This is a genomic window from Brevibacterium picturae (assembly GCF_030453725.1).
Classification (GTDB): Bacteria; Actinomycetota; Actinomycetes; order Actinomycetales; family Brevibacteriaceae; genus Brevibacterium; species Brevibacterium sandarakinum_A.
Genome location: NZ_JAKDJU010000007.1, coordinates 1 through 40,510 on the forward strand (window position 1 = coordinate 1; position 40,510 = coordinate 40,510).

General features: G+C 61.6%; 52 protein-coding genes. 11 read left to right on the forward strand and 41 right to left on the reverse strand.

The genetic code is table 11. From position 1 onward, the window contains the following. Positions 1–364: 364 nt before the first annotated feature. Positions 365–1,039 (reverse strand): SOS response-associated peptidase, encoded by a 675-nt coding sequence (locus L0G76_RS01610; RefSeq protein WP_487246976.1) that lies wholly within the window; start codon positions 1,037–1,039, stop codon positions 365–367. Positions 1,040–1,091: 52 nt separating this feature from the next. Between L0G76_RS01610 and L0G76_RS01615 the strand changes: the two genes are divergently transcribed. From L0G76_RS01615 to L0G76_RS01635, 5 genes are all read left to right on the forward strand, one after another. Continuing rightward, entirely contained in the window at positions 1,092–1,607 is a 516-nt protein-coding gene (locus tag L0G76_RS01615; protein ID WP_304355681.1) for a MarR family winged helix-turn-helix transcriptional regulator, read from the forward strand. 189 nt (positions 1,608–1,796) lie between these two features. Further along, positions 1,797–2,963: an acyl-CoA dehydrogenase family protein gene (locus L0G76_RS01620; RefSeq protein ID WP_304355682.1), complete on the forward strand. Its 1,167-nt coding sequence runs from the start codon at positions 1,797–1,799 to the stop codon at positions 2,961–2,963. 1 nt (position 2,964) lies between these two features. Further along, positions 2,965–4,023, forward strand: coding sequence for an enoyl-CoA hydratase/isomerase family protein (locus tag L0G76_RS01625; RefSeq protein WP_304355683.1), 1,059 nt, complete (start codon positions 2,965–2,967; stop codon positions 4,021–4,023). After that, positions 4,020–4,796 (forward strand): enoyl-CoA hydratase, encoded by a 777-nt coding sequence (locus L0G76_RS01630; RefSeq protein WP_304355684.1) that lies wholly within the window; start codon positions 4,020–4,022, stop codon positions 4,794–4,796. Before L0G76_RS01625 ends, L0G76_RS01630 begins: the two co-directional genes overlap by 4 nt. Positions 4,797–4,936: 140 nt before the next feature. Further along, complete coding sequence (locus L0G76_RS01635) at positions 4,937–5,926, forward strand: NAD(P)H-dependent flavin oxidoreductase (RefSeq protein ID WP_304355685.1); 990 nt, start codon at positions 4,937–4,939, stop codon at positions 5,924–5,926. 14 nt (positions 5,927–5,940) lie between these two features. Here the strand turns inward: L0G76_RS01635 and L0G76_RS01640 are convergent, their stop codons facing one another. Then, positions 5,941–6,990: an App1 family protein phosphatidate phosphatase gene (locus L0G76_RS01640; RefSeq protein WP_304355686.1), complete on the reverse strand. Its 1,050-nt coding sequence runs from the start codon at positions 6,988–6,990 to the stop codon at positions 5,941–5,943. A 52-nt stretch (positions 6,991–7,042) separates the two neighbouring features. Next, complete coding sequence (trpS, locus tag L0G76_RS01645; protein ID WP_304355687.1) at positions 7,043–8,041, reverse strand: tryptophan--tRNA ligase; 999 nt, start codon at positions 8,039–8,041, stop codon at positions 7,043–7,045. A 194-nt stretch (positions 8,042–8,235) separates the two neighbouring features. On the opposite strand from trpS, the gene L0G76_RS01650 reads away from it, so the two are divergent. Both L0G76_RS01650 and L0G76_RS01655 read left to right on the forward strand, forming a co-directional pair. Next, entirely contained in the window at positions 8,236–8,613 is a 378-nt protein-coding gene (locus L0G76_RS01650; RefSeq protein ID WP_304355688.1) for a DMT family transporter, read from the forward strand. After that, a complete protein-coding gene (locus tag L0G76_RS01655; RefSeq protein ID WP_487246977.1) occupies positions 8,610–8,942 on the forward strand; it encodes a DMT family transporter in 333 nt (110 codons plus the stop codon). The genes L0G76_RS01650 and L0G76_RS01655 overlap by 4 nt, the downstream gene beginning before the upstream one ends. A 156-nt stretch (positions 8,943–9,098) precedes the next feature. On the opposite strand, the gene L0G76_RS01660 is transcribed toward L0G76_RS01655, so the two are convergent. Next, a complete protein-coding gene (locus tag L0G76_RS01660; RefSeq protein WP_304355689.1) occupies positions 9,099–9,911 on the reverse strand; it encodes an exodeoxyribonuclease III in 813 nt (270 codons plus the stop codon). Between the two features lie 84 nt (positions 9,912–9,995). Here L0G76_RS01660 and L0G76_RS01665 point away from each other — a divergent pair, with 84 nt between their 5' ends. Further along, positions 9,996–10,484 carry a GNAT family N-acetyltransferase gene (locus tag L0G76_RS01665; protein WP_304355690.1) on the forward strand — a complete coding sequence of 163 codons (489 nt, stop codon included), beginning with the start codon at positions 9,996–9,998 and terminating at the stop codon, positions 10,482–10,484. A gap of 122 nt (positions 10,485–10,606) precedes the next feature. On the opposite strand, the gene L0G76_RS01670 is transcribed toward L0G76_RS01665, so the two are convergent. Beyond that, positions 10,607–11,494: a bifunctional methylenetetrahydrofolate dehydrogenase/methenyltetrahydrofolate cyclohydrolase gene (locus tag L0G76_RS01670; RefSeq protein WP_304355691.1), complete on the reverse strand. Its 888-nt coding sequence runs from the start codon at positions 11,492–11,494 to the stop codon at positions 10,607–10,609. Continuing rightward, positions 11,494–12,768 carry a serine hydroxymethyltransferase gene (gene glyA / locus L0G76_RS01675; RefSeq protein WP_304355692.1) on the reverse strand — a complete coding sequence of 425 codons (1,275 nt, stop codon included), beginning with the start codon at positions 12,766–12,768 and terminating at the stop codon, positions 11,494–11,496. Before glyA ends, L0G76_RS01670 begins: the two co-directional genes overlap by 1 nt. 167 nt (positions 12,769–12,935) lie before the next feature. Between glyA and purU the strand changes: the two genes are divergently transcribed. Together purU and putP are read left to right on the forward strand one after the other, a co-directional pair. Further along, positions 12,936–13,787: a formyltetrahydrofolate deformylase gene (gene purU, locus L0G76_RS01680; RefSeq protein WP_304355693.1), complete on the forward strand. Its 852-nt coding sequence runs from the start codon at positions 12,936–12,938 to the stop codon at positions 13,785–13,787. Between the two features lie 274 nt (positions 13,788–14,061). Next, positions 14,062–15,582: a sodium/proline symporter PutP gene (putP, locus tag L0G76_RS01685; protein WP_304355694.1), complete on the forward strand. Its 1,521-nt coding sequence runs from the start codon at positions 14,062–14,064 to the stop codon at positions 15,580–15,582. Between the two features lie 466 nt (positions 15,583–16,048). Here putP and rplQ read toward each other — a convergent pair whose 3' ends face one another. The 7 genes from rplQ to L0G76_RS01720 form a co-directional block, all read right to left on the reverse strand. After that, on the reverse strand, positions 16,049–16,591 hold the full coding sequence (gene rplQ / locus L0G76_RS01690; protein ID WP_304355695.1) for a 50S ribosomal protein L17: 543 nt from the start codon (positions 16,589–16,591) through the stop codon (positions 16,049–16,051). 23 nt (positions 16,592–16,614) lie between these two features. Beyond that, positions 16,615–17,613: a DNA-directed RNA polymerase subunit alpha gene (locus L0G76_RS01695; protein ID WP_143921942.1), complete on the reverse strand. Its 999-nt coding sequence runs from the start codon at positions 17,611–17,613 to the stop codon at positions 16,615–16,617. Between the two features lie 152 nt (positions 17,614–17,765). Continuing rightward, positions 17,766–18,170 carry a 30S ribosomal protein S11 gene (gene rpsK / locus L0G76_RS01700; RefSeq protein WP_009884958.1) on the reverse strand — a complete coding sequence of 135 codons (405 nt, stop codon included), beginning with the start codon at positions 18,168–18,170 and terminating at the stop codon, positions 17,766–17,768. Between the two features lie 51 nt (positions 18,171–18,221). After that, on the reverse strand, positions 18,222–18,590 hold the full coding sequence (gene rpsM, locus L0G76_RS01705; RefSeq protein ID WP_092102951.1) for a 30S ribosomal protein S13: 369 nt from the start codon (positions 18,588–18,590) through the stop codon (positions 18,222–18,224). A gap of 188 nt (positions 18,591–18,778) precedes the next feature. Continuing rightward, positions 18,779–18,892 (reverse strand): 50S ribosomal protein L36, encoded by a 114-nt coding sequence (gene rpmJ, locus L0G76_RS01710; protein ID WP_009884960.1) that lies wholly within the window; start codon positions 18,890–18,892, stop codon positions 18,779–18,781. Between the two features lie 61 nt (positions 18,893–18,953). After that, entirely contained in the window at positions 18,954–19,175 is a 222-nt protein-coding gene (gene infA, locus L0G76_RS01715) for a translation initiation factor IF-1 (RefSeq protein ID WP_304355696.1), read from the reverse strand. A gap of 275 nt (positions 19,176–19,450) precedes the next feature. Continuing rightward, complete coding sequence (locus tag L0G76_RS01720; protein WP_304355697.1) at positions 19,451–20,674, reverse strand: MFS transporter; 1,224 nt, start codon at positions 20,672–20,674, stop codon at positions 19,451–19,453. A gap of 226 nt (positions 20,675–20,900) precedes the next feature. On the opposite strand from L0G76_RS01720, the gene L0G76_RS01725 reads away from it, so the two are divergent. Further along, positions 20,901–22,046, forward strand: a complete 1,146-nt coding sequence (locus tag L0G76_RS01725; protein ID WP_304355698.1) for a MalY/PatB family protein — start codon at positions 20,901–20,903, stop codon at positions 22,044–22,046. 180 nt (positions 22,047–22,226) lie between these two features. Here L0G76_RS01725 and L0G76_RS01730 read toward each other — a convergent pair whose 3' ends face one another. The 28 genes from L0G76_RS01730 to rpsL form a co-directional block, all read right to left on the reverse strand. Beyond that, positions 22,227–22,694 (reverse strand): hypothetical protein, encoded by a 468-nt coding sequence (locus L0G76_RS01730; RefSeq protein ID WP_304355699.1) that lies wholly within the window; start codon positions 22,692–22,694, stop codon positions 22,227–22,229. A gap of 64 nt (positions 22,695–22,758) precedes the next feature. Further along, complete coding sequence (map, locus tag L0G76_RS01735; RefSeq protein ID WP_304355700.1) at positions 22,759–23,595, reverse strand: type I methionyl aminopeptidase; 837 nt, start codon at positions 23,593–23,595, stop codon at positions 22,759–22,761. Beyond that, complete coding sequence (locus L0G76_RS01740) at positions 23,592–24,158, reverse strand: adenylate kinase (RefSeq protein ID WP_304355701.1); 567 nt, start codon at positions 24,156–24,158, stop codon at positions 23,592–23,594. The genes map and L0G76_RS01740 overlap by 4 nt, the downstream gene beginning before the upstream one ends. 40 nt (positions 24,159–24,198) lie before the next feature. Then, positions 24,199–25,500 carry a preprotein translocase subunit SecY gene (gene secY / locus L0G76_RS01745; protein ID WP_304355702.1) on the reverse strand — a complete coding sequence of 434 codons (1,302 nt, stop codon included), beginning with the start codon at positions 25,498–25,500 and terminating at the stop codon, positions 24,199–24,201. A 287-nt stretch (positions 25,501–25,787) separates the two neighbouring features. Further along, positions 25,788–26,240, reverse strand: coding sequence for a 50S ribosomal protein L15 (rplO, locus tag L0G76_RS01750; RefSeq protein WP_092102971.1), 453 nt, complete (start codon positions 26,238–26,240; stop codon positions 25,788–25,790). Between the two features lies 1 nt (position 26,241). After that, the gene (gene rpmD, locus L0G76_RS01755) at positions 26,242–26,424 is read right to left on the reverse strand and encodes a 50S ribosomal protein L30 (RefSeq protein WP_304355703.1); all 183 of its coding nucleotides are present in this window, start codon (positions 26,422–26,424) and stop codon (positions 26,242–26,244) included. After that, complete coding sequence (rpsE, locus tag L0G76_RS01760; protein ID WP_240372748.1) at positions 26,424–27,116, reverse strand: 30S ribosomal protein S5; 693 nt, start codon at positions 27,114–27,116, stop codon at positions 26,424–26,426. Before rpsE ends, rpmD begins: the two co-directional genes overlap by 1 nt. After that, complete coding sequence (rplR, locus tag L0G76_RS01765; RefSeq protein ID WP_304355704.1) at positions 27,113–27,493, reverse strand: 50S ribosomal protein L18; 381 nt, start codon at positions 27,491–27,493, stop codon at positions 27,113–27,115. Before rplR ends, rpsE begins: the two co-directional genes overlap by 4 nt. A gap of 2 nt (positions 27,494–27,495) precedes the next feature. Beyond that, entirely contained in the window at positions 27,496–28,032 is a 537-nt protein-coding gene (gene rplF / locus L0G76_RS01770; protein WP_304355705.1) for a 50S ribosomal protein L6, read from the reverse strand. Between the two features lie 16 nt (positions 28,033–28,048). Beyond that, a complete protein-coding gene (gene rpsH / locus L0G76_RS01775; protein ID WP_304355706.1) occupies positions 28,049–28,447 on the reverse strand; it encodes a 30S ribosomal protein S8 in 399 nt (132 codons plus the stop codon). Between the two features lie 69 nt (positions 28,448–28,516). Beyond that, entirely contained in the window at positions 28,517–29,086 is a 570-nt protein-coding gene (gene rplE, locus L0G76_RS01780) for a 50S ribosomal protein L5 (protein WP_092102985.1), read from the reverse strand. Next, on the reverse strand, positions 29,086–29,454 hold the full coding sequence (gene rplX, locus L0G76_RS01785; protein ID WP_304355707.1) for a 50S ribosomal protein L24: 369 nt from the start codon (positions 29,452–29,454) through the stop codon (positions 29,086–29,088). Before rplX ends, rplE begins: the two co-directional genes overlap by 1 nt. A 2-nt stretch (positions 29,455–29,456) precedes the next feature. Continuing rightward, positions 29,457–29,825, reverse strand: a complete 369-nt coding sequence (rplN, locus tag L0G76_RS01790; protein ID WP_009883559.1) for a 50S ribosomal protein L14 — start codon at positions 29,823–29,825, stop codon at positions 29,457–29,459. 144 nt (positions 29,826–29,969) lie between these two features. Then, positions 29,970–30,257, reverse strand: a complete 288-nt coding sequence (gene rpsQ / locus L0G76_RS01795; RefSeq protein WP_304355708.1) for a 30S ribosomal protein S17 — start codon at positions 30,255–30,257, stop codon at positions 29,970–29,972. Then, positions 30,257–30,508 (reverse strand): 50S ribosomal protein L29, encoded by a 252-nt coding sequence (gene rpmC, locus L0G76_RS01800; RefSeq protein WP_009883561.1) that lies wholly within the window; start codon positions 30,506–30,508, stop codon positions 30,257–30,259. The genes rpsQ and rpmC overlap by 1 nt, the downstream gene beginning before the upstream one ends. A gap of 2 nt (positions 30,509–30,510) precedes the next feature. Beyond that, a complete protein-coding gene (gene rplP, locus L0G76_RS01805; RefSeq protein ID WP_092102994.1) occupies positions 30,511–30,927 on the reverse strand; it encodes a 50S ribosomal protein L16 in 417 nt (138 codons plus the stop codon). Positions 30,928–30,930: 3 nt separating this feature from the next. Next, on the reverse strand, positions 30,931–31,746 hold the full coding sequence (gene rpsC / locus L0G76_RS01810) for a 30S ribosomal protein S3 (RefSeq protein WP_304355709.1): 816 nt from the start codon (positions 31,744–31,746) through the stop codon (positions 30,931–30,933). After that, positions 31,746–32,132 (reverse strand): 50S ribosomal protein L22, encoded by a 387-nt coding sequence (gene rplV, locus L0G76_RS01815; RefSeq protein WP_092102999.1) that lies wholly within the window; start codon positions 32,130–32,132, stop codon positions 31,746–31,748. Before rplV ends, rpsC begins: the two co-directional genes overlap by 1 nt. 42 nt (positions 32,133–32,174) lie before the next feature. Further along, the gene (gene rpsS, locus L0G76_RS01820) at positions 32,175–32,456 is read right to left on the reverse strand and encodes a 30S ribosomal protein S19 (RefSeq protein ID WP_092103002.1); all 282 of its coding nucleotides are present in this window, start codon (positions 32,454–32,456) and stop codon (positions 32,175–32,177) included. A 15-nt stretch (positions 32,457–32,471) separates the two neighbouring features. After that, on the reverse strand, positions 32,472–33,308 hold the full coding sequence (gene rplB, locus L0G76_RS01825; RefSeq protein ID WP_304355710.1) for a 50S ribosomal protein L2: 837 nt from the start codon (positions 33,306–33,308) through the stop codon (positions 32,472–32,474). 30 nt (positions 33,309–33,338) lie between these two features. Continuing rightward, positions 33,339–33,638 carry a 50S ribosomal protein L23 gene (gene rplW, locus L0G76_RS01830; protein WP_092103008.1) on the reverse strand — a complete coding sequence of 100 codons (300 nt, stop codon included), beginning with the start codon at positions 33,636–33,638 and terminating at the stop codon, positions 33,339–33,341. Continuing rightward, positions 33,635–34,288: a 50S ribosomal protein L4 gene (gene rplD, locus L0G76_RS01835; RefSeq protein ID WP_304355711.1), complete on the reverse strand. Its 654-nt coding sequence runs from the start codon at positions 34,286–34,288 to the stop codon at positions 33,635–33,637. Before rplD ends, rplW begins: the two co-directional genes overlap by 4 nt. Before the next feature lie 5 nt (positions 34,289–34,293). Beyond that, the gene (gene rplC / locus L0G76_RS01840; protein ID WP_092103014.1) at positions 34,294–34,968 is read right to left on the reverse strand and encodes a 50S ribosomal protein L3; all 675 of its coding nucleotides are present in this window, start codon (positions 34,966–34,968) and stop codon (positions 34,294–34,296) included. 11 nt (positions 34,969–34,979) lie between these two features. After that, positions 34,980–35,288: a 30S ribosomal protein S10 gene (rpsJ, locus tag L0G76_RS01845; RefSeq protein WP_009379191.1), complete on the reverse strand. Its 309-nt coding sequence runs from the start codon at positions 35,286–35,288 to the stop codon at positions 34,980–34,982. Between the two features lie 498 nt (positions 35,289–35,786). Then, complete coding sequence (gene tuf / locus L0G76_RS01850; protein ID WP_304355712.1) at positions 35,787–36,980, reverse strand: elongation factor Tu; 1,194 nt, start codon at positions 36,978–36,980, stop codon at positions 35,787–35,789. Positions 36,981–37,095: 115 nt separating this feature from the next. Then, positions 37,096–39,201, reverse strand: a complete 2,106-nt coding sequence (gene fusA / locus L0G76_RS01855; protein WP_304355713.1) for an elongation factor G — start codon at positions 39,199–39,201, stop codon at positions 37,096–37,098. A gap of 97 nt (positions 39,202–39,298) precedes the next feature. Further along, entirely contained in the window at positions 39,299–39,769 is a 471-nt protein-coding gene (gene rpsG, locus L0G76_RS01860) for a 30S ribosomal protein S7 (RefSeq protein ID WP_092103022.1), read from the reverse strand. Beyond that, positions 39,769–40,143, reverse strand: coding sequence for a 30S ribosomal protein S12 (gene rpsL / locus L0G76_RS01865; RefSeq protein WP_092015674.1), 375 nt, complete (start codon positions 40,141–40,143; stop codon positions 39,769–39,771). The genes rpsG and rpsL overlap by 1 nt, the downstream gene beginning before the upstream one ends. Positions 40,144–40,510 lie beyond the last annotated feature (367 nt).

A 40,510-nucleotide genomic window follows, 5' to 3' on the forward strand; every position in this document is an offset into this window, starting at 1 on the left:
TCACCCGTCACCACACCAAAACACAGTGCGTTCACCAGGGGTGTCAGTTTCAATTGTGTACTTTCTGCCTTACGGCTCGCCGTACCAGCGGATATCTACTCTACAGTGTTGTTTCGACCTTCGCAACTTGAAGTTCATCTTCAATTCGCTGGGATCAAACCTGATCAGAGTGACCGTTGCCGTTCCTTGCGGGCTGGCAACTCGGTACACACTACACACATGCGAGACCGTGTGCAAAATCGGCTGATTCGGCCCTTGCCAGCACAGAAGGAGCAGCGGTCGGCAATGCTCTTCGGCACCCCTGTGCAGTCCCGGGTCTCGCCCTGCGCAGCCAACAGTTCCACCTTCCCCTGCAGAGGTGCGCTCAGGCCACCGGTGCAGTCAGCTCTGGGCCGTCGTTGCGCACGTTTCCCACGCTCTTGCCGACCTTGTGTCGAGTCACACTCGCTGGGTCCACCTGCGACAGGGTCGATTCCACCAATGGGGGAACGTTGCCGCTCGGCACCGCGGGATCGATCCATTCATCGACGGCGCTGCGGTTGAGGAAGACCGGCATCCGATGGTGCACATCCTGCAGATGCCCTGCCGCTTCCATCGTCAGAATCGTCGTCGACACCATCCAGGACTGGTCTGGCCGCTTCCAGAACTCGAAGAGGCCGGCCATGAAGAGCGGATCGCCACCTGCTGCGGACATCATCCACGGCTGTTTGCCGTCTTCCGTGGTCTCCCACTCGTAGTAGCCGGGGACCGGAACTGCGCAGCGGCGCCTCTTGATGGACTGCCGGAACATCGGCTTCTCGAGGACAGTCTCCGACCGAGCGTTGAATGCTTTGAACCCGATCTTCGTGTCCTTCGCCCATCCCGGCACCAGTCCCCAGGAAGCAGTCTCCAGTCGCCGCGTCAGCTGTCCTTCATCATCCAAGCGCTCGACGACGATAGGCACGAAGGAGCCTGGTGGCACGTTGTACCTGGGCGTGTAGTCGTAGGAGACGACGTCAAGGCGAAGCTCATCGGCGAGATCTGCCGGATCGAGAGACATATTGAGTCGACCGCACATGCGCTTATCTTCTCACTTCACTACACTGTCGACAATGGCGGCGGAAAAGACATCAGCGAGCAGACTCGACCCGATCGAGGAGTCCAGGAAGCAGTGGCTCGCCCACGGGTGGAACGATTCCACCGATGGCATGACGACCGTGATCTCAGTGATGAGAGTCCATCAGCTGTTTCTCGCCAAGGTCGATGCCGCGCTCAAACCATTCGCGCTGACGTTCTCGCGATACGAGGTCCTCACACTTCTGTCCTTCACCAAATCGGGGACATTGCCGATGTCGAAGATCTCGGCCCGCCTCCAGGTTCACGCCACGTCGACGACGAATTCGGTCGATCGGCTCGAGAAGGCCGGCCTCGTGAAGAGACGCAGCCACCCCGACGACCGTCGCACCACACTCGTCGAGCTCACCGAGACCGGCCGTGCGCTGTCCTCACGCGCCACGGCCGCCCTCAATGACGAGGTATTCAGCTCACCTGCACTCGCCGGGGCCGACCTGGGCGGACTCCTGCCCCATCTCGAATCTCTGCGATCCGAGCTCGAAGGCCGCGACTGACGCCCCTCTCCCGACTGTGGGCCCTGCCTTTCCGCTGCGGGCCCTGCACTTCTCCCCTATCGGCGAACCCTGCGACGAGGCAGCTGCCCTGAATTAGTTGGACGTCCAAGTATTTTCTCCGTATCGTGGTGAACGTCATCACGTATGCGACAAGCCTCAATCGTGAATAGCCCTATCCGTGGAGGAACAATGTCCCGCAGCACAGCAGCTGCCCTGCCGTTCGGTCTCACCGAAGAACAACAGACGATCTCCGGCATGGTGCGCGAATTCGCCGATTCCGAGATCGCTCCGCACGCTCTGGAGTGGGACGCCGAGCACCACTTCCCTGTCGACGTGATCAAAAAGTCCGCCGACTTGGGCATGGGCGGAATCTACGTCAGCGAAGAGGCCGGGGGCACCGGGATGGGCCGCATGGATGCCGCCCTCATCTTCGAAGCGATGTCGACGGCCTGCCCCTCGGTCGCCGCGTACATCTCCATCCACAACATGGTGGCCTGGATGATCGACAAGTACGGCAGTGCCGAACTGAAGGAGAAGTACCTCGGGCCCCTCGTATCGATGGACAACCTCGGCAGCTATTGCCTGACCGAACCGAATGCAGGCTCCGATGCCGCCGCTCTGCGCACCTCGGCGAGGGAAGACGGTGACTCCTACGTCCTCAACGGCGTCAAACAGTTCATCTCCGGAGCCGGCGCCAGCGAAACGTACCTGGTGATGGCACGCTCCGGTCAGGATGGCTCCCGCGGCATCTCCGCTTTCATCCTCGAAAAGGGCATGGAGGGTCTCTCCTTCGGTCCCAACGAACAGAAGATGGGGTGGAGTGCACAACCGACCCGCCAAGTCATTATGGAAAACGTGCGCGTACCCAAGGAGAACCTCCTCGGCGAACCTGGTCAGGGTTTCAAGATCGCCATGTCCGGACTCGACGGAGGCCGGCTCAACATCGGCGCGTGTTCCTTGGGCGGTGGACAGTCAGCGCTCGAGAAGACCATCGCCTACATGGGCGAACGACAGGCCTTCGGCACGGAACTCGCCGGCTTCCAGGCACTGCGCTTCGACGTCGCAGAGATGCAGACGAAGCTCGAAGCCGCTCGTTCCCTCCTGTGGCGAGCCGCCGGTGCCTATGACGCGGGCGATCCGAACACCTCGCTGCTCTCCGCGATGGCGAAGCTCACAGCCACGGACTCGGGCTTCGAAGTCGCCAACCGAGCACTCCAATTGCACGGCGGCTATGGCTATCTGACAGAGTATGGAATTGAGAAGCTGGTGCGTGACCTGCGCGTCCACCAGATTCTGGAAGGCAGTAACGAAATCATGCGCGTGATCATTTCGCGCAAGAGCACAGGAGTGGGCTGATATGACAACTGAAGCTGCGGCACCGCCAAGCGAAACCTCCGTCATCACCTCGAGCCACAACGGGGTGGGACGCATCGAACTCAACAAACCGAAACTGATCAATGCATTGGGCCAGGACATGGTGGGCGCCATCGACGACGCTCTCAAGACCTGGCGCAACGATGACTCGATCACAGCAGTCCTGGTCACAGGACGGGGCGAACGTGGGCTGTGCGCCGGCGGAGACATCAAGGCCGTCTACAACGACATCGTGGCCGGCACCGATGAGAATGCCCGGTTCTGGAATCGCGAATACAAGATGAACCATGCGATCTCCGAATTCCCCAAGCCCTATGTCGTGATCATGAATGGCATCACGATGGGCGGCGGGGTCGGAATATCGGGACACGGTTCACACCGCATCGTCACCGACTCCACGAAGATCGGAATGCCGGAGACCGGAATCGGTCTGTTCCCCGACGTCGGCGGCACACACCTGCTGGCCAATGCACCGGGCGAACTCGGCACCCACCTCGCCCTGACCGGTCTGCCGGTCGGTGCAGGGGCCGCGCTGGCCATGGGCCTTGCCGACCACTACGTTCCCGACGCGGATGTTCCCGGACTCATCGCCGACCTCGAAGCCGGCGGCGACGTTGCAGCGCTGATCGAGCGCTACGCCGCCGACGCTCCCGAGAACGAACTCGCCGAGGCTGCAAGCTGGATCGACGAATGCTACGCCCGAGACCGGGCAGAGGACATCGTCGCGGCTCTGGCCGCACATGCGAATCCCGATGCCAATGCCGCAGCGAAGCTGATCGGGACCAAGGCCCCCACCTCGGTGAAGGTGACCCTGGCCGCCCTGCGCAACGCCGGGAACATGTCCTTGGCCGAGGTCCTCGAGCAGGATTACCGGGCGGCCGTCGCGCTGACTCGGCGTCCGGACCTGAAGGAGGGCATCCGCGCTCAGGTCATCGACAAGGATCGCAACCCGCAATGGTCGCCTGCCACGCTCGACGAGGTCAGCGACGAAACAGTCCACGACATTCTCACCACCGACCACGAAGAGAAGGTGTTCGCATGAGCAACTACGAAACAATCCTCACATCCGTCGACCAGGGTGTTGCCACCATCACGATCGACCGCCCGAAGGCCCTCAACGCGCTGAATATGCAGGTGCTCACCGACGTCACCGACGCTGCCACCGCATTCGACGCCGACGATGACATCAAGGCGATCATCATCACGGGCAGCGGCAAGGCCTTCGCCGCCGGTGCCGACATCAAGGAGATGTCCGACCTCGACTTCGCGACCGCGTTCAAGGCCGACTGGTTCGCCGGCTGGACCCGCCTCACCGACGTTCGCAAACCGGTCATCACCGCAGTCAACGGATTCGCCCTCGGCGGCGGCTGCGAACTGGCGATGATGGGTGACATCCTCATCGCGTCGACGAAGGCGAAGTTCGGCCAGCCCGAGATCAACCTCGGCGTCCTTCCCGGCATGGGCGGATCTCAGCGTCTGACTCGCGCGATCGGCAAGGCGAAGTCCATGGACATGTGCCTGACCGGCCGGATGATGGACGCCGAGGAGGCCGAACGCTCCGGTCTCGTCGCACGCCTCGTCGAGCCCGAGGAACTGCTTCCCACAGCCAACGAGATCGCGCAGACGATCGCGTCCAAGTCCCGTATCGCCTCGGCGATGGTCAAGGAAGCGGTCAACACCGCGTTCGAAACGACGCTCGAGCAGGGACTGCGCTACGAACGTCGCCTGTTCCACTCCACGCTGGCCACGAACGACCAGTCCGAGGGCATGGCCGCATTCGTCGAGAAGCGGGATGCGAACTTCACGGATTCCTGACCGCCGCGAAACGCGTGCGGGTGCACCGATGGCGCAGACGAGTCGATCTCGTCTGCGCCATCGGTGTTTCTGCCCACATGATCACTTTTAACAATCGTTCAGTTAGAGTGGAAAACGACTATCCACCCACAGGAGGCACTATGAATTCTTTCGCCAATCTTCTCCCCCAGCTGCGGCTCCCGGTGCTCGGCTCCCCCATGTTCATCGCATCGGGCCCCGAGCTGGTCAAGGCCCAGTGCCAATCCGGCATCATCGGCTCCTTCCCCACCCTCAATGCGCGCCCGGCCTCGATGCTCACCGATTGGTTGGACGAGATCCGTGAATCCAACACCGCGTTCACCGCAGCGAATCCGGCTCGGCCAGCGGCGCCGTTCTCCGTGAACCTCATCGTTCACCGTTCGAACAACCGTTTGGAGTCTGACCTCGCCGAGGTGGTCCGGCAACAGGTGCCCATCGTGATCACCTCGCTGGGCGCACGAGAAGAGGTCAATGAGGCCGTGCACTCCTACGGCGGCATCGTCCTCCACGACGTGATCAACGACAAATTCGCGCACAAGGCCGTGGAGAAGGGTGCCGACGGTGTCATCGCCGTGGCCGCAGGTGCCGGCGGACATGCCGGGGCACTGTCACCGTTCGCCTTGGTCCAAGAGATTCGGTCCTGGTTCGACGGTCCGCTGCTGCTCTCGGGAGCGATTGCCCACGGCCGTTCGATCCTCGCGGCTCTGGCCGCCGGCGCGGACTGCGCCTATGTGGGCTCGGCATTCCTCTCGACGTCAGAGGCCAATGTCACCGAAGACTACAAGCAGATGATCGTCGACTCAGCGGCCGAGGACGTCGTCTACTCGAGCTACTTCACCGGGGTCAAGGGCAACTACCTGCGCGGGTCGATCACAGCCTCGGGTCTCGATCCCGACAACCTTCCCGACGCCGACCCGACGAAAATGGACTTCGGCACGAAGGAGGGCTCGGACTCGAAGGCGTGGAAGGACATCTGGGGCTCGGGCCAAGGCATCGGCGTCCTCGACTCCAAGCGCACCACTGCCGAACTCGTCGAGGACCTGGCAACTCAGTTCGAGGCCGCGAAGAAGGAGCTCGACGCTCGCCTGAATACGGCTGTCGGTGTCGGCTGAACCGCACTGAACTCTCAGATCGTGGAGATGATGCCCCGTTCGGTCAGGCGCGATGACAGTCCTGCACCGTCCGGGGCATAGATCCACGGCACGCCCTGGCCGCGACCATGGCGCTTCGAACGACCACCAGCCCAGACGGCTTCACCGACGGTGAGCTGGCGGATGGCAACAGCGGCGACATTGTCAGGGTGGTTGTCCACGAATTCGCCGTAGACCTCTTCGTCCTTCTGCCCGTCGTCGCCGATGAGCAGCCATTTCATCCACGGGAACTCTCGCGACAACCGCTCCAGGGAATTGCGTTTGTGCTCCTTGCCGGAACGGAACACCCGAGTTGTCGTCGGCCCCCAATCGGTGAGCAGCAGGGGCCCCATCGGGTAGAGATTGCGGGACAGGAACCGTTTGATCGTCAGAGCCGAGTTCCAGGCCCCCGTCGACAGGTAGACCATCGGAGAGTTGGGACGCATATAGGTGATCCGGTCATAGAGAACAGCCATTCCTGCCACCGGCGACCTGGCGTGCTCGCTGAGGACGAAGGTGTTCCAAGCGGCCAGAAACGGCCTTGGCAGTGAGGTGACCATGACTGTGTCGTCGATGTCGGAGATGATGCCGAACGTCGAGTCCTCACCGATGATCCGCACGGCCGCGGAATCGACGAGCGACCCATCGGTCCACAGTTCGATCTCCGTCTCACCGGGCTGGAAGTCCCCTGGAATGACCGTATCGATGATGCCGCCCCGATCGGCGGTGACCATGTGCTCCTCGTCGTTGACACGCACCCATGCCGTGTCATTGGGCAGGGGCACATTGACAAAGGACTTCCACCCCCGGATGCTTGCCTGCAGATCCGCCGCCGGCTGCCCGGTCGGTGTCAGGACCAGACGGCCGAGCACTCTCACCCACCCAGTCCCGCCGTAGGTGTCATAGGCGATGACCGTGCGCTGATAGGTGTGATCGGTGGCGCGATTCTGCAGCCAGCCGTTGAAACGATCCTCCATCCGTGCCGCGGTATGCAGCATGTCCGGGGTGAGATTCAGCGGTCCCTCTTCGGGTTTCTTCTTCGCCACGGTTCTTCCTTCACACTCGTCGCACGTCAGGTCGGATCGGGTCGAAGCCGGCTCAGACGAATCCGATCTTGTCGTAGACGTCTCGCAGGGTCACCTCGGCGATCTCATTGGCCTTGGCTGCACCGGCGTCGAGGATCGCCTGGAGCTGGGCCCGGTCCTGCAGGAGCTCTTCGGTCCGCTCACGAACGGGGGCGAGCGATTCGACGGCGATCTCGGCCAGGTCGACCTTGAGGTGGCCGTACATCTTCCCCTCATAGTCGGCGACGATGTCGTCCACCGGCCGCGAGGTCAGCGAGGAGTAGATCGTGAGCAGGTTGGACACACCGGGCTTGGCCTGCGGATCGTAGGCGATTTCCTTGCCGTCATCGGTGACGGCGGATTTGATCTTCTTCGTCAGCGACTTCGCGTCGTCGAGGAGGTCGATGCGGCCCTGAGGGCTGGGCAGAGATTTCGACATCTTCGCGCCCGGGTTCTGCAGGTCGTAGATCTTCGCGGTCGCCTTGAGGATCTGGGCCTCGGGAACGACGAACGTCTCACCGAACCGGTAGTTGAAGCGTTCGGCCAGATTCCTCGTCAGCTCGAGATGCTGGCGCTGATCCTCACCGACGGGCACCATCTGCGGATTGTAGAGGAGGATGTCGGCGGCCATCAGCGCGGGGTAGGTGAGGAGGCCCAGGGACACATGCTCCTGCTTGGCCGACTTGTCCTTGAACTGCGTCATCCGGCTGGCCTCGCCCATCGAGGTGGTGCATTCGAGGACCCACGACAGCTGTGGGTGTGCCGGCACCTGGGACTGGACGAAGATCGTCGACTTCTCCGGATCGAGGCCCGCCGCAATGAACTGCGCTGCAGTGCGCAGGGTCCTCTCGCGCAGGTCCGTGGGGTCCTGCTCGACGGTGATCGCGTGCATGTTCGCGATGAAGTAGAAGGCATCGTGTGACTCCTGATGCGCCACGAACTGCTGCAGAGCTCCGATGAAGTTACCCAGGTGCAGGGAGTCGGAAGTGGCCTGAATGCCGGAAACGGTGCGTGGCAGAGAAGAAGTCATCATAGAACCATGATGCCACTTCATCACCTCGTCGTCGCAGACCACCCCATGCGCGCCGAGGACGCTGAAGCGAGAGTCACCGTCCCGCGAGCAGAGCCTGCCCCGCCAGGAACCTGCGACGCCGTGCGGGGAGTCGTCCGCACCGATCCGGGCCCGCACGATTTCGGCCACAGGCACCGATGCTCGATACTTGTCCTGTGCGCAAATGGTTCTTTCTCTCTGGCGCCATCATCGCCGAGGTCACGGGTACTCTGGCGCTGAAAGGGGCCCTCGGCTCCCCCGCCCTCTACGTCCTCGTGGCGCTCGGCTATGCTGCGGCCTTCGTGTTCTTGAGCCTCACGCTGCGCGTGGGTATGCCGCTGGGCATCGCCTACGGGATCTGGGGTGCTGCGGGTGTCGCGCTGACCGCCGTGTGCTCCCTGATCCTCTTCGCCGAGCCGCTCACCCCCGTCATGATCACGGGGATCGTCTTCGTCATGGCCGGAGTCATCCTCGTCGAGGCCGGCAATCGTGACGACGACGAGCACCAGGCCGTGACAGATCTGCCCGCGGGCGAGCCAGGGGACGAATCATGATCATCGGATGGGTTCTGCTCGCCGTCGCGATCATCCTCGAAGTCGCGGCCACGATCAGCCTGCGAATGGCATCGGTCGGCGGAAGCAGATGGTGGTACGCAGGCGTGGCAGCCGGGTACCTCGTCTCGTTCAGCCTGCTCAGCCTCACCCTGCGCACCGGCATCCCCTTGGGCGTGGCCTATGGGATCTGGGCCGCCACCGGGGTGGCACTGACCGCCTTGGCCGGTCGAGCCCTGTTCAAGGAGAAGCTGACGCGGAAGATGCTCCTCGGCATCGGCCTCATCCTCATCGGCGTGCTGCTCATCGAGCTCGGCTCCTCATACGCCTGAGAGCCTCAGCCCAGGCGACACTGAGCACAGGCGACACTGAGCAACTGTGAGCAACCCTCCGGATCCTCAGCAACTCTCAGCAACCCATAGGTGGGTTGCCCAACGGCCGCAGGGTTGCCAAGAAGTTTCCTCTATCAGGTCTGGACTGCTCGTGCCCTACTTCGGGGCGGCGAGATCGTAGTCGATGACGAGCGGAGCGTGATCGGACCAGCGCTCGGCCCAGCTGTCGGCCTTGTCGACCGTGGCCTTGGCCGCCGCCTCGGCGAGTGCCGGCGTCGCCATCTGGTAGTCGATGCGCCAACCAGCATTGTTGTCGAAGGCCTGACCGCGCATGGACCACCATGTGTAGGGTCCGTCGACATCGCCGCTGAGGCTGCGGTGCACATCGACGAAGCCCACCTCGCCGAAGAAGCCGTCGAAGTAAACGCGCTCCTCGGGCAGGAAACCGGCCTTCTTGCGATTGGCCTTCCAGTTCTTCAAGTCGCGCTCTGTGTGGCAGACGTTGAGGTCACCGGTGATCAGCACATGATCGGCGTGCTCCGCGAGTTCAGGCAGGCGTACGGTCATCCGGTCGAGGAACCGGTATTTGTCCTCCTGTTTGGGGGTGTCGACCTCGCCGGAATGGACGTAGGCCGACACGAGAGTCAGCAGCGATCCGTCGCCGAGGCGGTAGTCCGTCTCCAGCCATCGACCGGCCCGATCGAAGTAACCGTCCGTTCCGAGCCCTTCGCGGGTTTCGACCGGTTGGGTGCGTGCCATGACGGCCACACCGGCACGCCCTTTGGCTTCGGCGTCGTGGCTGATCGTGGTGTAGCCCGTGTCCTCGAGCACCTTGAGTGCGATGTCGTTGGCGGCCCGGACTTCCTGCAGCGTGATGAAGTCAGGCTTCGCACTGTCCACCCAGGTGGGCATCCCCTTTCTCCATGCCGCCCGAACTCCGTTGACGTTGACTGATGCAATACGAATCATGTGTTCTATCATGGCATGAGCGCACTACTCATCCGGGCCTGGGCGTTATACAGTGATGGAAAGAAGCATATTTCAGGAGGCGCAATGGCCGTAGACGAGACTTTCGATTCTGAGCAGCTGAGCATCAGCCCGCTCGACGAGGTAGACGCCCGTGAGATGCGAGAGTTCCTGGTCGGTGCGCAGGAGAACTTCTGGGGAGATCGAGACTTGAGCGGCGATCACGACGCCTATTGGTTCCGCCAATTCGTGACCTCGGGACTGGTCGCCAGATACCGTTCAGAGATCGTCGGCTACCTGCTCGGCGTCATCCCTCATGACGGCCCCGCGTACATTCACCTCGTTGCCGCGCGCTCGGATTTCCGCCATCTGGGAATCGGTCGACGCCTGTACCAACACTTCATCCAGCACTCGCGGGAATTGGGTGTCTCATCGGTGCAGGCCGCGACCCTGCCGGATTCGTCCGCAGCGATCTCCTTCCACTCCTCGCTCGGGTTCAGCGGTGAACTCATCGAAGACTACGCGGGTGCCGGAGATCCTCGTGTGTTCTTCGAGCTCAAACTCTTGGAGGAGTGAGCCTTCTTGGAGGAGTGAGCCGAAGGGCGCACACGCACGAGTTCACACAGTACGACAGAGACCGACGGCCTCCCACATAGGTATGTGGGAGGCCGTCGGTCTCTGGACTCAATCCGCTTCGCTCAGACGTCTGCCACCGCTCGTTCGGCCACGTCGACGACATTCTTCAGCAGCAGTGCCCGGGTCATGGGCCCGACACCGCCGGGGTTGGGTGAGACCCAGGCCGCCACCTCGGCGACGGCAGGGTCCACGTCTCCGACGATCTTCGACTTCCCGGTCTCCGGATCCTCTTCGCGAGAGACTCCGACGTCGAGGACGATCGCGCCGGGTTTGACGGCATCCGCGGTCACGATCCGGGCCGATCCCGCGGCGGCGACGATGATGTCGGCCTGAGCCAGCAGCTCGTCCAGATTCGTCGTTCCCGTGTGCGTCAGCGTCACCGTGGCGTTGTACGCGCGGCGGGTCAGCAGCGCACCGATCGACCGGCCGACGGTGACACCGCGGCCGACGACGACAACGTGCTTACCGGCCAGTTCGATCCCATTGCGCAGCATCAGTTCGATGACTCCGCGTGGGGTGCACGGCAGCGGAGTCGTGATCTCGCGGTTGACGTTGAGCATGAGTCGGCCGAGGTTGGTCGGATGCAGACCGTCCGCGTCCTTGGCCGGGTCGATGCGTTCGAGGACGGTGTCCGTGTCGATGTGGGACGGCAATGGCAGCTGCACGATGTATCCGGTGCATTCGTCATCGGCATTGAGCTCATCGATGATCGCCAGGAGTTCGTCCTGACTCACCGACTCCGGGAGGTCGCGACGGATGGAATGGATGCCCACCTCGGCGCAGTCGCGGTGTTTGCCGGCCACGTACCATTTCGACCCGGGATCCTCACCGACGAGGACCGTTGCCAAGCCCGGGACGACCCCGCGATCGGCAAGGTTCGCCACGGTGGTCCGCAGCTCTTCCTTGATCTCCTTCGCACATGCCTTGCCGTCAAGAATCTGTGCTGCCATCAGTACTGCTCCAGATCTTCGTAGAGGGGGAAGTCGTCGCTGAGCTTCGTGACCCGAGCGTTGAGTGCCTCGACGTCTGCGCCGGGCTTGAGTGCCTCGGCGATGACGTCGGCGACCTCGGTGAACTCCGCATCGCCGAACCCGCGGGTGGCCAGCGCCGGGGTGCCGATGCGCAGGCCGGATGTCACCATGGGCGGGCGTGGGTCGAACGGAACGGCGTTGCGGTTGACGGTGATGCCGACCTCATGCAGAAGGTCTTCTGCCTGCTGACCGTCAAGAGCCGAGTTGCGCAGGTCGACGAGGACCAGGTGGACGTCGGTTCCGCCGGTCAGGACCGTGGCCCCGGCCTTGGCGACGTCGTCGGCCAGGAGACGCTCGGCCAGGATCTGTGCTCCGCGCACGGTGCGCTCCTGGCGGGCCTTGAATTCATCCGCGGCCGCGAGCTTGAACGCCACGGCCTTGGCCGCGATCACGTGCATCAGTGGGCCGCCCTGCTGTCCTGGGAAGACTGCGGAGTTCAGCTTCTTCGCGTACTCCTCCTTGCCGAGGATGAATCCCGAGCGTGGGCCGCCGATGGTCTTGTGCACCGTCGATGACACGACATCGGCGAAGGGCACGGGGTTGGGGTGCAGGCCTGCGGCGACGAGGCCGGCGAAGTGCGCCATGTCGACCCAGAGCTTCGCTCCGACCTCGTCGGCGATGTCGCGGAAGGCCTGGAAGTCGAGCTGGCGCGGGTAGGCAGACCAGCCTGCGACGATGACCTCGGGGCGATGCTCGAGCGCCCGCTCCCGCACCTTGTCCATGTCGATGCGGTAGGTGTCGGGATCGACTTCGTAGGAGGCGACGTCGTAGAGACGGCCCGAGAAGTTGATCTTCATTCCGTGGGTGAGGTGACCGCCGTGGGCCAGCGAGAGGCCGAGCATCTTGTCACCCTGGCGAGCCAGCGCATGCATCACTGCGGCGTTGGCGGAGGCGCCGGAGTGCGACTGCACGTTCGCGTGTTCGGCTCCGAAGAGGCTCTTGGCCCGCTCAATGGCGAGAGTCTCAGCGACATCGACGTATTCGCAGCCACCGTAGTAGCGCTTGCCCGGGTACCCCTCGGCATACTTGTTGGTCAGCACCGACCCCTGTGCCTGCAGCACTGCGCGGGGCACGAAGTTCTCCGAAGCGATCATCTCGAGAGTCGAACGCTGGCGGCCCAATTCCTGGTCGAGGACTTCCGCGATCTGGGGATCGATGTCTGCAAGCGAGGCCTGCAGCGAATTATCAGTCATGTGTACACTCCTGTGGCATCCAAAGTGATGATTGGGAAAGCGCGATCGGCCCGCGAACACCCGGAATCAATGTTAACAGCGAACCAGATCACATCGCCGGGCTGCTCGTCATCCGGATGGTGAGCCCGGTTCGGGGCGCAGCGGGTCCGACCATTAGAATCGAGCCCATGAGTCGAGAATGGATCCTGCGAGTCACCTGCCCGGACGCAACCGGAATCGTCCACGCCGTGACCGGGGTCCTGGCTTCACTCGGCGCGAACATCACCGAATCCCAGCAGTTCTCCTCCCCCGATTCCCTGCAGTTCTTCCTGCGGGTTCAGTTCGTCACGATCGATGATTCCGAGGCCGGAACCCTGGAGTCGGCCCTCGCCGAGGCGGCCCACCGTTTCGATATGACTCTCAGCCTCCAGCCCGTGGAGAAGAAGACGAGAACACTCGTCCTCGTGTCCAAGGCCGCGCACTGCCTCAACACCCTCCTGTTCCAACAGAGTTCGGGTCAGCTGCCGATCGACATCGTCGGCGTCGCCGGCAATCATGACTCTCTGCGTGCGCTGACCGAATTCCATGGCCACGACTTCCACCACATTCCGATCACCCGCGAGACTAAGGACGCCGCCGAGGCGCAGCTCAGCCGCCTCGTTGCGGAGCTCGACGTCGAGCTCATCGTCCTGGCCCGCTACATGCAGATCCTCTCCCCCGATCTCTGCGCTCGGCTGGAAGGACGCGTGATCAACATCCACCACTCGTTCCTGCCCAGCTTCAAGGGTGCCAAGCCCTATCACCAGGCGCACGCCCGCGGAGTGAAGATCATCGGAGCCACCGCCCACTACGTCACCCCTGATCTCGACGAGGGACCGATCCTCGAGCAGGATGTGGCGCGCGTCGATCACAACCGCAATATCGCCGATTTCGTCCAGCGCGGTCAGGACGTCGAAGCGGCTGTGCTCGCGAGGGCCGTGGCCTGGCACGCCGAGGGGCGGGTCCTCATGGACGGCCACCGCACGGTCGTCTTCAACTGATCCGACCACCTCGGCGGCAAATGCGAGGCGAGAATAGGCCCGATGCCCACCGAAGCATTCATTCTGGCGCATACATTCTGTCACCGCACATATTCTGCGGTGCCCGCAATCGGCTTATCACAGGTGATATTCGACCGATTTGCACCCTCTAAGACCGCGGCAGAACCGGGGCTCTGTGGCCCGTGATCGGCTATTAGCATCTTCATAGACAATTCACACCTGGTGCGCACTCTGCTGTAGAGTCTCCCCGGCTTACAAAAGGAGACGACTAATAATGACGGAAACCACTTTCCGCACAATTGCAATCGTCCTGTATTTTGCAGGAATGCTGGCCATCGGCTGGTTCGCGTACCGCAAGACGAAGAACAGCCTCGACGAATACATGCTCGCCGGACGCGGCCTGCGCCCCAGCGTTGCAGCACTGAGCGCCGGAGCCTCGGACATGTCGGGCTGGCTGCTCATGGGACTGCCCGGAGCAATCTACCTCTCGGGTCTGGTCGAAGCTTGGATCGCCGTGGGCCTGACAATCGGGGCCTGGGTCAACTGGAAGTTCGTGGCGCCTCGTCTGCGCGCATTCACGGAGAACGCCGGTGACTCGATCACCATTCCCAGCTTCTTCGAGCAGCGGCTGAAGGACAACACTCGGCTGCTGCGCATCGTCTGCGGTGTCATCATCCTGGTGTTCTTCACCTTCTACGTCTCGTCGGGCATGGTTGCCGCCGGCAAGTTCTTCGAATCGAGCTTCGGGCTGAACTATCTGGCCGGAATGCTCATCGTCGCGGCCATCACCATGGTCTACACACTGTTCGGCGGGTTCCTCGGTGCCACGCTCACCGACGTCGCCCAAGGGCTGCTCATGTTCGTCGCACTCATCGCGGTGCCCATCGTCGCCGTCGTCAACGCCGGCGGACCGTCAACTGTCATCGCGAACGTCAAGGAGATCGATCCCAGCCTGCTCAACCTCTTCGGCAGTGGGCCGTTCTGGGCCGGCGGCACCTATCTCGCGGTGATCTCTGCCCTGGCCTGGGGCCTGGGATACTTCGGGCAGCCGCACATCATCGTGCGATTCATGGCGCTGCGGACACCAGGAGACGCCAAGGTGGCACGTCGGATCGGCGTGAGCTGGATGGGCATCTCTGCCCTCGGTGCCATCGCCACCGCGATCGTCGGAATCTCGTACTTCTCCGAACACGCCGATATGGAGCCAGCCGACTCGGAGACGGTGTTCCTCGATCTCGCGCAGATCCTGTTCCACCCGTTCATCGCCGGTCTGGTCCTGGCTGCGGTGCTCGCGGCGATCATGTCGACGATCTCCTCACAGCTCGTCGTCACATCCTCGGCACTCATCGAGGATCTCTACAAGATCGTGGCTCTGCGCACCGGTTCGAAGCGCACCCTGCAGGACAAGACCTATATCCTCCTCGGACGCCTCGGCATCCTCGTCGTCGCGATCGTCGCCGTTATGTTGGCGATCTCGCCGTCGAACAGCATCCTCGACCTGGTGGCATTCGCCTGGGCCGGCTTCGGTGCCTCATTCGGTCCGATTGTTCTGCTCACCCTGTTCTGGAAGAAGCTCAGCAACTGGGGTGCCCTCTTCGGACTCATCTCGGGTGCCGCAGTGGCATTCATCTGGGGACAGGTCAGCATTCCGATCACGGATGACATCTACGAAATCATCCCCGGCTTCGCTGTGAACCTCATCGTGGCGGTCGTGGTCAGCAAGTTCACGTACAAGCCCAATGCGGACACAGACCGCGAATTCGACGAATCTGTCGAGCTCTCACGCGTGAAGTGACAGCGCGGCTCCCGCCCGAGGAGTCAGCGCCCGTCGGTGGGACAGCGCTCGTCCGGCGGGCCTGCTCGCAGGTCATGGGGACTGAACACCGTCCCGCGGGCTAGCAGAATCACTGCGTCCTACACTGAGCGGCTATTCCTCCACCAGCACAGGGAGGAATAGCCGCTCAGTGTTTCAAGCCGGACCACGGGTCCGAAGTGATGCCACAGGTAGGAACTGAGAGGAACTGCAGGATCTGCACGTAAAGACGGTCTGCAACAAGCGCGTTTGTCCTGCTGTGCTCGTTGACCCCTCGCGTGTGCTCCGTCCACCCTCGCGCTCGTCCCTCGCTTGCGCTCCTCCGTCCGGGCTCATACTCATCTGTTTCTCACGCAAGCCCTGCGCATACAGTTCGGAACACCCCTGTGAATGCACATCAGGCGGGCACCCATCGGGTGCCCGCCTGAGATGTTGCGACTCTGAGGCCTTACTTGGTCTCTTCGGCGCTCTCGTCAGCTGAGTCTGCAGCGACCTCGTCGGCAGCGGCGTCGTCGGCTGCAACCTCGGTGGTCTCGGCAGGAGCCTCGTCGACGACCTCTGCGCTCTCGCTCTTCGTTGCTGCGGTCTCGGTGGCCTGCTCGGCTTCCTTCACAGTTGCCTGCTTAGGCGAGTAGGGCTCGAGGACCAGTTCGATGACGGCCATCGGCGCGTTGTCACCGGCACGAGGACCGATCTTGGTGATACGGGTGTATCCACCGGGACGCTCGGCCATGGTTTCGGCGATCGAGGTGAACAGCTCGTGCACGATCGACTTGTCGCCGATCTTGCCGAGCACGCGACGACGGGCGGCGAGGTCGCCCTTCTTCGCTGCGGTGATCATGCGCTCCGCCACCGGACGCAGGCGCTTGGCCTTCGTCACGGTCGTGGTGATCTTCTTGTGCTCGAACAGGGCGGCAGCCATGTTGTTGAGCATCATGCGCTCGTGTGTTGGGGAGCCTCCTAGACGAGGACCCTTGGTTGGGGTTGGCATAGTGTCTTACTCCTAGGTCTTAATCAGTACTGTTCGTCTTCGACGTAGGACTGGTCCTCATCAACGAGACCGGGCTCGAACCCGGCGGGACTGTCCTTGAGGCTCAGGCCGAGCTCGTTGAGCTTGGCCTTCACTTCGTCGATCGACTTCGAACCAAAGTTGCGGATATCCATGAGATCGGCTTCGCTGCGAGCAACGAGTTCGCCGACCGTGTGGATGCCTTCGCGCTTGAGGCAGTTGTAGGAGCGCACGGTCAGATCGAGATCTTCGATGGCCAATGCCAGATCGGCAGCCAGAGCTGCGTCAACCGGCGAAGGACCGATCTCGATGCCTTCGGCTTCGACGTTGAGTTCCCGAGCCAGGCCGAAGAGCTCGACCAGTGTCTTGCCCGCAGACGCGATCGCATCGCGCGGGGTCATCGACGGCTTGGTCTCAATGTCGAGGACTAGGCGATCGAAGTCGGTGCGCTGCTCGACACGAGTGGCTTCGACCTTGTAGGTGACCTTGAGAACCGGCGAGTAGATCGAGTCAACGGGGACCCGACCGATCTCTGCATCCGCATTCTTGTTCTGAGCGCTCGAAACGTAACCGCGACCACGTTCGATGGTCAGCTCCATATCCAGACGACCTTCACCATTCAACGTGGCGATATGCAGATCCGGGTTATGGATCTCGACTCCGGCAGGAGCCGAGACATCGGCGGCAGTCACGGTGCCTGGGCCCTGCTTGCGCAGGTAGGCAACGACCGGTTCATCGAATTCCGAGGACACGACCAGGGACTTCAGGTTGAGGATGAACTCGGTGACATCCTCCTTGACTCCCGGAACGGTGCTGAACTCGTGGAGCACTCCGTCAATCCGGATGGATGTGACGGCGGCACCTGGAATAGACGACAGCAGGGTACGACGAAGCGAGTTGCCGAGGGTGTAGCCGAATCCTGGCTCGAGTGGTTCGATGGCGAACCGTGAGCGATTCTCGGAGACGACTTCTTCCGTGAGCGTTGGGCGCTGTGCAATGAGCACGTGGGCTTCCTTTCAGCGAACATCCGCTATATGACGTTCGCACTGCACGTCATGGCATTCAAGCCATGAAGAACGGTTCGGGTTATCTGGGAATCCGTTCTGCGACAGATGCCAGGGCTTGCCCCGCCATCGGTCGCAGATACACGGAAGGATCAGCCGCGGCGGCGCTTGGTGGGACGGCAGCCGTTGAACGGAACCGGCGTGACATCCTGAATGGTGCCCAGTTCCAGACCGGCGGCCTGCAGCGAACGGATCGCGGTTTCGCGTCCCGAACCTGGTCCCTTGACGAAGACGTCGACCTTCTTCAGACCGTGCTCCTGTGCGCGACGGGCAGCGGATTCCGCGGCCATTTGCGCGGCATAAGGGGTCGACTTGCGCGATCCCTTGAAGCCGACCTCACCTGAGGAGGCCCAGGAGATGACAGCACCGGTCGGATCGGTGATCGACACGATGGTGTTGTTGAAGGTTGATTTGATGTGTGCCTGACCGGCAACAATATTCTTCTTGAGCTTGCGGCGAGGCTTGCGCACTGTAGCGGCGCGTGACTTGGGAGGCATGTGTTTTACTCCTGATCGAGGTGGCTGATGCTGGTCAACCGGGTGAGCATATTACTTCTTCTTACCGGCCACGGTGCGCTTCGGTCCCTTGCGGGTACGCGCATTCGTCTTGGTCCGCTGCCCGCGAACCGGCAGACCGCGGCGGTGACGCAGGCCCTCGTAGCTTCCGATCTCCACCTTGCGGCGAATATCGGCAGCAACCTCACGACGGAGGTCACCCTCAACCTGGAATGTGCCCTCGATAAAGTCACGCAACTGGACGAGCTCGGCATCGCTCAAGTCCTTCACACGGGTATCGGGGCTGATTCCCGTTTCCGTCAGGGTCTGGCGCGCACGGGTGCGGCCCACACCATAAATGTAAGTCAAGGCGACCTCCACGCGCTTTTCACGCGGGATGTCGACTCCGGCAAGTCGTGCCATAGGTACTGTCTCCTGTTGTCGTTCCGGAGGTGCTGATGCAGACCTGTCCTTGGTCTCCCAAGGTCCTCGGCCCCCGACCGAAGGTATCGTCCTGACAATGCCCACGAGGCAATGCAGATGGCGAGGTCTGCGCGGGTGTGGTGCTGCTGAAGCCCCTTACGGGTGCCTCTGTCTGCTCGAAGAGCTGCTCAACCCTGGCGCTGTTTGTGACGCGGGTTGGAGCAGATGACGATGACCCGACCGTGACGGCGGGTAATCTGGCAATTCTCACAGATCTTCTTGACGCTTGGCTTAACCTTCATCGTTATTCCTTCTTCCGACCCTCACCCCTGCGCAGGGGTGGGTACGAATGATCGAAGATCCTTACTTGTAGCGGTAAACGATTCGTCCACGCGAGAGATCGTATGGAGACAGCTCCACGATGACCCGGTCCTCGGGCAGAATTCGAATGTAGTGCTGTCGCATCTTTCCTGAGATGTGAGCGAGCACCTTGTGCCCATTGCTCAGCTCAACCTTGAACGATGCGTTCGGGAGAGCTTCGACAACGCTGCCTTCGATCTCAATGACCCCTTCTTTTTTGGCCATATCGTTCGCTAACCTCGTATTCCCGCGAAAACTTCGCGTTCGACGTAATCGTGTATCGTCGATTGACCCCGACGACCCCATGGACTGTGGTTCTCCCCACCATAAGTAAAGCTGCGGATGGCATATGCCGCCCACAACTGAAAAAGGGTGAGTTGAGTGAGAACAGACCAATCAACAACCCTACACTATGGTGAAAGATTCTTCCACACGGTGCTGGATTACCGGGGTGAACTCCCTTACAATCGGTTTCCGCAAGCGCCGAGGTGCCTCGCCGGTCACTCCGTATGGCGAGTTCCGTACCGAGCCCGCATGCTGAAGACGACTGCGACCGCGAGCACGATGAAGCCCATCAGCGTGATCGCCGCGAACCCGCCGACGGCCAGCAGGGGCCCGGACATCGCCGCCAGTGCCGCGGCCCCGAAATTCATTCCCGCGTCGGAGACCCCCTGCACCGACATACGGTGCCCAGGATCGATTTCCTTGGTCAGGAGTGTGGAACCGGCGATGAGGCATGCGCTCCACCCCAGCCCCAAGACGAACAGTGCCACCGACAGACGGAGAAACGACGACTCACCGAGTGCATCGACGAGTCCGAGGACCAACGACACGGCGAACAGTCCGTGCCCGAAGAGAATCACCCGACCCGCGGAGTATCTGTCGGTGAGATAGCCGAAGACCGGGGACAACCCGTACATGCCGAGGATGTGTCCTCCGATCGTGATGCCGATCAGTTCGAGGCCGAGCCCATGATGGTCCATGTGCAGGGGCGTCATCACCATGGTGGCGACCATGATCATGTGTCCGGTGACCACGGAGAGAAGGCCCATGAGGGCGGCCGGGGACCGACGGATGGCCTGCCAGGTGCCGCCTCGGCGAGGGGATTCACTGCTCGCATCTCGCGTGGCGGGTGTGGTCCGGCGCAGGAACAGCACGCTGAGCAGAGCAAGCGCGAAGCCCGCGACCGCGATGACGAACGGCCCGGACAGCGGGTCGAGGCTCAGGGACTCGCCGAGGCCGGCACCGGGCCCGGACAGGTTGGGTCCGATGACAGAGCCGACCGTCGTCGCCCAGACGACCACGGACATCGCGGAGCCTTTGAGATGGTCAGGGGCGGCATCCGTGGCGGCATAGCGGCCCTGCAGTCCCGCGGCCGTCGCGGCTCCGAAGCAGCCCATGCCGATGAAGAATGCGACGTCGATCTCGACCAGTATCGCCAACACGATGAGAATGGCACCGCAGAGCGCGATCGCGTAGGCGCTGGCCAATGCCAGTCGACGGCTTCTGTGTTCAGCCAGCTTCGCCAGCGGCACGGCAAGAAGCCCGGCACCGAGGATGGACGCCGTCTGGGCGAATCCGGCGAGCTCCGTGCGTCCGGTCAGGCGCTCGGCGAGGATTCCGCCAACGGCGAATCCGGTGGCGATGCCGATGCCGGAGAACAGCTGCGCCAGACTCAGTGCCCATTGATTCCGCCGGAACACCGAACGCTGTGGTGCGGGCATCGCAGCTTCCACCTCTCCGTGGTTCGCATGACTGGGCGCTGATTCTCCGCTCCGGATCCACCTTAATGCTTCGCCCTGCCGAATGGGCGCCGGGAAGCGGTCGGATCTGCCCACCATCGACGCCCGTCAGTCCGTGACCGTGCATGTCGGCTCCTCCCTCTCCGCCCGTCCCGTCCTGCTAGCGTGAATGCAGACAGTCACGCAACGGCCATCGAAGGAGCATCACGTGCAGGACCTGGATTCGATCACAGAAGATTCACTCATCGCCAAGGGCGGCCGGAAGTGGTCGAGTTTCCCCGGCAGCCTCGGCGCGTTCATCGCGGAGATGGACTTCGGTGTCGCACCTGCCGTACGTCAGGCGCTGCGCGAGGTCGATGAGCGCGACCTCTTCGGCTATGCACCGCAGTCGATCATCTCCGACCTCAAGTCGGCCACCTCGGCGTTCTGTGCCGAGCGCTACGGTTGGCAGTTCCCGACAGATCACGTCGAGCTCGCCAGCGATGTCATCGCGAGCTTTCTGGGCATTCTCACGCACCTGACCTCGGCAGACACCCCGATCGTCCTTCCGACTCCTGCCTACATGCCCTTCTTCGACGTCGCCAGGGTCACCGGACGCGAGCTCATCGAGGTACCGATGCTCCGCTCGGAGACCGATTGGTCGATGGACCTCGAGGCCATCGATGCCGCGCTCACACCAGGGGCCACCCTGGTCCTGTGCAATCCCCATAATCCGATTGGGAAGGTGTACTCCGAGGCGGAGCTCCTGGCCCTCGCCGAGGTGGTCGAACGCAATGGTGCGCGCGTGTTCTCCGACGAGATCCATGCGCCCCTCGTCTTTGCGCCGGCCCGTCACGTTCCGTATGCGAGCCTGAATCGGACCACCGCGTCTCATACCGCGACGGCGACCGCCGCATCCAAAGCGTTCAACATCCCCGGTCTCAAGTGCGCACAGCTCATTCTCAGCAGTGCCGATGACCGTGCGATCTGGGCCGAGAAGGGAAGCTTCGTCTCGGGCGCCGCGTCGAACCCGGGCATTCTCGCCACCACTGCGGCGTACACCCAGTCCGGTGACTGGCTGGACGAGATCACGGCCTACCTCAAAGGCAATCGCGAGCTCTTGACCGATCTCGTCTCCACTCACCTGCCCAATGCCACGTACCTCCCGCCCGAGGGCACCTACCTGGCCTGGCTGGACCTGCGCGGATATGGTCTCGAGGCCGGACTGTCCGAGCATTTCAATGAACGCGCCCACGTCGCGATCACCGAAGGTCGACTCTGCGGCGAGGTCGGCGCGGGCCACATCCGCCTCAACTTCGCTCTCCCCCGGCCCCTGCTGGCAGAAGCGATCGAGCGCATCGCCTCTGCGCTGTGAACCGACGTCGCGGCCGCCTCGGTCGCTGGGCAGCCATTCGATGAGATCGAACGTCGAACTGGAACCGGCGCGCTCAAGAAGCTGCTGATCGAAGGCACGGGACGTCATTCGCTTGGCTGCCTCGGTGTTCTCGGGCCGAATCGTCGCGAATTCGCACCAGCCCGGTTCGACGGCGGGCAGCTACGCTGCCAGATCATGTGAGAGATCGGCGAAGGAGAGCAGGAGCCCTGGGCACAGCTGCCGGTATCCGAGCATCCTGGCCACGTACTGGAATCGGTCGCGCAGCGTCCGCGCGGTCTCTGGAATCGAGTACAGGGCGGAATGGAACCTGTCCTCGAACGTCGGAGCCTCGCGGTCACCCGCGATGTCCATGAACCCGGACGGAATGCGCTCACTCAGTCGATAGATCGAGACTCGTCCGAGCTTCTCGCTGGTCAGGAGGTTCCTGTGGACCATTCGCACCAGCTGATTGTGCACGCTCGAGGAAGAGTAGCCGTGTTCGTCGAGGACCCCGACGATGACGGGACCGGGAAGGCCCTGCGCTCGGAGACAGCCGAATGCAGAGATGACGTCAAGGCAGAGACGGGTCAGGCGATACCGATCGCCCACATCTGCCGCACGTTTCGTGTGATCGTGGACACCCGTCATGAGCAGATCCTCACGTGAAAATACAAGGATGACGACGCCTCAGCCTTGAGTCGCCGTACCTGTCTCAGGAGCCGGTCGGAGGAACCGGTGTGATTCCGAACGGGGCCAGTCCGGCCACTCCCCCATCCTCTGCGGTGAGTACCCAGACTCCCCCATCATGCTTGGCGACACTGTGTTCCCAATGGCTTGCACGAGAGCCATCGTCTGTCACGACAGTCCAGTCGTCGGCCAGGGTGATGGTCTCGCTGCTGCCTGCAGTGAGCATCGGCTCGATCGCGAGGCACATCCCCGATCTGATCTTCGGTCCGTTCGACCGGCTCCGGTAGTTCAGGACCTCCGGGGGCATATGCATTGACGTGCCGATGCCATGGCCGGTGAACTCCTCTACGAGGCCCAGCTCAGGGGCGTCGCGTGAGACATGATCATCAATCGCATCACCGATGTCGCTGACCTTGTTTCCGGTTGCGAAGGCGGCAATGCCGACCCACATCGCCTTCTCCGTCGCCTGCGACAGTGCGACGTCCGCCTTCGACCCAGCGGCGTCGCCGCCGACGATCATGGTGAATGCCGAATCTCCGTGGAATCCATCGACGATGGCTCCGCCGTCGATCGACACGAGGTCCCCGGATTCGAGCACCCTGTCTCCAGGTATGCCGTGCACGATCTCCTCATTCACGGAGATGCACACGACGGCGGGGAAACCCTGGTAGCCCTTGAAATTGGACCGGGCCCCGGCCTCGATGATGACAGCTTCGGCCGCGGCATCCACCTCGGCGGTGGTGGCACCGGGGACTGCGGCTTCACGGGCCGCCTTCAGCACCTGCCCGGTCAGCAGTCCGGCTTGGCGCATCGCGGCCAGCTGCTGAGGAGACTTCAGCTCGATCCGGGGACCGAAGATCATCGAATGGAGGCGAGGATTCGATCGGTGATCTCAGACACTTCGCCGAGCCCATCGACCTGGCGCAGCAGACCGCGTTGACGGTAGATGTCGGTCAGGGGCTGCGTCTGCTCGGCGTAGACGTCGAGGCGGTGCCGGATGACGTCCTCACTGTCGTCACTGCGGCCCTCGGTCTGTGCACGCGCCAAGAGACGGGCGACGACCTCGTCGATGTCAGCAGTGAGCTCGACGACCTGCTCGATCTCATGGCCCTCGGCTGCGAGGATCCGATCGAGTTCGTCGACCTGTGCACCGGTGCGCGGGTAGCCGTCGAGGAGGAATCCTTCGGCGGCGTCGTCCTGGCTCAGTCGATCGGCGACCATCGAGTTGGTCACTTCGTCGGGGACGTATTCACCGGCATCCATGTAGCGCTTGGCGAGTTTGCCGAGTTCCGTCTCACCCTTCACATTCGCGCGGAAGATGTCTCCGGTCGAGATCGCCGGGATGTTCAGCGCTTCGGACAGACGTGTTGCCTGGGTTCCTTTGCCGGCACCGGGTGGGCCGATCAGGATGATGCGTGAGTTCATAGGGTGTGTCCTTCCAATGGATTTCCGCGGTCGGGATCGGTCAGCGGAGCAGGCCCTCATAGTGGCGCTGCTGCATCTGTGCGTCGATCTGCTTGACGGTCTCGAGGCCGACTCCCACCACGATCAGCAGCGAGGTGCCGCCGAAGGGGAAGTTCTGGTTCGCATTGATGAGGACCAGTGCGATCAGCGGAATCAGTGCGACGAAGGCCAAGTAGAGCGAGCCCGGGAAGTTGATGCGGCTGAGCACGAAACTCAGGTAGTCAGCAGTGGGGCGTCCGGCCCGGATGCCGGGAACGAAGCCGCCGTACTTCTTCATGTTGTCGGCGACTTCCTCCGGGTTGAAGGTGATGGCGACGTAGAAGTAGGCGAAGAAGATCGTCAGCAATGCGTAGGTCGTGATGTAGATCGGGTGGTCACCGCGAGTGAAGTAGGTGTTGATCCACTCCACCCACTGGCTCTCCGGATCGAAGAACTGCGAGATCAGGCTGGGTAGGTAGAGAACCGAGGATGCGAAGATCACAGGGATCACGCCGGCCATATTGACCTTGATCGGGATGTAGGTCGAGGTGCCGCCGAACATCCGTCGGCCGACCATGCGTTTGGCGTACTGCACCGGAATGCGCCGCTGGGACTGTTCGACGAAGACGACGAGTGCCACGAGCACGAGGCCGACAGCCAGGACGATGAGGAAGATGTCGACGCCCTGTTCGCGGAAGATTGCGCCCAGCGACGATGGGAAGGCCGAAGCCACCGAGGTGAAGATGAGCAGCGACATGCCGTTGCCGACGCCGTGCTCGGTGATCTGCTCGCCGAGCCACATGATCAGGCCGGTGCCTGCCACCAAGGTGATGACGAGGATGGAGATGCCCCACCAGGAGTCGTTGGTGATGAGGTCGTTGCAGCCTTCGATATTGCCGAAGAGAGCACCCGTACGCACCGTGGCCACGAGCGTGGTGGCATTGAGCACGGCCAGCCCGATGGTGAGGTAGCGCGTGTACTGGGTGAGCTTCGCCTGTCCCGAGGCGCCCTCTTTGTGGAGCGACTCGAAGCGCGGAATCACAACGCGCAGAAGTTGGACGATGATGCTGGCAGTGATGTAGGGCATGATACCCAGAGCGAAGATCGACAGCTGCAGCAGTGCACCACCGCTGAAGAGGTTGATCATCGCGAATCCGCCCTCATTCAGCTGCGGGGAGGCCACACATTCCTGAACCTGGGTGTAATCGATTCCCGGCGAGGGAATGAATGAACCGAGGCGGAAGATGACAAGAATGCCCAGGGTGAAGAGGAGTTTGTTCCTCAAGTCGGGCGTTCTGAAGGCCCTCCGAATTGCGCCGATCAAGCGTCCTCCTCATTGGGGGATGAAAAAGTCAGGGCCGCTGAATGCGACCTGGCGAATGAGACAAATACCTGCAAAAGACTATCAGGGTATGGCCGTCAGGCTGAAACCGAACGACCGGTTCGACCCTGGCTGACGACTGCTGTCGCCGTGACTGTGTCGAAACGAACTTCGGGGCGCGTGTGCGCGGTTCGAGGGTTCATGAAATCGGGGACAACGAAGGGGCGGTCACAGTGTGACCGCCCCTTGCTGGGAACCCTGATATTTCAGACCCGCTGTGCGGGTGCTGTTCAGGCTTCGCTGGCGCTTCCGCCTGCAGCCTTGATCTTCTCGAGTGCAGAACCCGAGAACTTGTCTGCAGTGATGTTCAGAGCCACGGTGATCTCACCGGTGCCCAGAACCTTGACGGGCTGTTTCGCACGCACGGCACCCTTGGCCACCAGATCAGCGACTGTGACGTCGCCGCCTTCTGGGAACAAGGACGACAGCTTGTCGAGATTGACAACCTGGAACGTCACCTTTGCGGGGTTTTTGAACCCGCGCAGTTTAGGCAGACGCATGTGCATCGGAGTCTGTCCACCCTCGAAGCCGTGCGGAACCTGGTAACGGGCGTGTGTGCCCTTGGTTCCGCGTCCGGCTGTCTTGCCCTTCGAAGCTTCACCACGACCGACACGGGTCTTGGCAGTCTTCGCTCCGGGGGCAGGACGGAGATCGTGGAGCTTGAGTGAGTCGTCGTTCGACATATCAATCCACCTCTTCCACAGTCACGAGGTGACGCACGACGTTGATCATTCCCCGGATTTCGGGACGATCCTCGCACACCACCACATCGTCGATCCGCTTCAGTCCGAGCGAACGCAGCGAATCACGCTGGTTCGGCTTGCCACCGATATCGGATTTGTGCTGGGTCACTTTGAGTTTTGCCATCAGGATTTCGCCCCGCTTTCAGCAGCCGCCCGCAGCAATGCGTGAGGAGCGACTTCGTCCACAGGCAGTCCACGGCGAGCCGCGACCTGCTCTGGGCGCTCGAGACCCTGGAGGGCCTTGATCGCGGCACGAACGATGTTGATTGCGTTGGCTGACCCCAGCGACTTGGACAGGATGTCCTGAACGCCGGCAGCATCGAGGACCGCACGCACCGGACCACCGGCGATGACGCCGGTACCGGGAGCGGCCGGACGCAGCATGACGACGCCTGCTGCGGTCTCGCCCTGGATCGGATGTGGAATGGTCTTCTGGATGCGAGGGACGCGGAAGAAGTTCTTCTTCGCCTCTTCGACACCCTTGGCAATGGCTGCAGGAACTTCCTTCGCCTTGCCGTAGCCCATTCCGACCATGCCGTCTCCGTCTCCGACGACGACGAGGGCAGTGAAGGAGAACCGACGTCCACCCTTGACCACCTTCGACACGCGGTTGATCGTGACGACGTGCTCGATGAACTGGCTCTTCTCTTCGCGATCACCGCGACCGCCGCGTCCACGGCCTTCACCGCGTCCGCGACCTTGGCCGCCCTGACCACCCTGGCCGCCTTGACCGCGACCACGTGAGGAGCGATCACTGTTGTTATCGGTACGGGTCTCAGCAGCTGGCTGCTGTTCCTTGTTCTCTTCAGTGCTCATAGGGCCAATCCTCCTTCACGGGCACCTTCGGCGATTGCCTGCACACGGCCGTGGTAGGTGTTGCCGCCACGGTCGAACACGACGGCTTCGATGCCGGCTTCCTTGGCGCGCTGGGCTACCAGCTCGCCGACCTTGTGGGCCTTGCCGGTCTTGTCACCCTCGAGAGTGCGCAGGTCGGCTTCCATAGTGGAGGCTGATGCCAAGGTCTTGCCGACGGTATCGTCGATGACCTGGACAAAGACGTGGCGCGTGGAGCGAGTCACTGAGAGGCGAGGACGGTCCGACGTACCGCTGACATGCTTGCGCAGACGAGCGTGACGACGTTTGCGGGCCGCAGCCCTGCCCTTGCCGTAGCTTTCCTTTTTGCCAAAGGCCATCTCTACTTACCAGCCTTTCCGACCTTGCGACGGACATTTTCTCCGGCATAGCGGACACCCTTGCCCTTGTAGGGTTCAGGCTTGCGCAGCTTCCGGATGTTGGCAGCGGTCTCTCCGACCAGCTGCTTGTCGATGCCGTGAACTGCCAGCTTGGTCTGTCCGTCGACCGTGAAGGAGATTCCCTCGGGTGGTTCGACGGTGATCGAGTGGCTGTAGCCCAGAGCGAGCTCGAGGTTCGATCCCTTGGCCAGCACGCGGTAACCGGTGCCGACGATCTCGAGGGACTTCGAGTAGCCGTCGGTCACACCGACGATCATGTTGTTGATCATCGTGCGGGACAGTCCGTGCAGAGAACGCGATTCGCGCTCTTCATCCGGACGGCTCACGGTCACGACGCCGTCATCGAGCGATACGCTAATCGGCTCGGAGATGGAGACGGACAGATCACCCTTGGGTCCCTTGACGGCGACATCCTGGCCGTCGATCTTGACCTCAACGCCGGTGGGGACGGAGATCGGGTTCTTGCCAATACGTGACATTTTCTTCTCTCCTTCCTTACCAGACGTAGGCGAGGACTTCCCCACCCACACCCTTCTTGGCGGCCTGCCGGTCCGTCAGGAGGCCTGACGACGTCGACAGAATGGCGATGCCGAGTCCACCGAGGACCTTGGGCAAGTTGGTCGACTTCGCGTAGACGCGCAGCCCGGGCTTCGACACACGGCGCAGGCCGGCGATCGAACGCTCCCGGTTGGGACCGAACTTGAGGTCCATGAGGAGGGTCTTACCGACCTGAGCATCTTCGACGCTCCAAGCGGTGATGTAGCCCTCGCTCTTGAGGATCTCGGCGATGTTTGATTTCAGCTTCGAGAACGGCATGCTGACGTCCTCGTGATAAGCCGAGTTGGCGTTCCGCAGACGTGTCAACATGTCTGCGACTGGATCAGTCATTGTCATTTGGGCTCTAGCCCTTCCTCGTTACGGTTTCCGCCCACGCGATGCGTGCTTGGACCTGCAACGTAGCGATTATTTGGTCTTGAACGGGAACCCGAGGTGGCGCAGAAGTGCACGTCCCTCGTCGTCGGTGTTCGCTGTAGTCACAACTGTGATATCCATACCTCGGACGCGGTCGATCCGGTCCTGATCGATCTCGTGGAACATCGACTGCTCCGTGAGACCGAAGGTGTAGTTACCGTTCCCGTCGAACTGACGATCCGAGAGTCCGCGGAAGTCGCGGATACGCGGAAGAGCCAGAGAGATGACACGGTCGACGAATTCCCACATCCGAGCGCCACGCATGGTGACGTGGGCTCCGATGGGCTGACCTTCGCGCAACTTGAACTGGGCGACGGATTTCCGCGCCCGAGTCACGACCGGCTTCTGACCGGTGATCAGAGTCAGGTCGTTGATTGCGCCTTCGATCAGCTTCGAATCGCGTGCTGCGTCACCCACACCCATGTTCACGACGACCTTGGTCAGACCGGGAACCTGCATGGGGTTTGCGTATTTGAACTCGTCCTGCAGCTTGGCCACGATGTCATCGCGGTAAACCTGCTTGAGGCGTGGCGCTGGACGGCTCGTTGTTGTTTCCGTCATCAGATCTCCTCCCCGGTGCGACGCGAGACGCGAACCCGAACGGTCTTGCTGCGACCATCGCGTTCAACGGTTTCCTCGCGGTATCCGACGCGGGTGGGCTTGTTGTCCTTGGGATCAACGAGCGCCACGTTGGACACGTGGATTGGGGCTTCGTGAGTCTCACGGCCACCGGCGGTGCCGCCGGCCTGAGTCTGCGTTGCCTTCTTGTGTTTGATCACGCGGTTGATGCCCTCAACGAGGACGCGGTTGCGTTCCGGGTACACGGCAAGAACCTTGCCCTGCTTCCCACGATCGCCACCCCGTGACTCACGGGCGCCTGCAATCACCTGGACGAGGTCGCCCTTCTTGATCTTGAGCTTGTTCGCCATGTTCACAACACCTCCGGTGCCAGGGAGACGATCTTCATGAACTTCTTATCGCGCAATTCGCGCCCCACGGGTCCGAAGATACGGGTTCCGCGTGGTTCGCCGTCAGTCTTGAGGATGACTGCTGCATTCTCGTCGAACTTGATGTACGAACCATCGGGACGACGGCGTTCCTTAGCGGTCCGAACGATGACAGCCTTGACGACGTCGCCCTTCTTCACGTTTCCACCAGGAATTGCGTCTTTGACGGTTGCCACGATGGTGTCACCGATCGAGGCATAACGCCGACCGGAACCACCCAGAATCCTGATTGCCAGGATCTGCTTGGCACCAGTGTTGTCGGCGACCTTGAGTCGCGACTCTTGCTGAATCACTATTTTCTCCTGTCGTCGCGCCGGTTCTCACGCGAATGCATGAGCCTTGCGGAACGGATTAATGACATTTCACCCCGTTCCCGGTAGCCGCCCACGATCTGCTCGAGATCGTGGGCGGGACCAGGTGGGAGGGGTGGCGTCGGCTTACTTGGCGCGTTCGATGATCTCGACGAGCCGCCAACGCTTCGCGGCCGAAACCGGCCGCGTCTCAGACACGAGGACGAGGTCACCGACACCAGCGGTGTTCTCCTCATCGTGGACCTTGTACTTCACCGACTGGCGAAGAACCTTGCCGTAGAGGCGGTGCGTCTTGCGCTCCTCCACCTCGACGACGATGGTCTTCTCCATTTTGTCGGACACAACGTAACCGCGCGCAGTCTTGCGGGTGTTACGCTCCGCGGGCGTTGCCTCGGGCTTGGTGGTCTCCGCCATCACTTGTCCTCTTCCTTAGCGTCAGCGGGGTTCGGACGAATGTCCAATTCCCGCTCATTGAGCACGGTGTAGATACGAGCGATGTCGCGACGCACGGCCTTGAGACGACCATGGCTCTCCAGCTGGCCGGTGGCCGACTGGAAGCGCAGGTTGAACAGCTCGGCCTTGGCCTTCTTGAGCTCCTCGAGCAGACGCTCGTTGTCATAACCGTCAAGTGCGTCCATGGACAGGTTCTTCGAACCGATTGCCATACTCACTCACCACCTTCGCGGGCCACGATACGGGCCTTGAGCGGAAGCTTGTGGATCGCAAGACGCAGGGCCTCGCGAGCAACTTCCTCGGACACACCGGCGAGTTCGAACATGACCCGGCCCGGCTTGACATTGGCGACCCACCATTCCGGCGAACCCTTGCCGGAACCCATGCGGGTTTCGGCCGGCTTCTTCGTGAGTGGTTGATCTGGGTAGATGTTGATCCACACCTTGCCGCCACGCTTGATGTAGCGAGTCATGGCAATACGTGCGGCCTCGATCTGCCGGTTGGTGACGTAGGCGGGCTCTGTGGCCTGAATGCCGTAGTCACCGAAAGACACCTTGGTGCCGCCCTTTGCCGCTCCGCCCCGCTTGGGGTGGTGCTGCTTGCGGTATTTAACCCGACGAGGGATCAGCATGTGTCAGCCCTCCGATCCGGCCTCAGCCGCAGGGGCCTCGGCGTTGTTCTCAGTGGTACGGGCCTGATCGTTCCGGCGGGGTGCGCCTTCCTGACCACGACCACGGCCTCCACGACCGCGCCCACGGCCACGAGGACCACGAGCAGCAGGAGCCTTGGCCTGCTCGGCAGCAAGCTCCTGGTCGGTCATGTCGCCCTTGTAGATCCACACCTTGACGCCGATGCGTCCGAATGTGGTGTGTGCTTCGTGGAAGCCGTAATCGATGTTCGCCCGCAGGGTGTGCAGAGGCACACGACCCTCGCGGTAGAACTCGGAACGGCTCATTTCGGCACCGCCGAGACGACCGGAGCACTGCACGCGGATGCCCTTGGCACCTGCACGCTGGGCGCTCTGGATCGACTTGCGCATCGCACGGCGGAATGCCACGCGGCTTGCCAGCTGCTCGGCAACTCCCTGAGCAACGAGCTGCGCGTCGACCTCTGAGTTCTTCACCTCAAGGATGTTGAGCTGAATCTGCTTGCCGGTGAGCTTCTCGAGCTGACCGCGGATGCGGTCGGCTTCGGCTCCACGACGTCCAATGACGATGCCCGGGCGGGCAGTGTGGATGTCGACTCGGACACGATCACGCGTACGTTCGATGTTCACCTTGGAGATGCCAGCGCGCTCAAGGCCCTTGGTCATCATCTTGCGGATCTTCACATCTTCGAGCACGTAGTCGCTGTAGCGCTGACCCGGTGTCGTGGAGTCAGCAAACCACTTCGACTTGTGATCCGTGGTGATTCCGAGTCGGAATCCGTTCGGATTGATTTTCTGGCCCATTAACGGTTCCCCTTCCGGCTCTTGCGCTGAGGCAGGTCGTCGCCGCTGGCCAGGACCACTGAAACGTGGCTTGTGCGCTTCTCAATGCGGAAAGCGCGACCCTGTGCTCGCGGACGGAACCGCTTCATGGTCGGCCCCTCGTCCACGAATGCTTCGGAGATGACCAGTTCGTTCTCGTCGAACGCAATGCCCTCCTCGTCGGCCCGGACTCGCGCATTCGCGACGCCGGAGGCAACGAGCTTGTAAATCGGATCTGATGCCGACTGTTCTGCAAACTTCAACACCGCAAGTGCTTCGGTCGCCTGCTGACCACGAATGAGGTCGATGACGCGCCGAGCCTTGCGAGGCGTGACGCGCAGGTAACGCGCCTTAGCCTTGGCTTCCATCGCTTCCTTCTCTCTTGTCTAGGATCGTAGGAGTGCCCCGCCTCAGCGGCGGCGACCCTTACGATCGTCCTTTTCGTGGCCACGGAACGTCCGTGTCTGTGCGAACTCGCCAAGCTTATGTCCGACCATGGCTTCAGTGATGAAGACTGGAACATGCTTGCGTCCGTCATGTACTGCGATGGTGTGTCCCAGGAAGTCCGGGATGATCATCGAGCGACGAGACCATGTCTTGATTACATTTTTAGAGTTCTTCTCGTTCTGAACAGCCACCTTCTGGTACAGGTGTTCATCGACGAAAGGACCCTTTTTGAGGCTACGAGGCATAAGTCAGTACTCCAATCAGCGCTTCTTGCCGGTCCGGCGACGGCGCACGATGTACTTGTCGCTCTCTTTGTTCGGCCGGCGTGTGCGGCCTTCTAGCTGACCCCACGGGCTGACTGGGTGACGTCCACCCGAAGTACGGCCCTCGCCACCACCATGCGGGTGATCGATCGGGTTCATGACGACACCACGCACGGATGGGCGCTTGCCCTTCCAACGCATGCGGCCTGCTTTGCCCCAGCTGATGTTCGACTGCTCGGCATTGCCGACCTCGCCGACCGTCGCACGGCAGCGCGCATCAACATTGCGGATCTCGCCCGAAGGCATCCGCAGCTGAGCGAACCGGCCGTACTTCGCAACGAGCTGCACGGACGAACCGGCAGAACGAGCGATCTTGGCACCGCCGCCTGGACGCATTTCAACTGCGTGCAGCACGGTGCCGACTGGGATGTTGCGCAGGGCAAGGTTGTTGCCCGGCTTGATGTCTGCGCCCGATCCCGCTTCAACCTGTGCGCCCTGCTGAAGATTCTGCGGGGCGAGGATGTAGCGCTTCTCGCCGTCTGCATAGTGCAGAAGAGCGATCCGCGCGGTGCGGTTCGGGTCGTATTCGATGTGTGCGACCTTCGCCGGAACGCCATCTTTGTCATGGCGGCGGAAGTCGATGACACGGTACTGACGCTTGTGGCCGCCGCCCTGATGGCGAGTGGTCACGCGTCCCTGACTGTTGCGGCCACCGCGCTTGGGCAGTGGGCGCAGAAGTGACTTCTCCGGTGTAGACCGGGTCACTTCGACGAAGTCGGCGACCGATGAGCCACGGCGGCCCGGGGTCGTCGGCTTGTGCTTACGGATTCCCATGAGTCTTGTCCTTCTTTTACGAAGGATCGCTTAGAGCGATCCACCGAAGATGTCGATCGATCCGTCCTTGAGGGCGACAATGGCACGCTTGGTGTCCTTGCGCTTACCCCAACCGGTGCGGGTGCGGCGGCGCTTGCCCTGACGATTCAGGGTGTTGACCTTGGCAACCTGCACATCGAAGATCGATTCAATGGCGTGCTTGATCTCGGTCTTGTTTGACCCCTGGTCGACGAGAAAGGTGTACTTACCCTCGTCCATCAGGCTGTAGGTCTTTTCCGAGACGACCGGTGCGACGATGATGTCGCGTGGGTCCTTGAAGTTCAGACTCATGATGCGTCCTCCGATTTGCGGTATCCGCCCAGGAACGTCTCCAGCGCTGACTCGGTGAACACGATGTCATCGGCGATCAGCACATCGTATGTGTTGAGCTGATCCGAGGTGAGGACGTGCACGTGAGACAGGTTGCGAACGCTGCGCTCGGTGAGCTCGTCGTCACGGTCGAGCACCACGAGGGTGTTCTTGCGATCGGAGAGGCCGGCCAGAGCGAGCTTCGCCTGCTTGGTCGACGGTGCTTCGCCGGTGACCAGGTTCTTCACAACGAAGACCTGATCGAGACGTGCACGATCCGAGAGAGCGCCGCGCAGTGCAGCGGTCTTCATCTTCTTGGGGGTCCGCTGCGAGTAATCGCGAGGAACCGGCCCGTGCACGATTCCACCGCCGTTGTACTGAGGAGCGCGGATCGAACCCTGACGGGCGTTGCCGGTTCCCTTCTGGCGGTAGGGCTTGCGACCGCCACCGCGTACTTCGGAGCGGGTCTTTGTCTTGTGTGTACCCTGACGGGCTGCTGCCAACTGCGCGACAACAACCTGGTGAATCAACGGCACATTGGTCTGCACGCCAAAGATCTCGGCTGGCAGGTCAACGGATCCTGTTTTCGCACCAGTGGCATCGACAACGTCGACTGTCTTGATATCAGTCATTACGTTCAGCCCTCCTTCGCGGCCGAGCGAACGAGAACGACCGCACCCTTGGGACCAGGTACGGCACCCTTGATGAGCAGGAAGTTGTTCTCGGTGTCCACGGCGTGGATCGTGAGGTTCTGGGTGGTGTGCTTGACGGCACCCATACGGCCAGCCATGCGCATACCTTTGAACACGCGACCCGGGGTCGCGGCTCCGCCGATCGAACCCGGCTTGCGGTGGTTGCGGTGCTGTCCGTGGGAGGCGCCGACACCGGCGAAGCCGTGACGCTTCATGACACCGGCGGTTCCCTTACCCTTGGTCTTAGCGGTCACGTCGACCTTGATCCCGGTGTCGAAGGTATCGACTCCGAGTTCCTGACCCAGTGCATAGTCAGCAGCGTCTGCTGTGCGCAACTCGACAAGGTGACGGCGTGGAGTCACGCCGGCCTTCTCGAAGTGGCCTGCAGTGGGCTTGTTGACCTTGCGCGGATCGATCTCGCCGAACGCGATCTGCAGTGCGGGGTAACCATCGGTTTCCTCGTTGCGGATCTGAGTCACGACGTTGCTGCCGGCGGCCACTACGGTCACCGGTACGAGATTGTTCTGCTCATCCCAAACCTGGGTCATGCCCAGCTTGGTTCCCAGAAGGCCCTTGACCTTGCGGGTGGTAGGGAGAGCTGATGAACGATTGTTCGCCATGTTTGCCTCCCTTAGAGCTTGATCTCGATGTTGACGTCGTCAGCGAGGTCGAGACGCATCAGCGAGTCGACTGCCTTCGGCGTCGGATCGACGATGTCGATCAGACGCTTATGCGTGCGCATTTCGAAATGCTCACGGCTGTCTTTGTACTTGTGTGGCGAACGGATGACGCAGTACACGTTCTTCTCCGTTGGCAACGGCACGGGGCCCACAACAGTCGCACCTGCGCGAGTGACGGTGTCCACGATCTTGCGTGCAGCACTGTCAATCACAGCATGGTCGTACGACTTGAGCCGAATGCGGATTTTCTGTCCCGCCATGGCGTCGTCTCTTTCTTTAGTTGCTTCCGGCCATCAACCAACAGTCGATCGAAATCGTCTGTGGTCTGTGCCGGCTGACCATGACCGACCCCCGAGGTCGGGCGTGTCGGCTAATCCTGACGGAGAATTTTTCAATTCCCAGGGAGGGCCGACGGCGCTTCTACTCATTGGCTGCTCGGTCCGAACCCGCTTTCACGCAGATTCATCGATCCGATAGTGTTCCGGGCTGTTCGCGGTATCTCTACCGCAGTGCAGGGGTCAACGCCCAAAACGCAACTTCACCATCTTGTCACATAGCACTTCATCCGCGCAATTCCAGGCATCTGTCCTGTGAGGCATCTCATGATCGCATGCCCGAGTGAGTCAGGCAGGTCACACCCAGAGGCGCTTTCCCTTGTGAATGCACGGAACCCCGGCCCAGTGGACCGGGGTTCCGTGTCGATCGTTCAGAACCGTAGTCCCGAGCTCAAGGCCGAAACCTCGAAGATCGACGGTATATCAGGCGGTGATCTTGGTGACTCGACCAGCGCCGACGGTGCGTCCACCCTCGCGGATAGCGAAGCGGAGGCCCTCTTCCATAGCGATCGGCTGGATCAGCTCGACCGTCATGTCGGTGTTGTCGCCCGGCATGACCATTTCGGTGCCCTCAGGCAGCTGGATGACGCCGGTGACGTCGGTCGTCCGGAAGTAGAACTGAGGACGGTAGTTCGAGTAGAACGGGTTGTGACGTCCACCCTCGTCCTTGCTCAGGATGTAGACCTGACCTTCGAAGTTCGTGTGCGGGGTGATCGATCCCGGCTTCACGATAACCTGTCCGCGCTCCACGTCTTCGCGCTTGGTTCCGCGCAGGAGCAGTCCGACGTTCTCGCCTGCACGTGCGTCAGGCAGAGTCTTGCGGAACATCTCGATTGCGGTGACGGTCGTCTTGGACGACTTCTCCTTGATGCCCACGATCTCGATGTCGTCGTTAGGCAGCAGGACGCCGCGCTCCACACGACCGGTGACGACGGTTCCACGACCGGTGATCGTGAAGACGTCTTCCACAGGCATGAGGAATGGCTTGTCGATGTCGCGCTCCGGCTCGGGAACGTTGTCATCGACGGCTTCCATGAGGTCTTCGACGCTCTTGACCCACTTCTCGTCGCCTTCCAGCGCCTTGAGAGCGGACACAGGAATGACAGGAGCGTTGTCGCCGTCGAAGTCCTGGCTCGAGAGCAGATCGCGCACCTCGAAGTCGACGAGCTCGAGGAGCTCCTCGTCATCGACCATATCGGACTTGTTCAGTGCGACAACGATGTAGGGCACACCAACCTGACGCGCGAGCAGAACGTGCTCACGGGTCTGCGGCATCGGGCCGTCGGTAGCGGCGACCACGAGGATCGCGCCGTCCATCTGAGCAGCACCGGTGATCATGTTCTTGATGTAGTCGGCGTGACCAGGGGCATCGACGTGTGCGTAGTGACGCTTCTCGGTCTGGTATTCAACGTGCGAGACGTTGATGGTGATGCCGCGCTCCTTCTCCTCAGGTGCATTGTCCACCTGGTCGAAGGCGCGAGCCTCATTGAGTTCTGGGTACTTTTCCGCCAGGACCTTTGTGATCGCTGCGGTCAAGGTGGTCTTTCCGTGGTCAACGTGGCCAATGGTGCCGATGTTGACGTGCGGCTTAGTCCTATCGAAACTAGCCTTTGCCACTGGGTTCCTCCTCGTGGTTGGCAAAAGATATGCGGTTCATATCTTAGACCTTTGTTGGTTATCTTTCATTCCGGTGAACATGTTCTTGCTCACCAGGGCGACCGGGGACCGGAGATTACTCTCCGCCACGCATCTTCTGGACGATCTCTTCGGCAACAGCCTTCGGGACCTCCGCATAGCTGGAGAAAGTCATCGTGTACACCGCACGGCCCTGGGTCTTCGACCGCAGATCACCGATGTAACCGAACATCTCCGACAACGGGACCACAGCCTTGACGACCTTCACACCGGAAGCATCGTCCATGGACTGGATCTGGCCACGCCTGGAATTCAGGTCGCCGATGACGTCACCCATGTATTCCTCAGGGGTGCGCACTTCGACGTCCATGACCGGTTCCAGCAGAACCGGCTTCGCCTTCTGAACGGCCTCCTTGAAGACCATCGAGCCGGCGATCTTGAATGCCATCTCCGAGGAGTCGACATCATGGTAGGCACCATCGACCAGTGTGGCCTTGACGCCGACCATCGGGTATCCGGCCAGGACACCGAGCTGCATGGCGTCCTGGATACCGGCATCGACGCTCGGAATGTATTCGCGTGGCACACGGCCACCCGTGATCGCATTCTCGAACTCGTAAATGTTATCGCCTTCGACCTCGAGAGGCTCGAAGGTGACCTGGACCTTCGCGAACTGTCCCGATCCACCCGTCTGCTTCTTGTGGGTGTAATCGTACTTATCGACCGTGCGACGGATGGTCTCACGGTAGGCGACCTGAGGCTTGCCCACGTTCGCCTCGACCTTGAACTCACGACGCATGCGGTCGACGAGGATGTCGAGGTGAAGCTCGCCCATTCCGCGGATGACGGTCTGACCGGTCTCCGCGTCGAGCTCGACCCGGTAAGTCGGGTCTTCCCGGACGAACTTCTGGATGGCAGACGACAGCTTCTCCTGGTCACTCTTGGTCTTGGGCTCGATGGCCACAGAGATGACCGGCTCAGGGAAGGTCATCGACTCAAGAGCGATCGGGGCGCTCGGGTCGCACAGCGTGTCACCGGTGGTTGTCTCTTTGAGACCGATGAACGCGTAGATGTGCCCGGCGATGGCCTCTTCGACAGGGTTCTCCTTGTTGGAGTGCATCTGGAAGAGTTTGCCGACGCGCTCTTTCTTGCCGCTCGTCGAGTTGAGAACCTGCTCGCCCGACTTCACCTGTCCGGAGTACACGCGAACGTATGTCAGCGTGCCGAAGAACGCGTGAGTAGCCACCTTGAACGCGAGCGCCGAGAAGGGCTCGTCCACAGAAGGCCTGCGGGTCAGCTTGTCGTCCTCGTCACGAGGGTTCTCTCCGACCATGGGAGGGACCTCGAGCGGCGAAGGCAGGTAGTCGATGACGGCATTGAGCATGGGCTGGACACCCTTGTTCTTGTATGCCGAACCGCACATGACCGGGAATGCAGTGGAGTTGACGACGAGAGAGCGGATTCCGCCCTTGATCTCATCGATCGAGAGCTCTTCGCCTTCGAGGTACTTCTCCATGAGTTCATCAGTAGCATCAGCAACATCCTCGACGAGCTGAGCACGGAATTCTTCGGCCTTGCTCTGGAGATCTTCAGGGATCTCGATCTCGGTCATGTCCTGACCCTTCTTGGACTCATCGGGCCAGATGTAGGCCTTCATCTCAAGAAGATCGACGATGCCGGCGAAGTCCGACTCGGCGCCGATAGGCAGCTGGATGACCAGCGGCTTGGCACCGAGACGTTCCCGGATGGTGTCGACGGTGAAGTAGAAGTCAGCGCCGAGCTTGTCCATCTTGTTGACGAAGCACACGCGCGGCACGTCGTACTTGTCGGCCTGACGCCAGACGGTCTCGGACTGCGGTTCAACGCCTTCCTTGCCATCGAAGACGGCAACGGCGCCGTCGAGGACGCGCAGCGAGCGCTCAACCTCGACGGTGAAGTCGACGTGGCCCGGGGTGTCGATGATGTTGATCTGGTTGTCGTGCCAGTAACAGGTGGTGGCAGCCGACGTAATCGTGATGCCGCGTTCCTGCTCCTGATCCATCCAGTCCATCGTCGAGGCACCGTCGTGGGTCTCGCCGATCTTGTAGTTCACACCGGTGTAGTAAAGAATGCGTTCGGTCGTGGTGGTCTTACCGGCATCGATGTGGGCCATGATGCCGATGTTGCGGACCTTGTTCAGGTCGGTGAGCACGTCAAGTGCCACGGTGTCTCTCTCTCACTCGATGATGTGATCGACTCCCCCGCTGCCCGGTCGGCAGACTCCGACTGGTGCCTGCCGACCGGGTTCCTGGGAGGAATGATTACCAGCGGTAGTGGGCGAAGGCCTTATTGGACTCGGCCATCTTGTGGGTGTCTTCGCGACGCTTCACAGCAGCTCCGAGGCCGTTGCCTGCGTCGAGAATCTCATTCATGAGGCGTTCGGTCATCGTCTTCTCACGACGCTGGCGGGAGTAACCCACGAGCCAGCGCAGTGCCAGTGTCGTCGAGCGAACCGGACGAACATCAACCGGAACCTGGTAGGTTGCGCCACCGACACGGCGAGAGCGAACCTCGAGGGACGGACGGATGTTGTCGAGAGCCTTCTTCAGGTTGACAACTGGGTCATTGCCGTTCTTCTCACGGGTGCCTTCGAGAGCACCGTAGACGATGCGCTCAGCCGTCGAACGCTTTCCGTCGAGCAGGATCTTGTTGATCAGCTGCGTGACGATCGGCGAACTGAAGACCGGGTCAACGACGATCGGTCGTTTGGGTGCAGGACCTTTACGTGGCATTACTTCTTCTCCCTCTTCGCACCGTACTTGCTGCGTGCCTGCTGACGGCCCTTGACACCCTGGGTGTCAAGCGAACCGCGAACAATTCGGTAGCGCACACCTGGCAGGTCCTTGACACGACCGCCGCGCACGAGCACGATCGAGTGCTCCTGCAGGTTGTGTCCTTCACCTGGAATGTAGGCAGTCACTTCGATCTGGCTCGAAAGCTTGACACGAGCGACCTTGCGAAGAGCCGAGTTCGGCTTCTTGGGGGTAGTGGTGTACACACGGGTGCACACTCCACGACGCTGCGGGCTGCCCTTCAGAGCAGGAGCGTCGGATCCTGCGGAATTGACATGTCGTCCCTTACGGACGAGCTGCTGGATTGTCGGCACTAAGCGTTCTCCATTTGCTTCTCGATAGACCTAATTCCCAACGTTGGCCATGACGTCAGCCATGTCTGTGAACCGTGGGACATATCCGACTGAACACCGGGTGAAGCTTCACTCCCGATGCCAGTATTCGCGCGACGCAGTGAACCCTGCACTCGGGTGTGTCGCGAAGACACGCAACCTCTGCAGAATGACACGTCGGCGGCCTGCATCAAACGAATTCTCACAATAGTCCGGATCTCACAAAACATCCGGCATGGTCATTCGCCGACACAGATAACACAATCAGTCGCATCCTAGAATATCGTGGCCGCGTGCATCTGGTCAAAATCTGCGACTGTGCGCTGCGCGACACGCGTGCCACTCCCCC

What these genes read in the sequence shown, in the direction of transcription:
- L0G76_RS01730 (WP_304355699.1), bottom strand. Translation starts at nt 22,694, where the DNA reads ATGACGGGTGTCCACGATCACACGAAACGTGCGGCAGATGTGGGCGAT.
- rpsQ (WP_304355708.1), bottom strand. Translation starts at nt 30,257, where the DNA reads ATGGCGGAGACCACCAAGCCCGAGGCAACGCCCGCGGAGCGTAACACC.
- glyA (WP_304355692.1), bottom strand. Translation starts at nt 12,768, where the DNA reads ATGACTGATAATTCGCTGCAGGCCTCGCTTGCAGACATCGATCCCCAG.
- rplQ (WP_304355695.1), bottom strand. Translation starts at nt 16,591, where the DNA reads ATGCCAACCCCAACCAAGGGTCCTCGTCTAGGAGGCTCCCCAACACAC.
- purU (WP_304355693.1), top strand. Translation starts at nt 12,936, where the DNA reads ATGAGTCGAGAATGGATCCTGCGAGTCACCTGCCCGGACGCAACCGGA.
- infA (WP_304355696.1), bottom strand. Translation starts at nt 19,175, where the DNA reads ATGGCCAAAAAAGAAGGGGTCATTGAGATCGAAGGCAGCGTTGTCGAA.
- rpsS (WP_092103002.1), bottom strand. Translation starts at nt 32,456, where the DNA reads ATGCCTCGTAGCCTCAAAAAGGGTCCTTTCGTCGATGAACACCTGTAC.
- rpmC (WP_009883561.1), bottom strand. Translation starts at nt 30,508, where the DNA reads ATGGCAATCGGTTCGAAGAACCTGTCCATGGACGCACTTGACGGTTAT.
- L0G76_RS01665 (WP_304355690.1), top strand. Translation starts at nt 9,996, where the DNA reads ATGGCCGTAGACGAGACTTTCGATTCTGAGCAGCTGAGCATCAGCCCG.
- L0G76_RS01625 (WP_304355683.1), top strand. Translation starts at nt 2,965, where the DNA reads ATGACAACTGAAGCTGCGGCACCGCCAAGCGAAACCTCCGTCATCACC.
- putP (WP_304355694.1), top strand. Translation starts at nt 14,062, where the DNA reads ATGACGGAAACCACTTTCCGCACAATTGCAATCGTCCTGTATTTTGCA.
- L0G76_RS01610 (WP_487246976.1), bottom strand. Translation starts at nt 1,039, where the DNA reads ATGTCTCTCGATCCGGCAGATCTCGCCGATGAGCTTCGCCTTGACGTC.
- L0G76_RS01635 (WP_304355685.1), top strand. Translation starts at nt 4,937, where the DNA reads ATGAATTCTTTCGCCAATCTTCTCCCCCAGCTGCGGCTCCCGGTGCTC.
- rplW (WP_092103008.1), bottom strand. Translation starts at nt 33,638, where the DNA reads ATGAGTCTGAACTTCAAGGACCCACGCGACATCATCGTCGCACCGGTC.
- L0G76_RS01630 (WP_304355684.1), top strand. Translation starts at nt 4,020, where the DNA reads ATGAGCAACTACGAAACAATCCTCACATCCGTCGACCAGGGTGTTGCC.
- rplP (WP_092102994.1), bottom strand. Translation starts at nt 30,927, where the DNA reads ATGCTGATCCCTCGTCGGGTTAAATACCGCAAGCAGCACCACCCCAAG.
- rpmJ (WP_009884960.1), bottom strand. Translation starts at nt 18,892, where the DNA reads ATGAAGGTTAAGCCAAGCGTCAAGAAGATCTGTGAGAATTGCCAGATT.
- rpsM (WP_092102951.1), bottom strand. Translation starts at nt 18,590, where the DNA reads ATGGCACGACTTGCCGGAGTCGACATCCCGCGTGAAAAGCGCGTGGAG.
- L0G76_RS01655 (WP_487246977.1), top strand. Translation starts at nt 8,610, where the DNA reads ATGATCATCGGATGGGTTCTGCTCGCCGTCGCGATCATCCTCGAAGTC.
- rpsH (WP_304355706.1), bottom strand. Translation starts at nt 28,447, where the DNA reads ATGACAATGACTGATCCAGTCGCAGACATGTTGACACGTCTGCGGAAC.
- rplB (WP_304355710.1), bottom strand. Translation starts at nt 33,308, where the DNA reads ATGGGAATCCGTAAGCACAAGCCGACGACCCCGGGCCGCCGTGGCTCA.
- L0G76_RS01670 (WP_304355691.1), bottom strand. Translation starts at nt 11,494, where the DNA reads ATGGCAGCACAGATTCTTGACGGCAAGGCATGTGCGAAGGAGATCAAG.
- rpsG (WP_092103022.1), bottom strand. Translation starts at nt 39,769, where the DNA reads ATGCCACGTAAAGGTCCTGCACCCAAACGACCGATCGTCGTTGACCCG.
- map (WP_304355700.1), bottom strand. Translation starts at nt 23,595, where the DNA reads ATGATCTTCGGTCCCCGGATCGAGCTGAAGTCTCCTCAGCAGCTGGCC.
- rpsK (WP_009884958.1), bottom strand. Translation starts at nt 18,170, where the DNA reads ATGCCTCCCAAGTCACGCGCCGCTACAGTGCGCAAGCCTCGCCGCAAG.
- rpsJ (WP_009379191.1), bottom strand. Translation starts at nt 35,288, where the DNA reads ATGGCGGGACAGAAAATCCGCATTCGGCTCAAGTCGTACGACCATGCT.
- rpsE (WP_240372748.1), bottom strand. Translation starts at nt 27,116, where the DNA reads ATGAGCACTGAAGAGAACAAGGAACAGCAGCCAGCTGCTGAGACCCGT.
- L0G76_RS01660 (WP_304355689.1), bottom strand. Translation starts at nt 9,911, where the DNA reads ATGATTCGTATTGCATCAGTCAACGTCAACGGAGTTCGGGCGGCATGG.
- rpsC (WP_304355709.1), bottom strand. Translation starts at nt 31,746, where the DNA reads ATGGGCCAGAAAATCAATCCGAACGGATTCCGACTCGGAATCACCACG.
- trpS (WP_304355687.1), bottom strand. Translation starts at nt 8,041, where the DNA reads ATGATGACTTCTTCTCTGCCACGCACCGTTTCCGGCATTCAGGCCACT.
- L0G76_RS01720 (WP_304355697.1), bottom strand. Translation starts at nt 20,674, where the DNA reads ATGCCCGCACCACAGCGTTCGGTGTTCCGGCGGAATCAATGGGCACTG.
- L0G76_RS01740 (WP_304355701.1), bottom strand. Translation starts at nt 24,158, where the DNA reads ATGAACTCACGCATCATCCTGATCGGCCCACCCGGTGCCGGCAAAGGA.
- rplV (WP_092102999.1), bottom strand. Translation starts at nt 32,132, where the DNA reads ATGGAAGCCAAGGCTAAGGCGCGTTACCTGCGCGTCACGCCTCGCAAG.
- rplC (WP_092103014.1), bottom strand. Translation starts at nt 34,968, where the DNA reads ATGGCGAACAATCGTTCATCAGCTCTCCCTACCACCCGCAAGGTCAAG.
- rplX (WP_304355707.1), bottom strand. Translation starts at nt 29,454, where the DNA reads ATGGCGAACAAGCTCAAGATCAAGAAGGGCGACCTCGTCCAGGTGATT.
- rpmD (WP_304355703.1), bottom strand. Translation starts at nt 26,424, where the DNA reads ATGGCAAAACTCAAAGTGACCCAGCACAAATCCGATATCGGTGGCAAG.
- rplE (WP_092102985.1), bottom strand. Translation starts at nt 29,086, where the DNA reads ATGACGGAAACAACAACGAGCCGTCCAGCGCCACGCCTCAAGCAGGTT.
- rplF (WP_304355705.1), bottom strand. Translation starts at nt 28,032, where the DNA reads ATGTCACGTATTGGCAAGAACCCGATCTCCGTCCCCACCGGCGTTGAG.
- L0G76_RS01615 (WP_304355681.1), top strand. Translation starts at nt 1,092, where the DNA reads ATGGCGGCGGAAAAGACATCAGCGAGCAGACTCGACCCGATCGAGGAG.
- L0G76_RS01620 (WP_304355682.1), top strand. Translation starts at nt 1,797, where the DNA reads ATGTCCCGCAGCACAGCAGCTGCCCTGCCGTTCGGTCTCACCGAAGAA.
- rplO (WP_092102971.1), bottom strand. Translation starts at nt 26,240, where the DNA reads ATGTCGAACGACGACTCACTCAAGCTCCACGATCTCCGTCCTGCCCCC.
- rplD (WP_304355711.1), bottom strand. Translation starts at nt 34,288, where the DNA reads ATGACTGATATCAAGACAGTCGACGTTGTCGATGCCACTGGTGCGAAA.
- rplR (WP_304355704.1), bottom strand. Translation starts at nt 27,493, where the DNA reads ATGGCCTTTGGCAAAAAGGAAAGCTACGGCAAGGGCAGGGCTGCGGCC.